The following is a 57671-nucleotide window of genomic DNA, read 5'->3' as shown; positions in this document are numbered from 1 at the left end:
CCAGAGTACCGTGCGCGTTGGGATGCGGGTGTCGCCCACGGTGACGCCTTCCTCGTCCACCCCCGTCACCATGGTGCCGGTGCGCACCTCCACGCCGAGCTTCTCCAGGTCCTCGCGAGCCCTGGCCGAGAGCTCCTCGGGAAAGGAATTGAGCACCCGGGGGAGCCCCTCGAGCAGGAGGACGCGGGCCTTCGAGGTGTCGACGCGGCGGTAGTCGCGGGGCAGCGAGTGCCGGGTCATGTACGCGAGCGCACCCGCCAGCTCCACCCCGGTGGGCCCGGCACCGATGATGACGAAGGTGAGCCAGTCGCGCTGGCGCTCGGGGTCGGTCTCGCGCTCGGCGGCCTCGAGGGCCAGCAGCACGCGCTCGCGGATCTCCCGGGCGTCGTCGATCGTCTTGAGCCCTGGAGCGAACCGGGCCCACTCCGGGTGGCCGAAGTACGAGTGCGTGGCGCCCATGGCGAGCACCAGCGTGTCATAGGGAATCTCCCCGCCATCGGAGACGACCACCTTGCGCGCGAGGTCGACGGATTGGACCTCGGCGAGCAGCACGGTGGTGTTCCTGCCGCGCAGAATCTGACGGATGGGCGCGGAGATGTCGCCCGGGCTGAGCACAGCGGTGGCCACCTGGTACAGCAGCGGCTGGAACAGGTGGTGGTTGTAACGGTCGAGCACCGTCACCTCCACGGGGGCGCGCTTGAGTTTCAGCGCGGCCTGGAGCCCGCCGAAGCCACCGCCCACGATGACCACCTGATGCCTTCCCGGCTTGTTTTCCATGGCGGAAAAGGTGCGGAGCCCGGGGGAATCCGGCCACCGTCCCCGGAGACACACCCGCCTGCCGGGAAATCGCCGCCTGCTCGCTCGCCAACAGGGCCAGGAGCCAGGCCCGTGCATACGAGCCTGCTCTCACGGCATCCTGCGGCCAGGGGGGCTCTCATGCCGAAACCACGAGAAGGTTCCGCGTCCTTCTGGCGGGATGCCCGTGCGGCCTTCGCTCTCGTCTTCCGCACGCCCATCGCCGGTTTCGTCCTCTATGGGCTGGCCTTCACGGTTTCCTTCGCCGCCATGCACGGTGCCAATCTCCAGGCAGTGGCCTCCCTGAACTCGCGCAAGGTCTATCTCTGGCGTGTGCTCTCCGCGCTCCCACCCACTGCATGGATGCTCATCTGCATCTTCCTGCTCAGCGATTGGGAGAGGACCCGTTCAGCCTGGCCCTCCACGCGCAAGGGGTGGATGGTGATCACATTCTCCGTCCTCCTTGGCATGCCCTTCATCGTCCTGCCGCTCATGGCCCAGTACTTCGTCTGGATGGAGGATCCTCGCGTACACGCGGCCATGCTGACAGCCATCCCCATCGCTCACTCCTCCACGAAGAGCGTCCTCATCAACCTCATCGGGCTGGCGAGCGGGGTCCTCCTCGCTTCGGTCATCCTCGGCCTCCACTTCCAACTCATCGACCGTCTGCCGGAGCTCCAGTGCCGTGCGGAGCAACCCGGGTCAGAGGGGCTCGAGGAAGACGTGCGGTGGTATTACCGGTGCCGGGAGCAGTTGGGCATCTTCCTCACCCTCTGCTGCGTCATCATGGGGAGCTCGATCCTGGGCTTGAGCTCCCTGCGCCACCTGATCAACGAGATCCTCCCCCCCACCGCGGTGGTCCCGACGTCGCCCATCCTGGGCTACGGCATCTATTACACGGGACTCCTCGCCAGCGCATACCTGCCGGCCCACCGGGCCCTGATGAACGTGGGCAAGACCCTCGCGGAGCGGCTCGCCCGGCAATCCCTCTCGGACTCCGTCACCTGGAAGCAACGCAACGAGGAGCGGGAGGCCGCTCGCACCTGGCTCGGCTTGCAACGCTCCCCCCTCCAGGACTTCCAGCAGGGGCTCTCCATCTTGACGCCCCTGCTCGCGAGCCTCTCCTCCCTGCTTCTCGGCCCGGGCGGATAACGGCTCGCGGCGGAGCTACCGCACCAGGTGGAAGGCGGTCTGCCGCTGGAAGGCCCAGCGCACCTTGCCGCTCGCGTCGATGACGACGTCCTCCTCCTGTGCCGAGCGCACCTTCTGCCCGCCCCACTCCGCCACCGGGCTCGTCGCCTGCAACTCGATGGAGAACCACTGGTTCGCAATCACCTTGTGGTCGCCGTTGCCCGGCACGCCCTCCTGCCGGTCCCACAGGCCGATCATCGGCCCCGCCCCGTGCCCGTTCAGGCCAATGGGGTGCGAGTACACCGTCCCATCAATCCCCTCGGCCTTCATCCGCTCCCGCGAGGCCTTGAGGATCTCATTGCCCGAGCGCCCCGGACGCAGCTCCTCGAAGACGATGTCCTGCAGCCGGTTGGAGCGCGTCAGCGCCTCCTTCAGCCCCGCGGGCGCCTCCGTCTCGCCCTCGCGCAGCACGTAGCCCATGTGCTGCGTGTCCGTGTTCAGCCGCAGCGCCGTCACCCCGAAGTCGCAGTGCAGCACGTCTCCCCGCTCGATGATGGGGTCATCCCCCACCTCCGACTCCGTCTTCCCCTGCCGCTGCACGCTCACCGACGGCTGGAACCACGTCCCCAGCCCCAGGTCGTTCACCCGCTGGCGCATCCACCACACCACGTCACTGGTGCGCGTCTTCCCGGGGGTAATCACCTGGCTGGAGAAGCCCGTCTCGATGATGTTCCACGCCAGCTTCGTCAGGTCCTCGTAGAAGCGCTCCTCGTCCGCGCTCCGCCAGGCGATGAGGTCCACCGGCAGGCCCCCGGACGGCTTCAGCTTCGCGGTCCACTCGGGCCCGAGCGCCTCCGTCATGCCCTCGTACTCGCCGTGCGTCAGCCCGTCCGCGAAGGCGAACGTGCGCGACACGTTGATGGCGATGGCCTTCGGCTGGCGCTCCTCCAGCACCGCCTTCAGCACCTTCCACTGGTCCGGGCCCCACATCTCGGCCTGCCGGGTGACGCCGCCTCCGTCCACCTGCATCTGCGCACGCCTCGCCTCGTACACGCCGCCCTGCGTGCCCCCGCCCAGCGCGAGCCGCTCCACGCCCTTCTCCGGGCCCCGGTCGTGGAAGACGTAGATGGTGCGCCGCCGCGCCGCGAACGTGGTGGGAGCCACCAACGCCGGGAAGACGGGGTCCTCGTTGTACTCACGCATCGGCACCACCCACATCTCGATGCCGTACTGGCGCATCAACGCGGGCAGCGCCTTGTCCATGCGCTCGCGCAGCCACTGCTGCTGCCGGGTGGCCTGCTCGCGCAGCGTGCCGAAGGGGCGCTCGGGCGCGGCGGCCTCCGGCGCACGAGAGGCCGGAGCGGTGGTGGCACAAGCGGACGTGAGGAGGAACAGGGGGACGAGGAGACGGCTCCGGGTGTTCTTCATGGCCGCGCAGCATCGCACGGACGGACCCGGCCGGGACTCAGGACGCCGCCTTGACGGTGCTCCCCACCGGGAACTCCAGGCGCAGGCGCGCGCCTCCCTCCTCCCGGTTCTCCGCCACCAGGGTGCCTCCACACTGCTCCACCAGCTCTCGCGACAGGGCCAGCCCCAGCCCCGTCCCCTTCTCCGGGCCCTTCGTCGTGAAGAAGGTCTCGAAGAGCCGGGGCAACACGTGCGGGGGGAAGCCCGGACCGTTGTCCTCCACCCGCAGGACGACGCGTGCGCCCTCCCACCGGCCAATGATGCGCACCTCGGAGCCCTCGTGGCCCCGCGCCTCCAGCGCATCCCCCGCGTTCACCAGCAGGTTGAGCAGCACCTGCGCCAGCCTCCTGCGGACGGCGAGCACCGGCGGCAACTCCTCCGGGATGTCCACCTCCAGCCGAGCCACGTGCCGGAGCCGCAGCCGGGCAATCCGGACCGCGTCGCTCACCACGTCCGCCACCGCGCACTCGGTGGGCTCCTCCGCGTCCATGCGCGAGAAGCCCCTCAGGTCCCCGATGATCTGCCTCACCCGCTCCACGCCGGCGCGCGTCTCGCGGAACACCTCCGCCAGCTCCTCCCGGGAGACCTCCCGCTGCTCCGCCAACACCTCCCGCTCCAGGTAGTCGAGGTTGGCGCCGATGAAGGCCACCGGGTTGTTGATTTCATGCATCACGCTCGCCGCGAGCTGGCCGATGGTGGCCAGCTTCTCCGAGTGGGCCCGGCGACGCTCACTGATGGCGAGCGTCTCGAGGGCCTCGCGGCGCGCACGCTCCAACCGGCCCTCGTTCTCCGCCCGCTGGACCTTGCGGAACTCACTGGCCCCGTACGCTCCCACGATGGTCACCGTCACGATGATGCCCCCCCACAGCAGGAGCTGGGACACCGGGCGTCCCGCCATCCACAGCATGCCCGCGGCGCTCGCACTGCACAGGGCACCGGAGATCGTCGCCGAGAGCGAGTCCTGCGGATAGACGAGGCACAGCAGGAGCGGGAGGCAGGGAAAGAATTGGAAGTACACCCCGTCACAGCTCCCCGACACGAGCACCAGGGCAATGAAGCAGAGGCTCCCCATCGTGCACTGGAAGGCCGTGTGCAGGCGCTGGGACGACGCCGAGTGCTCGTCCATGCGCAGCGCGGAGAGGGCCACGGACACGGCCCAGACGACGCGGATGACGAGCGCCTCGAGCCCAGGTCCCATGGCGAGGACGTCCAACGCGTATTGGGACAGGATCGCCGGGCTCAGCCAGAGCAGCATCTTCCGGCGGGGGCCCCACTTGCCGCCAGACGCCGACACCCCAGGCGTCGCGGGCAACGGCCCGGCCTGCTCCGGAAGCTTCAGGGGTGGCGCATCGTGGGGGGGCACCATCCCCCATCGTAGCCGGTTCCCGCCTCGCGGTCCGAACCCGGCCATTCCACGAAGGCGGAAGCGGAGCACCGGCCCCGCTTCCGCGCCTCAACGCCAGATGGAGGCGAGGTCCTCCTCCTCGTCGAACACGCCGCAGCCATCGGCGACGCACGGCGGCATCACCGTGCACGGGCCGCACTCCAGCGTCCCACCACACCCGTCCGGCACCGTGCCGCACGCCGCCTCACACGTCAGCGGCGTGCACACGCCCGGATCATACCGCTCGCTCGTGGACAGCGTGCCCTCCAGGTCGTTGGAGCCACCCACCACCAGCACCGCTCCATCCACCAGCGGCACCAGCCCCGCCCCCCGCCTCGCCTCCCACAGCGACGGCTCCACGCTCCACGTGTCCGCCACCGGGTCATAGCTCTCCACCGACGCCAGCGAGCCCGACATCACGTGGAAGCCCCCCATCACCAGCACCCGCCCCTCGGGCGTCACCAGCGCTCCGTGCGCCTCGCGCGGCAGGGCCGGTGAGGCCGCCAGCTTCCACTCGCCCCGCGCCGGGTCATACAGCTCCGCCGTGGCCGCCGCGCGCGACGTCGTGCCGCCCACCACCAGCACCCGTCCGTCCGGCAGCGGCGTCACCGTGTGCCCCGAGCGGTGCGTGCCCGCCGCGCCGCCCACCGGACCCGTCTTCGTCCACTGGCCGCTCACGGGGTCATACAGCTCCGCCTGCAGCCCGCTCACGAAGAGCACCTGCCCGTTGCCCAGCACCACGCCCGTCTGCGCCCCGGCGCGCGCCGACGTCGGCGCTCCCGTGCGCGTCCACTCGCCCGTCGCCGGATCGAACAGCTCCGCCGAACGCACCGGGTGCCTGTCCACGTCGAAGCCACCCGCCACCAGCACACGCCCGTCCGCCAGCAGCACCGCCGCGGGATCGTTGCGCGCCTCGCCCATGTCCCGCACCGCCGTCCACCGGCCCGTGCCCGGCTCGTACACCTCCGCGCTCGCCAGCGATCCAAAGGACGCCGAGAACGTGCCACCCACCACCAGCACGCGCCCGTCCGCCAGCCGCACCGCCGCGTGGTTGCGCCGCGCCGTGCGCATCGCTCCCGTGGCGTACCACTCGCCCGTCTCCGGCTCGTACACCTCGCAGCTCGTCAGCGTGCGGCTGCCATCATGTCCACCCGAGGCCAGCACCCGCCCGTCCCCCAGCGCCACCCACGGCAGCAGCTTGCGCGGCGTGCTCAGCTCCCGGGACACCAGCCCCTGATCCAGCCCGTCCGGCGGCGGCGCCGAGCTGCAGGAGAACACCATCGTGAAGAGCGCCAGCATGGCGCAGGACGTCGAAACCCTTTTCATGACCCTTCCCACTCCGTTCCGAGAAGGACGGGTCTACACGCCGGGTCTGACATTCCCGGCGTCGGATTCCTCCATGATTCCCAGGGGTTATCGTCCTGTGTATGACAGACCTGTCAGGTGGGACGCGGCACATGCCGCACCCCGTCATGAGTCCGTCATGGCCGCGTCATGCGCCGGAGTGGGAGGCCTCCGCGTCCTCCACCACGTTCACCGGCTCGGCATCCATGCCGTTGTGGTGCCGGGGCGGCAGCGCCCCGCCGTCGTCGTCCTCCAGCTTCAACAGGTGCGGGGTGCGCTCCAGGTACAGTTCGCCGTCGCGCGCGTAGCGCACGTCCGAGAACTCCACGAGGAACTCCTCGCGCGACAACAGGCGGGGCTCGAGCTCGAAGTGCGTCTCGCCCACCGCGGCCACGCGGCCCACCCGGCGCCCCTCCATGTCCCGCACCACCATGCCCTCGCGAACCTCGTCCTGAATCACCATGGCATCCTCCTCGGCGAGCCCCCGAGCCCTCCCGCCCCGGAGCACATGCCTTCTGAGTGGGGAACACCCGGCCCACCGGCAACCCCTGGCGGCTGGCAGGAAGAGCGGCCCTGGAGCCAGGGGGTGGCTAAGCCGCCGGGGCTCGCGTCCCGCGCGGTGCCTAACGTTCCTCGGAAGGAAATGAGAGGAGGAGGCCGCCATGCTCCTGGAACTGAGCGCCGTCGAGGCCCGAGAGCTTAAGGAAGTCCTCGACTCGTCCCTGCGCAAGCTGCTCGATGAGATCGCCCACGCCGACCACCGCGCCTACCGCGAGATGTTGCAAGCGCGCTACGCCCGGCTCGAACAACTCAACCACCGGCTGGGCACGTCCGTCGAAAGCGACCAGGTCTACGCCTGAGCCGCGGCCCGTGCGCCGCTCCGCTCGAAACGTGCGCACCCTCTGGACGTCCGGCATGCTTGGACGCACGTGACGATTCCGGCCGCCCCCATCCGCTTCCTGCTGTCGCCGTCACTGGGCGAGGTGAAGGAGCACGTGCGTGCCGAGCTCTTCAGCCGGGCCCTCACCCAGCGGCTGGGCCGGCCGGTGGTGGTGGAGCTCGCTCCCTCGTACGAGGCACTGGAGCGGGAGCTGGCGGAGGGCCGGGTGGACCTGGCGTGGGCCACGGGCGAGCAGTGCACCGCCTTCGAGCCGCAAGCGCGCGCGGTGCTGCGCGCCGTACGGGCGGGGCTCTGGTACTACCACGCGGCCCTGGTGTGCCGGGCGGATGCGCCGCTCACGTTGAAGACGTTGAAGGGCACGCGCGCCGCGTGGGTGGCCCCGCGCTCCACCGGCGGCTACCTCATGCCCGTGCGCCACCTGACGGCCCGGGGGCTGTCCGTGGCGGACACCTTCTCCGAGCAGCGTTTCCACGGCACCTACCGCAAGGCCCTGCTGGCGGTGCTGGCGGGCGAGGCGGACATGGCCTCCATCTACTCGAGCCACCCGGAGGAGAACACGGTCCGCGCCTACCTGGCCGAGCACCTGGGCTCCGGCGAGCGAGGGCTCATCCCCTTCGAGTTCACCGGACCCACGCCCGCGGATGGGCTCATCTTCACCCAGCGGATGCCCGAGGCGGACGTGACGGCGCTGGTTTCCGTGCTCACCTCGCTGGCGGGCCACGGGGCGGGGTTGGAGCCGCTGCTGGGCCTCTTCGACAGCGAGGGTTTCGTCCTCTCGTCCACGCCCCGGCCGCCCCCTCCCCGGACGGCCCGGCGGGCGGAATACCTCGCGGTGGACCTGGACGCGCAAGAGCGGTGCATGCGGCTGTGGGCGCCCACGGGAGTGGCCTTCGGGCGGGACGTGCGCCAGGCGGAGGGACAGCCGCTCGAGGAGGTACTGGGGCCCGAGGCGGGAGCGGCGCTGGTGGCGCTCGCGCGGGCCGCGCGGCACAACGGCGTGGGGGGCCGGGTGGAGTACCGCCTGGAGGTGGAGGGCGAGACGCGCTGGTACTCGGCCGAGGCCACGGTGCGCGTGCCGGTCCCGGAGACGGCGAGCCCCACCACGTCGCTGCTGGTGCGGGACGTGACGGAGCTGCGCGCGCTGGAGGAGGAGCTGTACCGGCTGGCCTCCTTCCCGCTGCTGCACCCGGAGCCGATGATGGAGCTGGGCCCGGGCGGCGAGCTGCATTACGCCAACCCGGCGGCGCACACGGCGTTTCCGGACCTGCTGGTGCGTGGGGCGAGGCATCCGCTGGTGGAGGCGGCCCAGGCGTGGGCGAAGCGCGGCGCGGAGGTGGGCGAGTCCCCGCCCGTCGTGCAACTGGGCGGCCGGCACTGGGAGCTGACGGTGTCGCCGCTGGTGGATCCATCGGGGCTGCGCGTCTTCGCCAAGAACGTGACGGCGCGCAAGCAGATGGAGGCGCAGCTCTTCAAGGCGGACCGGATGGCGGCGCTGGGCTCGCTCGCGGCGGCGGTGGGCCACGAGATGAACAACCCGCTGGCCTTCATGATGGCCAACCTCGGCTTCGCGCGCGAGGAGCTGGCGCGGCTGAGGGCGGCGCTGGGCGAGGAGGGCCACACGCTGGCCGGCGACGTGGACGACATGCTGGAGGCGCTGAACGAGGCGACGGAGGGCGCGGACCGGCTGAAGGGAATCGTGCATGACCTGAGGCTGCTGTCGCGCGCGCCGCCGGAGCACCGCGAGACGGTGGAGGTGGTCCCGGTGCTGGAGCACGCGCTGAGCCTGGTGCGCGGCGAGCTGCGCCACCGGGCGAGGCTCGAGAAGGACTTCCGGCCGGTGCCGCGGGTGGAGGGCGACGAGACGCGGCTGGTGCAGGTGTTCGTGAGCGTGCTGCACAACGCGGTGCAGGCGATGAACGAGCTGGACGCGTCCCGCAACGTGCTGCGGGTGTCCACGTACACGGGCCCGGCGGGAGAGGCGGTGGTGGAGGTGCAGGACACGGGCGTGGGCATGCCGCCGGAGGTGCTGGCGCGCCTCTTCGAGCCCTTCTTCACCACGCGGCTGGCGAACGCGGGCCTGGGACTGTCGGTGAGCCACGCCATCGTGACGAGCCTGGGTGGCACGCTGCGCGCCGAGAGCCGCGAGGGCGTGGGCACCACGCTCACCATCGTCCTCCCGGCCGCCATTCCCTCTCCCCTCGGGAGAGGGTTGGGGTGAGGGTATCCGAGCCTGTTCTTACAACCCGTGCCCCACAGTGTGGACAGAGGGTTCAACCCGGGGCCCTGGCACCCTCACCCCGTCCCTCTCCCGAGGGGAGAGGGGAAATGTTCGCGGACCTGCCTGAAAGGGATTAGCGGGAGGGCGGCGCGTTCCGGGCGAAGGGCGCCATGTGGTCGGCCATCGCCTTCTTGAACGCAGGCCGCGCTTCACACCGCAGCCGGTAGGCATCGAGCACCGGAAACTCCGCGAGCAACTCCGTGTGCCGCAGGATGCGCAGCACCGTCGTCATGAGCAGATCCCCCGCGGTGAAGCGCTCCTCGAGGTACTCCCGGCCCTCCATGCACCTCCCCAGTTCCCCGAGGCGGGTCCGCACCTCCTCGACCACCTGCGGCCGACGCTGCTTCACCCACTCCTCTCCCGCGTGGAACAAGTCCACCTCGGCGAGGTTCTGGATCGGTGGCTCCATCGTGTTCAGCGCCGCGAACACCCACGTCTTCGTCCGCGCCCGGGCATCCGGCTCGGCCGGCATCAACACCTCGGAGCGCTCGGCGATGTGCAGCACGATGGCTCCGGACTCGAACATCACCAGTCCGTCCTCCTCGTAGGCGGGCACCTGCCCGAAAGGCTGGAGGCGGCGATAGGACTCGGACGGCTGATCCTCCGGGCCGATCAACAGCTCCTCATAGGGAAGGCCCGCCTCCTCGAGCGCCCAGCGCACACGGAACTCGCGCACCAACCCCTGGGCGAAGGGAGGTACCCAGCTGAACGCGCTCACCCGGATCCTGCTCATCCTGTCGTCCTCTCTCATGAACCTCCCCGGCCAGGAGGCTCCAGGTGGATATCATCCCGTGGCGAAGGGGAGGTGTCCGATGACGGACCTGGCGTCTCTCGCCCGCCTCGATGGCGTGGCCCAAGCGGAGCTATGTGCCCGGGGTGAAGTCTCGCCGGAGGAGTTGCTCGACGCGTGCATGGCACGCATCGACGCGTTGAATCCGCTGTTGCGCGCCATCGTCACGGTGGCGCAGGAGCAGCCCGGTCCCGCGAAGCCCGGTCCGTTCTCCGGAGTCCCCTTCCTGGTGAAGGACTCCACGCCGTGGCCGGGGCTGCGTTGGTCCATGGGCTCCCGGCTGTTCTCCGCCAACACCGCCCAGCAACAAACGCCGTACGGAAGGCGGCTCACCGAGTCGGGCCTCGTGTGCGCCGGAAAGAGCGCGACGGCGGAGTTCGGCCTGCTCTTCAGCACCGAGACGTTGCTCGAGGGCGTGACCCACAACCCGTGGGACCTCTCCCGCTCGGCCACGGGCTCGTCCGGCGGCAGCGCGGTGGCCGTGGCCGCGGGACTCGTGCCCCTCGCGCATGCCAATGATGGTGGCGGTTCGCTCCGCGTCCCCGCGTCGGCCTGTGGCCTCTTCGGCTTCAAGCCGAGCCGGGGCCGCACCGTGCCCGCGGGCCTCGGCGGCTCGGACTTCGGTGACATGTCGAGCGACCACTGCATCAGCCGCTCGGTGCGTGACAGCGCGCTGTTCCTGTCCATCACCGAGGACCGCTCGAGCGGTACACCCGTGGGCTTCGTGCGCGAGCCGCTCTCCCGTCCACTGCGCATCGCGACATGGACACGCACGGTGATGGGAATGGAGCCGGAGCCCCCGGTGCGCCGCGCCTACGATGAAGCAGTGGCACTGCTCACCGGGCTCGGCCACCACGTGGAGCCCATCGTGCCACCCGCGTTCGACAGTCCCGAGCTCGGTGAGGCATTCCTGCTCGTCGCGGGAGCGGCCGTCGCGGGCATCGTCGAGAGCGTGGACCAGCGGAGGGATCTGCCCGTGCAGCGCGACGAGTTGGAGCCATACTCGTGGGCCCTGGCCGATGCCTTCCTCGCACGCGGTGCCGATGCACTGCCCCGAGCGCGCGCCACCTTCGCGCGGGCCGTCCACGCCTATAATGAGGCGACCCGAGGGTACGACGTGGTGCTCACTCCGACGATGGCCACCGCGCCGTGGCCTCTCGGGCACCTCTCGCCAGTGCTCGGGCGCGAGGAGCTGGCCCGCCGCACGGCACGGGCCATCGGGTACACGCCCCTCCACAACATCGCGGGCTGCCCGGCCATGTCCGTCCCCCTTCACTTCCCGGAGGACGGCGTCCCCATCGGCACCCACTTCGCCGCGGCCCCGGGTGCCGACGCGCTGCTCCTCGGCCTCGCGTACCAGCTCGAGCAGGCCCGCCCGTGGAAGGACCGCTGGCCGCCCTACTCGATTCCCGCGCTCTTCCCATCCTCTTCGGGAACGTGACCGAAGGTACTCCCCCTCTCCCCTCGGGAGAGGGCAGGGGTGAGGGTTCCCGGTCCCGTTCTTCAATCCGTGGCCCGCTCTGTGTGAACAAGGGCTCAACCCAGGTACATCCAATACCCTCACCCCGTCCCTCTCCCGGAGGGCGAGGGGATGGGGGCACGGGTTCAGTGCATGGGTCCAGGGGCTCTCATTCGCGGACCTCCCCGAATGAGCTCAACCGCCGATGCGCACCCGCACCCTCACGTCCTGGCTCGGGTGCCCCTGGGTGAGGACCGGTACCGGCTCGAGCGTGGAGAACGTCCGCCCACCGTCCGTGATGCTCGCCCGCACGATGTAGGAGCCCTCGGGGCGGATTCGCTCCGAGGGGACGCCCACCGAGAAGCGGATGGGCACCTGGCCCGGACCGCTCTGGCTCCACGACCCGAGGACCGCGCCCTGTCCACCTTCCGGTGCCACCTCCACCACCTCCACCTGGACCACCGCCTCCGGGGAGAGGGCGATGCGCTCCACATAGAAGACGCTCCCCGTGACCTGGGTCTCTCCTGACTCAGGCGGACGCGCTGCGGGCTCCTGCTTGTCCACGGGGGGTGTCGTCTCCACGGTGGGCCCCTGCGTCGTGGCGCACGCGGCGAGGGTGAAGGCGGCGAAGCATCCTGCGAGCACGATGATGCGACGAGTCATGGCGAGGTCTCCCATGCGGACGATTCTGGGCGTCCGCGTTCCGCGAGGCACGCACTCTCACTTTCCCGAGAATTGAAAAAAGTTGATGCATCAAGTTGACGGGGAATACCACCTGACCGCACAGTGCAGGGGCTTCATCACCCCCCTGTTTGTCGAGGTCAGCATGTCTTCACGTTTGTTCGCGCGCCGCTGGGCTGTCGCCGGTACGATGTCCCTGCTGGTGGGCTGCGGTTCCGAGATGGCCGAGGAGAAGCTCCCGGCCGAGCCGGTCCAGAGCAACACCCAGGAGATCGTCGGCGGCACCAACACGACGATCGGCGCCAATCCCTGGCAGGTGTCGCTGCAGAGCAGCTCGGGCTTCCACTTCTGCGGCGGCTCCATCCTCAACGCGAACTGGATCCTCACCGCGCAGCACTGCGTGAACGACGGCGGGTACATCAGCAAGCCGGCCCGGGTGGAGGCGGGTAGCACCACCATCAGCGGCTCCGGCCAGGTCCGCTCGGTGGCCGAGGTCGTCGTGTACCCCGGCTACGTGGATGCCTCGAAGGGCAAGGACATCGCGCTGCTGCGCCTGTCCACGCCGCTGGACCTGAGCGGTGCGAACGCGAAGGCCATCCCCCTCGTCACGGCGGCCGACGTCTCCGCGGGCTACACCAACACGGGCGTCGTCTCCCGCGTCACCGGCTGGGGCACGCTCTCCAGCAACGGCTCGAGCCCCGACACGCTCCAGACGGTGGACGTGAACATCATCAGCAACAGCTCGGCGCAGTCCTCCTACCCGAGCGAGACCATCACCTCGGACCAGCTCGCCGCGGCGGCGCCTGGCAAGGACTCGTGCCAGGGTGACAGCGGCGGTCCCCTCACCGTGCTCAAGGGCAGCACCCGCGTGCTGGCCGGCGTCGTCAGCTGGGGCTACGGCTGCGCCGACTCGCGCTACCCGGGCATGTACGCCCGCGTGTCCTCCTTCGAGAGCTGGATCTCCTCGAAGATCAGCGGCGTCACCCCGCCCACCACGACGCTGCTCTCGAAGACGAGCCTCTCGGGCGCGAGCGGCACCTGGCAGCACTTCGCCATCACCGTCCCGGCCGGCTCCACCCGCCTCACGGTGAACCAGAGCGGCGGCACGGGTGACGCGGACCTCTACGTGCGCTCCGGCTCGCAGCCGACGACGACGGCGTACAACTGCCGCCCGTACCTGAGCGGCAACACCGAGTCCTGCTCGCTCAGCAACCCGGTCGCCGGCACCTGGTACGTCTCCGTGCGCGCCTACTCGTCGTACTCGGGCGTGTCGCTGACCGCGACCACCCCGTAATCACGCGTCCGTTCGTTTCACGGGGCCGGCCTTCGCGAGGGGGCCGGCCTCGTCGCGTGAGGCCCCTCCCGCTCACGCTCCGGAAGCACCCTGGTACTGCTTGAGCTTCCGGAAGAGGGTGGAGGTGCCGATCTTCAACGTCTCGGCGGCCTTCAGCTTGTTGCCTCCCACCGCCTCGAGCACCGCGAGGATGTACTCCCGCTCGACCTCCTCGAGCGAGCGCAGGGTGCCCGGCGTGTACACCGGCGAGACCGCCGCGCCCCGGAGCTCATCGGGCAGGTCCTGCGGCTCGATGCTGCTCCCCCGTGTCAGCACGACGGCGCGCTCGAGGGTGTTCTCCAACTCCCGCACGTTGCCCGGCCAGTGGTAGCGCAACAGCAGGTTCGCGGCCTCGGGAGTGAGCCCGGACACCTTCCTCCGCAGCCGCGAGGCGGAGCGCGCGAGGAACTGGCGCGCGAGCACGAGGATGTCGTCCCGGCGCTCCCGCAGCGGAGGAATGCGGATCTCCACCACGCGCAGCCGGTAGTAGAGGTCCTGCCGGAAGCGGCCCGTCTGGATGTCCGCGGCCAGGTCCCGGTTCGTGGCCGCCAGCACCCGCACGTCCACGGGCCGGTTCCTGCTCTCCCCCACGCGGCGGATCTCCCGCTCCTGGAGCGCGCGGAGGATCTTCACCTGCATCGACAGGGGCACCTCCCCCAGCTCGTCCAGGAAGAGCGTGCCCCCCTGGGCCGCCTCGAAGAGCCCGATCCTGTCCTGGATCGCCCCCGTGAAGGAGCCTCGCGCATGGCCGAAGAGCTCGCTCTCCAGCAGGCTCTCGGGCACGGCGCCGCAGTTGATGGCCACGAACGGGCCCGCCGCGCGCGCCGAGTGCTCGTGGATGAAACGGGCCAGCACCTCCTTGCCCACGCCACTCTCACCGGTGATGAGGATGGTCGAGTCCACCTGGGCCACGCGCTCGGCGAGGTCGCGGACCCGCTGCATGGCCGGGCTCCTGCCGAGGATGGCCTTCGCGTCGTCCTCCCCCTCCGCCTGGGCCAGCTCCCGCCGCTTCGCCCGGAGCGTCCGCTCGGTGGACTTCAGCGCCTGGGTGACGCGGCTGAGCGCCTCGTCGAGGCAGTCCTTCTCGTAGTAGCTCAGCTGACTGGCGGCCTCCGCGCCCCACTCCTCCTGGGGCCGGCCCACCATGACGCAGGTGGCGTCTCCCTTCCCGCGGCACCGCTCCTCGAGGCAGTAGATGGCGCGGCCATGGCCGTAGCTCAGGTAGCCGCTCGCGAAGCCACACAGCGTCCAGCACACCGGCTCCTCGGAGCGCCCCACGTGCAGCAGGTGCTGCTCGGCCTCGAATGACTCGTGCCAGAGGGCCTCGGCGAAAGGCGCGTCCGCCACGGGCCGCTCGTGCCTCACCGGCTCGAAGAGGACCAGGCCCTGCAGCCGGTGGAAGCGTCCTCCCGCGCGCCGCCAGTCGTCCTCGGAGTCCCACGGGAAGGCATCCCTCAACGTCTCGGCGGTGCGCCGGCCGAGTGCATAGCCGAAGCGGGTGAGCACCGCGCGCGCTCCCGCCAGTCCGAGCGTCTCGATGAGCTGCTGGCGCAGCAGCCCCAGCGCCACCGCGTCCAGCAACACGGCCCGCTGGCCCGCGAAGCGAAGGATGCCGCCCGTGGGCTCGAATTGAAGGAGCTCCCTCAGGTCCAGGTCTTCCAGCCGCATGGATGCACCCTCCCGCGAATCCCAGAATGGCAGTCCTGGAATGCCATTCTGGGAGTGTCCCGGCAAGTCACAACCCCATCCACCCAATCATTCCAAGGGCTTGTGAGCACCCGGGGAGTGGCATCGCTCTTGGAAAGAGCCCTCACCATGTCCAGACACCCCACACCCCTCGCGCTCGTCGTGACCCTCGTGGCCTGCCTCCTCGCCGCCTGCGGCGGGGGCACGCCCGCCCCCCGCATCCGCAAGAACGCCAAGGAGCTGACGGCCACCGAGAAGAAGGACCTCGTGGAAGCCATCCTGAAGCTCAAGGCCACGCCGTCCCCCTACACGCCCGGCGTCTCCTACTACGACCAGTTCGTCCTCTTTCACAAAGAGGCCTTCAACTACAGCATGAGCCCGGAGCACCACGTGGCCCATGCTCACCCGACCATCCTCCCCTGGCACCGGAAGATGCTGCTGCTCTTCGAGGACGCCCTGCGCGAGGTGAGCGGCAAGGACATCACCGTTCCCTACTGGGATTGGACGGACCCCGAAAGCACCCGGGCCATCTTCTCCGAGTCCTTCATGGGCACCCAGGGTGATGCCAGCCAGGAGTACGCGGTGACGAACGGCCCGTTCCGCAAGGGCCAGTGGACCATCCACGTCTTCTCGGACAGGCCCGAGGGCCTGGCCCAGACGCCGCATCCCCACCTGGTGCGCGCCACGGGCCGCTACGAGGCGGACGTCAACGACAACATCCACCTGCCCACGGCCGAGGAAGTGGCGTTCGGCCTGAGCATTCCCACCTTCGACGTGGCTCCCTGGAACGACAAGTCCCCGAGGGAGCGGAGCTTCCGCAACTACCTGGAGGGCTTCGACCCGGAGCGCCCGGGTTACTTCCACATGCACAACATGGTGCACACGTGGGTGGCGGGCCACTTCCGCCTCGAGGATGGCTCGGAGCGCTGGGGGACGATGGGAGCTCCGGATGTCTCGCCCAATGATCCGGTGTTCTACCTCCACCACGCCAACGTGGACCGCGTCTGGGCACAGTGGGAGGAATTGCACCCGGGCGTCTACGAGGATGGGGACGGACACAACTCCCATCACCAGGACATGCATCCCTTTGGCGAGTATGACAATGAACGGATGACCGCTCACGGCCTGAGCGCTCTCGACATGCTCGGCACCCGGGAGCTCGGGTATCTCTATGAGTAACTGAACCCCAAACACATCCGCTGTCCGCCAAGCGACGGCCATCTACGACCGCAGTGTGGATGGTCCGTCCGGGTCACGTGCCTACCCTGACCGGACGCGAAGAGCCAGATGCACCCCAGCCTCGGGCCTCTCCGCGAATCGGACAATCCACCCCGTCCGCCTCGGAAAGGACAGCGCCGTGAAATTCGACACCACCAAGCCCATGGGTATGGGTTCGAGTAGGGGTATCGGGCCGAGCCCGTTCGCCAGCCAGAGATGTCTGAACAGGGCGGAGGCGCAGTTGGTGCGCACCATGGCCGCCGCATTGAAGGCGCTGGGCTCGAGCCCCCGGTCCGGGCGTGGCGACTGCTTCCGCCCGCAGCGTGCCCCGCCGAACGTGTACCAGCAGCCCCCCAGGCCCTGCCACACGTCGCCTCCGCGGCCCCATGACTCGTGCCACCCGCAGGGCACCCTGAAGACGGACGACAAAGGCGTCGTCACCACGCCGGGCGGCTACAAGATCGAGGCCACCGGCCAGTTCGACTGGCAGATCACCGGTCCGGACGGCAAGACCACCAAGGTCTGGGGCGACCCGCACGTGGCCGAGGGCGACGGCGGCAAGTGGGACTTCAAGCGCGACAGCACCTTCGTGCTCGGCGACGGCACCCGCATCAACTGCTCCACCGCTCCCTACGGCAACGGCGCGACGGTCAGCGCCAAGCTGGACATCATCTCCGGCAACGACCGCGTGCAGATCACCGACATCGACAAGGGCAAGGGCAAGACGGGCACCGTCACCCAGGATGGCTACGCCCATGCCAACAGCTTCGGTGGCAAGGACGTCTTCGTCATGGGCCGGGAGACGGATGACTGGTCCTTCAAGGGCCAGGAGGTCATCGGCAGCAATAACGGTGGCGAGTCCTTCCAGCTGGGCGGAACCCTCGCGGCCGGAAACACGCCGCCCACGAACGGGCCTCACGGCTCCCAGCCGGCGTCCGGGGGCTCGATCCTCCCGGGTGAACACAACCCGGCTGCCGGAGGTTCCCAGCAGCCGTACGCCAATCAGTTCCAGCAGCTCTTCCAGAACCTGTCGCAGCTGTTCTCCCAGCTGGCGCAGATGTCCGGGAACATGGGGGGCTGCCACTTCGGCAGCAACCACCTGAGCGCTCCGGGCCAGGAGGGCCCCTGGCTCGACCGGCGCGAGAAGCACCTGCGCAAGAGCTTCCATGACATGGGCCAGATGATGGATGCGTTCACGCGCATGAACGACCTCCGCCAGAGCATCCATTCCCACCGCGGCAACTTCCACGTCTGAGCCATCCAGGAAGAGAGCTCCCATGAACCCGAATTCCCAGACGCCGAACGCCGCTCCCACTCCGAACGCCGCCGAGTGGGGAGAACGCCTCATCCGCGGGCAGATCACTCCCGCCCAGTACCTGGGCCTCTCGCAGAAGCGGCTCTATGAGATCGCCACGCTCGGCCACAATCTGTTGACCGAGGGCCGGCTGCAGGCCGCGCTGGATATCTTCAAGGGGCTGGTGGTCGCGTCGCCGTATGACAGCGTCTTCCATTGCAACCTGGCGTCCACGTACGCCCAGCTCCAGCGCTTCCCCGAGGCGATGGAGGAGTTCACGCAGGCGCTCCAGCTCAACGTCGCCAACGTGGATGCGCTCGTCGGGCGCAGCGAGCTGTTGCTGCGCGAGGGGAAGGTGGCCGAGGCGCTCCAGGATCTCGAGGCGGCGCTGAGGCTGGATCCGGAGGCCCAGCTCGAGAGCACCCAGCGCGGACGTGCCACGCTCCTGGTGCTCCAGGCGATGGCCGACGAGGCCGAGAAGACCTGAGCTCACGTCCCGTCGAGGACGATCACCCCCAGGTCCGTGTCCACCTCTTCCCGGACGGACACGGAGCGCCGTATCCGGCGAGGCCCGGGCACCTGGACCTCGTCCGGGATGATGAACTCCAACTGGAGCGTGCCGTTGCACCGGATGGGCACGGTGAAGTGCCCGTCCTCCTCCCTCCACAGGTTGTCCTTCAGGACGAAGGCCGTGACGGGGGACCCATCCTTCTGGACGAACCGCCCGGTGGCGGTGGCCGCGCGCAGGAGGACGACCCGCAGCTCCCGCTCCCCTGCCTTCACCGGCAGCGCGATGCGTCCGTCCTCCTGCTCCGCACAGGCGAGCACGTAGTCTTCCTTCGCCACCACCAGCTCCAGCTGCTCTCCCGAGACGCTCTGGAAGGTGAAGCGGCCATCGGGCCCGGTCTGCTGGTTCCCCCTCCATGAGCGCACCGGCCTGCCATGGTGGTAGAACTGCGTGCGCAGGGCGCTGCGAAGCTGGACCTGGGCTCCCTCGACGGGCTGGCCGCGAGTATCCACCACGACGCCGGAGACCACCTGCCCCGGCTCGAAGCGCAGCCGCACGTGCGTGTCCCCCTTGCCCACCACCTCCACCACCCGCACGGCGGCATGCGTCACGTCGTCCTGCGCGAACTCCGCGACGATCCGGTAGCGGCCCTCGGACGGTGCGCTGAACGAGAAGTGCCCCTTCGCATCCGTGAGCGTGCGATCGAGCTGCCCCCCCCGCCACGTGCCGGCCTCGGGCCAGACGCTCACCTCGGCCTGGGACACGGGCGCGCCCAGCTCATCCACCACCTCCCCCACCAACATGGGCCGGGGTTCGCGCGGAGCCTTGGGCTCGTCCTCCTCCTCCTCCTCCCCCTCCGCCCCGTCCCCTTCGGCGCGCTCGAGGACGAAGTCCACGGTGCGCGTCCCGGGCTGGAAGACGGCCTCGTGGCTGGCTTCCTCGTAGCGCGGGTGCATGACCTCGAGCCGCAGCCGTCCAGGCCTCGCCGGCCCCACCTGATAGCGCCCCTCCTCGTCCGTCCCCACCGCGGACACGGGGATGGAGTACGAGTCCTCGTCCTGCTCTTCCTCCTCTTCCTTCTCGTCCACCTCCGTCAGCTCGACCTGCGCGCCCTCGATGGGCCGCCCCGCCTCGTCCCGCACGATGCCCGTCACGTTGACGACGGGCTCCAGTTCCAGGGTGACGTCCTTGCGCTCCACCAGGAACCGGGCCGGCTCCGCCGTGTTGAAGTCCACACGGCTGCTGGCCCACAGCTCCTCTCGCATGGCGACGACCTCGTGAGTGCTGAGAGCCAGCCCCTCCAGGGAGAACCGCCCCGCCGCATCCGTGAGGACCGCGCGCGCGGTCTGCTCTTCGTGCACCCAGGTACTGACGTTCACTCCCGCCGCCGGCGCTCCCGCGGCCAACACCTGCCCGGAAATCCGGCGTGGATGGTACATGACGAACTTCCGCGCCAGCTCCCGGCCATAGGCCGTGAACGTCGTGTGCATGGGCAGCAGACCGGCCTTGGAGACGAGCAGCACGTACTCGCCCCGGGGCAGGGGGCCCAGGCGGTAGTGGCCCGTGGCATCGGTGACGGTCTCGAAGAAGCGGCTGTGGGCCGTGAAGATGGCGGTGACGAGCACCCCCGCCACGGGCACGCGCTCCTCGGTGCTGACGAGGCCCGACATCCGCACGCCCTCCCCGAGCATCAGCTCCACCCCTTCCGCTCCGGCCGGCACGTCCTGCCGCATGCCCACGCCCTCGGGGCTCTCCACCCAGAGCGCGTAGTGGCCCGCCTTCAGTCCCTCCAGCGAGAAGGAGCCATCGTCCTCGGAGGTGGCCCGGGCGAGCACGGAGGCATCGCCGGTGCGCTCGTTGACCAGTCCGGACAAGCGGAACGACGAGGCGCAGTCGAGAATGGAGCGCTCGGGGTCCTCCAACTCCCCCAGCCGGCAGGGCATCGCCGAGAGCGACTCCCCCGCCACCACTCCCGAGGCGAACACCCGCGCGCCCGCCACGGGTCCCCGAGCGTTCCTCACGGTGCCGCGGATGCGCAGGGCCGCGTCTCCGGTGGCGGGAGGCTCGGAGGAGAAGAAGGCCCGGAGCGTCGAGCCCGCGCCCACGTGGGAGTCACGGGAGCCTTCCTGGCCGCCGGAAGAGGACTCCCCGGGTGAACCGCTCGAGGCGAACCACAGCACCAGGGCCAACACCCCCAGTATGGCGCCCCACATCCACCCGTGTCGTTTCATGAAGATCCTCCCACGCGCCTCCGGGGAAGCGGTGCGCCTCGGGAAAGCATAGCGCCCTCCGCCACCGGGACTCACGCCCGCTTGACCCTCACGTGGCGAGAGGGTGCATCCTGCGCGGCATGAATTCCCTCCCTCCCACCGAACGGCGGCAGCTCGAGCTCCAGGGCTGGCTGTTGCTCCCGGGCGTGCTGCCGGCGAAGGAGCTCGCGGCGATGCACGCGGCCTGGGAGCGGCTCGCCGCCTCGTTGCCCAATGAGGGCGCGAACACCAACTGGGGACCGGACCTCACGCCGGACCCGGCCTTCGCCCTCTGCCGGACGCATCCCCGCGTCCTCGCCGCGTTGGGCGTGCTGCTCGACGACGACCTCCACGTGCGCTGGTTGCACGGACGCTCGCCGCCCCGAGGCCACGGACGCCAGGGGCTCCATGTCGACTGGAGCAAGCCCACCCCCGCCGAGCGGCAGATCCTCGCCAATGCCTTCTGGGTGCTCGATGACATGGACCGGGACAACGGCGCCACGCGCATCGTGCCCGGCAGTCACCGCTGGGCCCGCATGCCGCGCGGCCCGTACGCCCAGCCCCAGGGGCACCACCCCGAGGAGCGCGTGCTCGAGGCCCGTGCGGGAGACGTCATCGTCTTCAGCTCGCACCTCTGGCATGCCGGCGCGTGCAACGAGTCCGGGCGCCGCCGCCGGGTCGTCCTCGCGCAGTTCTGCCGCCGCGAGCTCGCGTCCATGAACGAGGAGTACCGCTGAGCGGGAGCCCGGCGCGCGTCCGGCTCACGGGCTCCAGCGCAGCGCCGCCGCCGTGGCGGGCCCCACGCGGACCTCGTCCAGCGACTCGGGCAGACGCCCCTGGGCCTCACCCAACGGAACCTCGCCCACCATGACCTCGGCGGCGGGCTGGGGATAGAGGGGTTGGAGCCCGGGCTCGGCCAGCCCCTCCGGCACGCGTGCATGGCCCCGCTCGTCATAGGCATCCGCGGCGCCCAGACAGTGGAAGAGCTCGTGCGCCACCGCCGTCAGCTCCAGCGTGAGCCCCGTCTCCTCCAACAGCCCCCGCACCAGGCCCACCGAGCCTCCCGCCTCGGCCATGCCCTCCACGAAGCGCGCGCCGTCCTCGCCCGGCGGCTCCAGCATCACGTAGATGCGGGCATCCAACGGGCGAGCGGACAGGCCGGCGGCCTCGTCCACGGCGGACAGGGTCCGGGACAGCGTCCACGCATGGCGGGCACGTGCCACCAGCGAGTCCTCGGGAGGTGACAGCTCCAACCCGGCCGCGGACTGGGGACCGGCCAGGACGAACCGCACGGGACGCCCCAGGTCCGAGCGATAGCGGCCGGCCTCGCGCTCGAGCCAGTCCTCCAATCGCCCGAGGCCCTCGCGCCAGGCCTCGCGCACCTCGGGCTTCACCTCACCGTGGGCGAGCAGCACCACCGCCACGTCCAACGACCGGGCCCACGTCAGGCGCCGCTCCCGGGTGCGCTGGCGCGAGGTGCCCCACTGCACGATGAGCACCAGCACGGCGAGCAGCACGGAGACGCGCAACCACTTCGCCCGGGTGCGGCGGGCACGTTGAGCACGGCACCGGGCGCAGAGCGGCTGACCCTCCGGGCCCCTGCACAGCACGCACACCAGCGCGCGGCAGTCCTCGCAGGGCGATTCCGAGGACAGGGCTGGGTGGCTGCCGCATTGGGTGCCACCGCGCCCGGCCACCGGCACCGGCTCGCAAGCCACGCCGTGCTGCTGGAGGGACGCCACCAGCCGCAGCGCCTCGGACTCCTCCAGATCCCTGGGCAGGACACGAGGCTCGGCCATCAACTGGCGAGCCTCCTCCAGGGGAAGCTGGAGCGCCCGCGCCAACACCAGCGCGGCCGCTCGCGAGTTGGAGGACTCCACCTGGACTCGGAAGACATTCGCCACGAGCGTCAGTCTACTCCGCACGCCCGCTGGTGGCATGAGCGCCCCGGGAGCGGACCGCCGCGACTGCCAGGACGAGGAGCGCGGCGAACGCCATTCCCGAGCCACCCCGGCTTCCCGAGGCCGCACAGCCGCCCCCGCTCTCCTCGTCCTCGGGAGCGGCCGCATCACAGGGCAGCCATGACCGGCACGCTCCACCCGCCTTCACGCACAGTGGGTCCCCATCGGCTCCGGTGCAGTCCGCGCCGAAGCGGCCAGCCTCGAGCCCCGCCACCGCGCAGCTCTTCTCCCCATCGGGCCGGGTGACACAGGCCATCCCGAGCGGACAGCCGGCATGGCCCTGACACCGCGCCGAGCACGCATCCACGGTGGGCTCGGCGGACGGCCGCGTGGGCGGTGTCCGGGCCGCCTCGTCGAGAATGGCCTGGAGGAAGGCCGTATGCACGTCGACACGCATGTTGGTGCCCCGTGTGCAGGCGGGGTCTCCATACGAGGTGACGCCGACGAGGCGCTCGGTCCCCTCGGCCTCCAGGAACAACGGGCCACCGCTGTCGCCGCCGCATGACATTCCAGGCGAGGCCAGGATGGAGAAGGTTCCCGCCTCGACCGCCGCCACCTGGACCGTGCCGCTGAGCCTGCGGCCCGTCTGGCCCTCGTCATCGCGGCCGAATCCCACCACCCGCAGGGTCCGCCCCACCACGTCCGCCGGCAACGACACCTCCGCCAACGGCACCGGCGCGACGGGCGCGTCCTCCGCGAGGATCAACACACCGATGTCGTTCTCCACGGCGTTGAAGGCGGGGTGCAGCCGGCCCTCGAGGACACGCACGCGCTCGGAGGGAAGCGCCCGCGCTGGCTCGGGCGAGAACACCACCGAGAGCACCTGGGAGACATCGGGGCTCTCCACGCAGTGCGCCGCGGTCAGGACGACCCGAGGGGCCACCAGTGTGCCCGTGCACAGGACCGGAGAGGCCTCGTCCGGCTCACCACAGAGCGGCGACACGGGGACGATCGCCACCACGGCGGGAGAGCCTGGCTCGGGCACTCCCCCGGTGATGGCCTGCCGATGCACTTCGGGCGAGGGCGCGGGAGACACGCCGCACGCCCCCGCCATCAGGAGGAGCAGCACGGTGACGGGCCTCGGCAAGGGGAAGACCCTCACCCTGACCCTCTCCCAGAGGGAGAGGGGACATCCACGGGGCTCCGGACCATGGCCAGGAACCTCGGCTCAGTCGCGCGAGAAGTCACCCTGCGCCTCGACCGAGGATTTGCCGTCGAGGTCCCAATACTTCCAATCACCGGCCTTCTCGCCATTGGCGTAGTGGCCCTGCGCGGCCAGCACTCCATTCGAGTGCCATTCCGAGTAGAGGCCCTGCGCGCGTTGCGCGAGCAGTGTCCCCTCGGCCCACTTCTGACCGTCGGAGCGCCACGCGGTCCACTTCACCTCCTGCGAGCCGGCGGAGTGGACCTCCTCGCGGTTCTTCTGTCCCTCTTCGTAGTAGAGGGTCCACACGCCCTGCTTGAGGCCGCCGCGGTACTCGCCCTCGAACTGCTTCACACCGGTGTCGAAGTAGCTCACCCAGTGGCCCTCCATCTTCCCGTCGACGTAGGGCCCTTCGGTCTTGATCTTCCCGTTGGGGTGCCACTCCACCCAGCGGCCATGCTTCTTGCCGTCGGACTTCGCGCACCACTGGAGGGTCCCCTCGGGTGGGGCGCGGCCATGAAGCCGCGCACCATCGGGACAGGGATTGGACGCCTTGCTGCATCCGAGGGCCGTGCCCACGACGACGGCCAGCGCGGCGAGCGCCTTACGAGAGGAGACTAGTAGCAGGTGCCGACTCCGCTGCAGCTGCAGTTGTTGCTGGCGAACGTGTAGTCGTCGGAAGCGGCCGAGAAGCTGCCGAGGCCGTAGTCGTGCTTGGCGCAGTCCTGGGTGTACACCGTGGTGCCCACGCAGGCGGGGGTGCTGGTGATGCCGCAACCCTGACCACAGCGGCCCTTGCAGCCCTGGCCCGAGCCACCGGTGCAGCCACATCCCCGGCCAGCCTGACGGGTGTAGCCGCCGATGTTCTGACTGCCGCAGGTGCAGGAGAGGTGGGTCCAGCCGCGCGCCGAGACGTACTGGTACGACGAGAGCAGCTCACCCGTGGGGACGATCTGCATGAAGCTGGTCTGGCGCATCGCCGCGTCCTCGGAGCGGGTGCGCTGACCTTCCTCGGGGATGGCCTTGGAGATGCCCTCGAGCAGCGGGGAGATCAACTGGGCCTGCGCGGCGTCGAGCGCGTTGCCCTCGGGCATGAACTTGCCGACGCCCTGGGAGTAGTCGATGTGGAAACCGATGACGGGATTGCCGAAGTCGTAGGTCACCTCGACGACGTTGGCGGAGGTCTCGACCACCAGCATGCGAACGGAAGCGCCGCCCGAGCGGTAGGTGGCCTCGAGGGTGGTCGCATCACGCTGGAGCAGCGCGAAGCCCTCCGCCTCGTCCACCACCTGCGACGGACCGTCCGAACAGCCGATCGCCATCACCATCGTCATTACGGCCAGGAAGAGCTTCTTCATCTCAGTCTCGATTCCGCGCGGGGGCGCACAGGAAGGGGACGAAATGGTAGGGGGAAGGCCTCATCCCTGTCTATGAGAAAACAGGAATCCCAATAAAACCGGTGCGCCGCTCCGGAGTCAGGGGCACCTCTGGAACGCCGCGTCAGAGAGGGAATGCGCACTCGGGGGACCGTGGTACATGGCCGGGCCCCACATGAAACCGTCTTCGACCTCGCAACGGCTGATGGCCGCGAGCCTTGGCCTCCTGATCCTCTCCTGCAGTGTGGCCCGCAGTCCGGCCATCCCCGGTCCCACGGGCGCGAAGGACCTCTCCCGCTACGTGCTCGTCATCGAGGAGACGACCGACGGGCAGGTGAACCACGCGTGGAAGCCCATCAGCGACTTCGACCTGTCGGGATACTCCCCCTACCGAGCGGATAACGGCCTCTCTGGAGGGCACATCGTCCATGCGGCCTGGACACGCGACTGTGACGAAGAGCGCGACCAGTGCGTGAAAATGTGTGCGGGCTCGCTCAGGGGCAAAAACTGGACGCACGCAACCAAGGATTCGAAGGATGAAATATGTCGCACCCGGTGCTATCCGGCCTATCGTGACTGCTGTGATCTTCGTGACCGGGCCACAGGCGGGGCCGTCGAATTCACGGCGCTCAACAGCGCTGTGGACTGGTTGAAGCAGAATCGTGAGAAGATCCTGGTGGGGGCTGTCGTTGTCATCGCCGGGGTGGCGTTCGTCGCTGTTGCCACGGGAGGCGGGGGACTGATCCTCGCACCGGCCCTGCTCTTCGCGTCACACGATGCCCCCTCCAATCCCCACTTCGCTGTCTCGCAACCATGAAGGTTCTCACCATTCTCCGGCATCCTCAGGAGGTCATCGGCAAGCGGTGGAGAGCAGATCAGCCGCCCGAGCAGGCTCGCATTCTTGGTCTCGCACGAGACGCTCTCCGCTTCGTTCTCGCCACCGGTCAGCACTACCCCTTCGAGGATTTCTGCAAGGACCCTCACTCCGCCCCTCTCGTTCAATCTCGAGACGATGACTTCCCGGAGCTCGCGGAGCGCCTGCGCAAAACGGAGACGTTCTTCACACAGCTCCTGGATGAACCCGACGCTGTTGGAGAGGAAAGGCTGATCCAGGTCATCCTGGATACGCTCCGGTTCATCTCAGCGACCGGCCAGTACGAGTCCTTCAGCCAGTACCTGGAGCATCTCGAAGCGGGTGGCCCCCCGCATGTCGTGGCCGCCTTCGACACGATGCAGGAGGCGCAATCCTGGCTCGACAAACACCCTGCCCCACCGCGTTTCGCCAGCGTTCTGATCGGCAATGACTACCACGCCGTGATGTATGACCGCGAAACGAACTTCCGCCGGCTGCCACCCGCCCGCAGCATCAACTACTACCTCGTTGACCTGGAGGAGCAGGCCCCCCCTGTCGCCACGGCATCCTTCACCACGCACGAGGAAGCAGAAGCCTGGCTGAAGGCACAACCCGCCCCCGCCAGACGGGAGTGGGTGCTGATTGGCTCTGAACTCTACCTGGCCGCGTACCACCCCAACGTCAACCACCGCGCCCTGTACCCCCTCTCACTCGCCGACGGGTACAGGGACGAGGAGTAGGACCGCCCGCGCACCGGGCGGACAGCGCCAGGGGTTACGAACCGCCCCGCCTCCGGCGAGCGCCCCGCAGCGCGAGCACTGCGAGCCCGAGCCCCCACGCGCCGCTCCCCGAGGCCACGCCACAACCACAACCCACATCCAGCGCGAGGCTGCCCACGTAGAAACCGAGCGGCGCCGATGGGGCGCTCCGGAAGCCGTACTGCTCGGCCCAGGCGGACGCCTCATGCGGCCCCACCGCGAGCTCCGTGGAGGCCACCACGACGAAGGTGCCGGAGTCATCCGCCACCACGGGCGCCCCCAGTGGCTCGCCCTCGAGAAACACCTGCACGGTGGCACCAGGCGCCGTCCTCCCCTCGAAACGCGGCATCGCGGCGACCCCTGTCTCTCCCGCCCCGGGAGACACCCAGCCCGGCACGGCGGGCGCGGCGAAGGCCCGGGGGATGACCTCTTGACGGCCTCCATATGAAGGATCGCCCGCGGTGCTGGGCTCGGCGCCCCGGGTGCCCTCGGGCGAGTACCCCGCGGCCCCCGCGCTCGAGGTGGCGGCACAGTCCGCCGGCACACCACCCTCGGCCTGGATGAACAGCAGCCCGCCTCCACCGCCTCCGCCGGGAGAGGTGTCACTGAACGCGCCCGCCCCACCGTTGGCCGAGAGCACCGTGCAGCCAAACCTCTGCGCGACCCGCACATGCACCGTGCCGCCCGCGCCGCCACCTCCGCCACCTCCGTGCAGACCACTGGCCGAGGGCGCGTCCAGGCCGTTGGCGGTGATGACGCCACGAGAACCGGGGCCCGAGATGTCCTGGGCGCGCACGAAGATGATGCCGGCGCCCGCGCCTCCCGCCGTGCCCTCGATGCCCGCGCCACCACCACCCCCGAACAGCAGGCGCTCCTGGGCCCGCGTGTAGCGCAGCGCCGAGCCACCCCGGCCGCCCACGTCGCGCTCCGTCCTCTCCTGCGAGGAGCGGCCGCCCTGCCCTCCCGGGCCCACATGGCCTCCGCCTCCACCGCCCGCGTCGTGGCAATTGCCGCCTCCACCTCCATTGGCGAGCCGGCCATACCCGCTCCGGGGAATTCCCTCGCCCCGGCCGGCGAGCCCCTCGCCCTTGCGCGCGCCACCTCCAACCGGCGCCGTCCCATCCTCCGCCGCGCAGTCGAAGAGAGCCGTGGCCACATCCGTCTCGGCCGAGCCGCCCCGGAAGCCCAGCCCACCCACGTCCAGCGAGCCCTGGTTGATGACGGTGCCGGTGGCCAGGAACGCCAGCACTCCGCCGCTACGCCCATTCCACGACAGGGCCCGCAGCGAGGCCTCGTTCAAGACGTGCACGTCCGTGTACTCGGGCACGCGCACCACCTGGGAGACGGAGGCGAAGCGATTCACCAGCGGCGCGCTCAGGCGCAGCACCCTCGTCCCCGCCTCCGCCACGCGTGCCAGCTCCCACCGGCCCGCCCCCGAGTCCCGCGCCTCGAGCTCGTCCACCGCCCCGCGGAGCGACTCGAAGGGCTGCTCATCCCCCACTTGCAGCACCAGCACCAGCTCTCCCGCGGCGAACACCGAGGCCTCCACCACGCTCAGCTCGGTGGCCCCCGCGGCGGCCTCGGCGAGGAGCGGCGTGGAGGCATTGATGACGGTCCCCGCCGCCGTCACCTGCAAGCGGCCATGCTGCCCATTGCCCAGGCCAAAGGTGTCCGGCTCGGCGCGGACGGCCAGCGGCAGCAGCCCCAACACCATGGCCAGCAACCCGAGCGGGAAGCCCATCACCAGGCCCGGGACGAAACGGCGCGAGACAAAGGGCGACACGGTCCACCTCCGGTGTCCACCTCTCGTCATATGAGAATTCCAGGGAGAACGGCAACTCCCCGAAGGCCGGGGTCACACGGGGGGTGCGGTCTCCGAGCTCAGAAGCGGCCCTGGGCGAGCGAGAACACGGGCACCACGCGGCCGGGCCGCGACACATCCGGGGCGAGCACGGGAAGCGGCGCGCCCACGGAGACGCGAGCGCCATCCACGTTGAGCAGCGCGCCCGAGGGAGCCCTGAAGATGGAGGAGGAACGCTCCTTGGTGAGGTTGATGACCACGGTCTGCACCAGGGCCACGAGGAGCCAGCTGGTGACGTGCGAGGGCCAGAGGATGAGCTCGAGGCCGCCGTAGCGCGAGGGCAGGCTGTACTGGAGGGACCAGTAGGCCGCGTAGGTGGCGATGCCGGAGAGCCACGTCCAGATGAAGCTGTGGGAGTAGCCCAGGTCCGTGCTGGCGATGAGCCAGATGGGCAAGGTGCTCAGCAGCGGGAGGACGGCGCCGTTGAAGACGATCATCGCGTGCGTCCCGGCGCCGAGGACGAAGTCAGCGCCATCGCCGCCGGTGAAGGCGGAGGTGAGGACGGTGGCACCGAAGAGGGTGACGACCTCCACGGCCCACAGGCCCGAGCCCACGAGGAGCTGCGAGCCAAAGCCGGTGACGAACTCCCCGAAAGCGCGCAGGAACGAAAAGGACGAGGAGCGCGCGGGCCTGCCGGGCTGGTGCTCGTGCGAGAGGAGCCCGTAGCCATGGGGCGCGGCGATGGAGGGCGAGAGCAGGCTCACCGCACGAGGCGGCTCCACGTCGAGCCGGGGCGCATCCGCCGGAGAGAGCTGGAGAACGGAGAGGACGAGCAGGGTCGCGAGCATGGGAGGAGTATGCCCCGCTGCTCGCCTGGCTGCTGACGGCGGGAAGCGGCGAGGCTCGCCTCGAGTGCATGACTCCGGACGCTCGGGAGGGCCATCACGGGCGGGGCGGGGGCGGCACGGGCTGGCCCGGCTGGTGGCTGTTCCAGGAGAGCAACGAGCAGAACATCTGCCCCGCGGATGGGGTGGCATGGGGGATGCCCACTCTCTATCGTGGTTGTGAGCTACTCCGCCTCACCACTCAGGGTCCGGTGGACAGTCGTCAGACTGGCGCGGTCGGTAACCGTTGGGGATCAGCCGGTGGACTCCGGTTCAACGTGCCCGGGTGCACAAGCACCACGCCTTCTCCAGGCGGCCAATGGGGGTTGGGACACGTCGGGACTGGCCCTCGCACGAGGGAACGAAGATGAGCAAGAGCAAGCAGCAGCCGTCCAGCGGGCAACAGCCGCAGGCCGAGCAGGACAACCACGCGAACAACCTGAATCGCAACAACGACCAATTCTGGAAGTCGCGAGGCTACCCGGAGCGGCCCACGGACTGGGAGACTGCGGTGCCTGAATCGAAGCATCCGCAGGACCAGGACGAGTAGGCCGGCCCACTGAATGGCGAGGGGTCCCTGCCGGACGCTCGGGCAGGGCCCCCACTTCACACTGTCTCTGCTCCCGCCGCGGCCCCCCACCGCGACGCCCAGGAGATGCGTATGCGCATCCTGCAAGTCATCCACGGTTATCCCATGCGGTTCAACGCCGGCTCGGAGGTCTACACCCAGGCCCTGGCCCAGGGCCTCGCCGAGCGGCACGCGGTCCATGTCTTCACGCGCTACGAAGATCCCTTCGCTCCGGACTACTCGCTGCGGCAGGAGCGAGACCCGGACGACTCGCGCGTCGAACTGCACCTCGTCAACATGCCCAACAGCCGCGACCGCTACCGGCACGAGGGCGTCGACCAGCGCTTCGCCGGGCTGCTCGACACGCTCCGGCCCCACGTCGTTCACGTGGGCCACCTCAATCACCTGTCGACCTCCCTCCTCGAACAGGCCGCCTCACGAAACATCCCCATCGTCTTCACCCTGCACGACTACTGGTTGATGTGCCCACGCGGCCAGTTCATGCAGATGCACCCGGAGGACCCGGACAACCTCTGGGCCGCATGCGAGGGTCAGGAGGACCGCAAGTGCGCCGAGCGCTGCTACGCCCGCTACTTCTCGGGCGCTCCCGAGGAGCGCGAACGGGACGTGACCCAATGGTCGGACTGGGTGCACCGGAGGATGGACCACGTGCGGCGCATGGCCGGGCTCGTGGACGTGTTCCTCGCGCCTTCGCGCTACCTGCTCGAGAGGTTCCGGGACGGCTTTGGCCTGCCCGCCTCCAAGCTGCGCTACCTGGACTACGGCTTCGACCTCGGGCGGCTCGCCGGCCGGGTGCGGCAGCCGGAACAGGACTTCGTCTTCGGGTACATCGGCACGCACATCCCGGCCAAGGGCATCCACCACCTGCTGGAAGCCTTCGGCCGGGTGCGAGGCCCGGCACGGCTGCGCATCTACGGCCGGCCCCGGGGCGCGAACACGGACGCACTCCAGGCCCTGGCTCGCGCACTGCCAGGCGATGCGGCCCAGCGGGTCGAGTGGAAGCACGAGTACCGCAACCCGGAGATCGTCCGGGACGTGTTCAACCACGTGGACGCCATCGTGGTGCCCTCCATCTGGGCGGAGAACTCGCCGCTCGTCATCCACGAGGCCTTGCAGGCGCGCGTCCCCGTCATCACCGCGAACGCGGGCGGGATGCGAGAGTACGTCCAGGACGGGGTGAACGGATTGCTCTTCGAGCATCGCGATCCCGAGGCGCTCGCGCACGCCTTGCAGAAGCTGGTGGACGAGCCCGCGCTGGCCTCACGGCTCGGCGCACGCGGCTATCTCCAGTCGGAGAGCGGCGACGTGGTGGACATGAAGGACCATGTCCACGAGGTGGAGGCGCTCTACGCCCGGGTCATCCGGGACAAACGCGCCTCGCGGCAGCCCTCGAAGCCAGGACCCTGGCGCATCACGTTCGACACCAACCCGGATGACTGCAACCTGCGCTGCATCATGTGCGAGGAGCACTCGCCCTACAGCGGCAAGCAGAGCGCACGCAAGGCCGCGGGGAAGCCGAAACGGCGCATGCCCATCGAGCTGCTGCGCCGGATCATGGAGGACTCGAGGGACACGCCCCTGCGGGAACTCATCCCCTCCACGATGGGTGAGCCGCTCATCTACGACCACTTCGACGACATCATCGACCTGTGCATGTCGCACGGGCTGCTGATGAACCTGACCACGAACGGCACCTTTCCCCGCAGGGGAGCACGCGAGTGGGCCCGGCGGCTGGTGCCCATCCTGTCGGACGTGAAGATCTCCTGGAACGGGGCGACGAAGAAGACACAGGAAGCCATCATGCTCGGCACGCGGTGGGAGCGGGTGCTGGAGAACCTGCGCACCTTCATCGCCGAGCGGGACGCGCATGCCCGGGCCGGCGGTCACCGGTGCCGGGTGACGTTGCAGCTCACCTTCCTGGACACCAACGTGGCCGAGCTGGCGGACATCGTCCGGCTGGCCGCGAGCCTGGGGGTGGACCGGGTGAAGGGACACCATCTGTGGGCCCACTTCGAGCAGATCAAATCCCTGTCGATGCGACGCGACCCGGAGGCCATCTCGCGCTGGAACGCGGCGGTGCTCGAGGCACGCCGGGCCGTGGAGGAGAATCCCCTGCCGGAGGGCCGCCGGGTGCTGCTGGAGAACATCCACGAGTTGGACGCGGGCGCGGTGGAGGACCTGGCACCGGGAGCGCGGTGCCCGTTCCTGGGCAAGGAGGCCTGGGTGAGCGCCGAGGGACGCTTCGATCCGTGCTGCGCGCCGGACGAGCAGCGGCGCACCCTCGGTGAGTTCGGCGACTTGCACCAGACAGGCATCCAGGACGTGTGGAATGGCGAGGCCTACCAGCGGCTGCGGGAGACGTATCAGGAGCACCCGCTGTGCCGGAGCTGCAACATGCGCCAGCCGGTGGAGGCCGCGCGATGAGCCCGTGGGCGGGAACGCGTGTGTCGGCGGATCGGACCCATCACACCCGCGAAGGGGCCCCGCTCTACCCGGTCCGGTTCATCGAGGTGCTGTCCTTTCACGCCCCGGGACTGGCCGCGGCGAAGGACGGCACAGGCGCCTTCCACATCGACGTCCTGGGCCGGGCCGTCTACGCGCGGCGCTTCACCCGCACCTTCGGCTTCTACGAGGAGCTGGCCACGGTGGTGGACGGAAGCGGAGCCTTCCACATCCGCCCCGACGGCTCGGAGCTCTCACCCGAGCGGTATGCGTGGTGCGGGAACTTCCAGGACGATCGCTGCACGGTGCGCACGAAAGACGGCCGCTACTTCCATGTCGATCGGAAGGGGAACCCGGCGTACGCGGAACGGTATGCGTATGCGGGAGACTTCCGGGATGGACTCGCGGTGGTGCAAGACGCCTCCGGTCTGCACCTGCACATCCACAAGGATGGCCTGCCGCTGAACGGACGGCGCTTCCTGGATCTGGACGTGTTCCACAAGGGCTACGCCCGGGCCCGGGACGAGCGTGGCTGGCACCACGTGAACACCCAGGGCGAGCCTCTGTATGCGCGGCGTTTCGCGATGGTGGAGCCCTTCTACAACGGGCAGGCCCGGGTGGAGAGTGAGGACGGTTCCCTGCTCGTCATCGACGAGGAGGGCGCGTCCGTGCACGAGCCGAGGCAGCCCAGGCGCAGCGAGCTCCAATCGCTGTCGGGAGACATGGTGGGCTTCTGGAGGACACAAGCCCTCCGTGCCGCCGCGGAGCTGCGAATCATCGAGGCGCTGCCCGCCTCCACATCCCAGGTCGCGGAGCTGCGGGCCCTTGCACCGGACCGATGCGAGCGGCTGCTGCGAGCCATGGACGAGCTGGGGCTCGTGACACGCCAGGGAGACACATGGCGGGCAACCTCCCGAGGCGCCCTGCTCCACCGGGAGCACCCCCTTCAGATGGTGGATGCGGCACTGCACTGGGGACGAGACTGCTACCGCCTGTGGGAAACGCTCCCAGAAGCCCTCCGCGCTGAAGGAACGTGGGAGCCTCCGCGCTTCTTCGACGAGCTCTCGGAAGATCCGCGGCGCGTGGCGAGCTACCACCGGGCCATGGCGAGCTATGCACGTCAGGACTATGCGAGCCTCGCGGAGCATCTACGAGCGTTGACACAGGGAATCGTCGTCGACGCGGGAGGAGGCACGGGAACGCTCCTGTTCGAGTTGCTGACACGGCGTCCTGGGCTTCGAGGAGTCCTGCTGGAACGTCCGGAAGTCACGCGGCAGGCCGAGATCCCCCCGGAGCTCGCCGGGCGCGTCACCCTCCTGCCCGCGGACATCTTCACGCCCTGGGAGGTTCGGGCCCATGCGGTCATCCTGTCTCGCATCCTCCACGATTGGGACGAGGCCCGGGCCGCGCTCATCCTGGAGCAGGCGAGACAAGCCCTGCTTCCCGGTGGCCGGATCCATGTCATCGAATTCCTGCTCGATGAGGAGGAACCGGGGGGTGGGCTGCTTGATCTGCACATGCTCGTCTCCACCGGTGGACGCGAACGCACCGGGACACAATTCCGCGTGCTGTTCGAACGCGTGGGCTTGCGTTACCTCGAAAGCCAGAGGCTCGCGGGAGGAAACTGGCTCTTCACGCTGGAGCCGCATTGAGAGCCAGATGCGCCATGCTCCCCACGTCCGTCCTCCATTGGCTCGCACGATTACCTCCCGAGCGGCCCGTGGCCCTGCTCTTGCGCCACGCGGCCCGGCCTCCCATCCCTCCCGGGCAGACAGGTGATGAGCTCGCGCTCACGGAGGAGGGAATGACCCTGGCGAAGCACCTGGGCGGACTGATGCGCGGCCGGCTCGCGGCCCTGCACACCAGTCCCGTCCTCCGCTGCGTGCAGACAGCGGAGGCACTGCGCGAGGGAGCCGGGGCGAACCTCGGCATCTTCCCTGATCGGCTGCTCGGTGCTCCGGGTGCGTTCATCGTGGACGCGCTCCTCGGAGGGCAGACGTTGCAACGGCTGGGTCTGGAGTCATTCATGGAGCACCTCATCAACGGAGAGGGCGTACTCCCAGGCCTCGCGGACCCTGCCTCCGCGGCCACCAGGCTCGTCGGACACATGCTCGACCGCACGGGCTCCATCCAGGGACTCCATGTCTTCGTGACGCATGACTCGCTGCTGGCACCGACCGCCGCCCGCGCGCTCCGCTGCACGCTCTCCCGGCGGGACTGGCCGGAGTATCTCGAAGCCGCCTTCTTCTGGCGCGAGGGCGCGGACATCCGGGGCGCCTACCGGTCCCACGAGTCGCTCTGCCGTTGAACGTGTCTTCTGGTGATAAGGACCTCTTCCCATGATGCTTCACATCCCCAACGTCCTCACCGCCGAGCAGGTGGCCCGCTGCCGCGAGGTCTTCGCCCAGGCTTCCTGGGAGGATGGCCGCAGCACCGCCGGCCACCAGTCCGCCCAGGCGAAGAAGAACCTCCAGCTCCCGGAGAACAGCCCCGAGGCCCGCGAGCTCGGAGACCTCGTCCTGCGGGGACTCGAGCGCAGCCCGCTCTTCATCTCGGCCGTGCTGCCCCAGCGCGTCTTCCCGCCCCTCTTCAACCGCTACGAGGCGGGCATGACCTTCGGCTCGCACGTGGACAACGCCATCCGCCCCATCACCGGCACGCCCATGCGCCTGCGCACCGACGTCTCCGCCACCCTCTTCCTCTCCGACCCGGACTCCTATGACGGCGGCGAGCTCGTCGTGGAGGACACCTATGGCAGCCACTCGGTGAAGCTGCCCGCGGGGGACCTCATCATCTACCCCGCCTCCAGCCTGCATCACGTCACCCCGGTCACCCGCGGCGTCCGGCTCGCGTCCTTCTTCTGGGTCCAGAGCATGCTCCGCGATGTCTCTCAGCGCTCGCTGCTCTTCGACCTCGACATGGCCATCATGCAGCTCAACAAGGAAGTGCCCAAAAGCCCCTCCCTCGTCATGTTGACGGGCGTCTACAACAACCTCCTCCGCCAATGGGCCGAGCCCTGAAATACACTCTCCGTGCCACCCATCCCACACTGCCGGGTCCCCACATTGACGTTCCAACCCACGTGGGATATCCCTGCCCGGGGTGTAACTGAGAATGATTCTCAATTTCCATATTGGGATGCAGGACGTGGCCCCCACGACGCCACAGGACACGAAGCCCTCCATGGGGCTGTTCCGCATGGGCGAGGCCGCGTCGGGTGAGCGGGAGCGCTGGGCCTGGGCCGTGCTCGCCGCGGCGCTCGTGCACGCCGGGGTGATCATCCTGGGGCTCACCCTGCCCCACGGCGAGCCGAAGGCCGCCACGCTCCCCGAGGAGCCGGAGGTGGTGTTCTTCTCCTTCCCGCCTCCGCCGCCCGCGGCCTCCAGCGCGGCCCACTCCGCGGCTCCCGAGCAGGTGAAGCGCCAGGCGCGGACGCGCGCCCCGCGAGTCGTCCCGGCGCTCGCGATGAAGAAGCCGGTCCCCGAGCCCGTGGAGACGCCGGTCGAGACGGCGAACCCCGAGACGGTGCAGGACACCCCGCCGGAGCCCGAGGAGACGCCCGCGATCGAGGCGGTGGGCAGCCCGGGCGTGGAAGGCGTCGTGGCGGGAATCGTGGGCGGCGCGCTCGGTGGACGCGAGGGCGGGCTGCTGGGCGCCACGGGCGGCTCGGCGCTCGAGCTGAAGCAGGTGGCGCGCGCTCCGGAAGTGCTCGCGCAGGTCAAGCCGCGCTACCCCCGGCGGGCCAAGGCCGATGGCATCCAGGGGCTCGTGCTGGTGCGCATCATCATCGGCACGGATGGGCACGTGGAGGCCGGGAGCGCGCGCATCGTCCGCTCGGTGCCCGAGCTCGACGAGGCGGCCATCTCCGCCGTCACCCAGTGGCGCTTCTCACCGGCGTTCGGCCACCACGGCCGGCCCGTGCGCGTCATCGTCGAGATTCCCGTCCAGTTCTCCCTGAAGTGAAGCGCGGACAGGGGCTCCGCACCCGAGGCACCCGATGAGCATCACCTTTCGCAAGATCATCTTCTGGCCCCATCTGGTGTCCGGAGTCATCACTGGAATCGTCATTGGCATCATGTCGCTCACCGGAGCGGCGATCGCCTTCGAGACCGAGATCGTCGACTGGGCCGACCGTGACAACCGGCGGGTGCAGGTGCCCTCGCCGGACGCGCCGCGCCTGTCCGTGGACGAGCTGCTGGCCCGCGTGAAGGCCGCCAACCCGAAGGCGCAGCCCTCGGGCGTGACGGTGTACCCCGAGCCGGACTCGGCCGTGCTGGTGCTCACCGGCCGCTCGGAAGGCGTGTATGTGAATCCATACACGGGCGAGGTGCGCGAGCAGGGCGCGAAGGGCTGGCGCTCGTTCTTCCACGTCATGGAGGAGTGGCACCGGTGGCTGGGCGCGCACGGGGACAACCGCCCCGTGGGCAAGGCCATCACCGGCGTCAGCAACGCGGCCTTCCTGTTCCTCGCCATCTCCGGCCTGTACCTGTGGTGGCCTCGCAAGTGGACGATGAAGACGGTGCGGCCCGTCCTCTGGTTCAGGGGCGGGCTGAAGGGCAAGGCGCGGGACTTCAACTGGCACAACACCATCGGCTTCTGGGCCCTGCCCGTGCTCATCGTCCTGACGGCGTCGGGCATGGTCATCTCCTACCGGTGGGCCTCGAACCTCGTCTTCACGCTCACGGGCAACGAGCCGCCCCCCGCCCAGGGTCCCATCGCCTCGGCCCCGGTGAAGGTCCCCACCCCGCCGGAGGGCGCGAAGCCGATCGGCCTCGAGCCGCTCTTCGCCGAGGCGCGCAAGCAGGTGCCCGCCTGGGAAACCATCACGGTGCGCCTGGGCGGTGGCCAGCGCCCGAACGCGCCCCAGGGTGGCCCGCAGGCTCAGGGCGCGCAGGGCCAGGGTCCGCAGGCGCAGGGTGCTCAGGGTCCCCAGGCTCAGGGTGCTCAGGGTCAGGGTCCTGGCCCGCGGGCGCAGGGTCCGCAGGGACAGGGTCCGGGTCCGCAGGGTCCGCAGGCCATCACGCTCGCCATCCGCGAGCAGGGCGGCTGGCCACTCTTCGCCGCCGCGCAGGTGTCGTTCGATCCCTTCACCGGACAGGTGCTGCGCCGCGAGACCTTCGCGGACTACAACTCCGGCCGGAAGGCCCGCACGTGGCTGCGCTTCCTGCACACGGGCGAGGCCCTCGGGTGGCTCGGCCAGCTCGTGGCCGCCATCGCCTCGCTGGGTGGAGTGCTGCTCGTGTGGACCGGCTTCGCCCTGTCCTGGCGGCGCTTCTTCCCGAGCCGCCGCCCCAGCGCCACCCCGGAGCCCGAGACGGCTTCGGCGGAGCCCGAGACGGCGGCCTGACGGTCCGCGTCAATGGCTTGCAGTGCGCGCAATTCCTCTCCGCGTGCGCGTTAAAGCCATACGAAAATCATTGACCATCAACCGAATTCCTGAATATGAGAATGATTCTCAAATTCAGGCTTTGGCCGAGCTGCACTCCCGCCGGCCGGACCCCACACGACGCGCCAGAAGGATTGAGACAACGCATGTCATCCACGAAGAACAACAAGACGGGCATCCGCTCGACGAAGGGTACTGCCGGAGGCGTGCGCGGCGCGCTGTGGCCGCTGGGACATGCGGCGGTGGGACTCGCGTCGGCGCTGGCCGCAGGCGGAGCGCTCGCGCAGGAGACGACGCCTCCCGCGGACGCGCCGCGCACGGAGCAGCCGGCCCCGGCCCCCGAGAAGAAGCAGGAGGGCGCCCAGGACACGTTCGTGCTGCCCACCGTGCAGGTGCAGGAGGCGGCGGAGCAGGAGAGCTACCACGCCCCGGAGAGCAGCCTGGCGCGGGTGCCGGCGCCGCTGGTGAACACGCCGCAGTCCGTCACCGTGGTCTCCCGTGAGGTCCTCCAGGAGCAGCAGGCCACGTCGGTGCGCGATGCGCTGCGCAACGTGTCCGGCATCACGGTGGCCGCGGGCGAGGGCGGCCGTCAGGGTGACTCCTTCAACCTGCGGGGCTTCTCGGCGCAGACGGACACGTTCCGCGACGGCGTGCGCGACCTGGGCTGGTTCACGCGCGACACCTTCAACCTCCAGGGTGTCGAGGTCTACTTCGGTCCGTCCTCCGTGCTGTTCGGCCGCGGCTCGACGGGCGGCGCGCTCAACCTCGTCACGAAGAAGCCGGGCCGGCGCTCCTTCCGCAACGTGAGCCTGTCGGGCGGCACCGCGCCCATGGGCCGTGTCGAGGCCGACATCAACGAGGCCATCAACGATAAAATCCAGGTGCGCCTCAACGCGCTGGGCCAGCTCTCCGGCATCGCGGGCCGTGACAACGTCACGGAGAACCGCGCGGGCATCGCTCCCTCGGCGCGCATCTCGCTGGGCGAGAGCACCGCGCTCGAGCTCGACTACCTCTACCAGCGCGAGGACAGCACCCCCGACTACGGCCAGCCCTACTACAACGGGTATCCCGTCTCGACGAGCATCGGCGTCCCGCGCGGGGCCTTCTACGGCGTGAAGGGCGTGGACACCGAGCGGGTGAATGCCCATATCGGTACCGCGCAACTCCAGCACCGGTTCAGCGACAGCCTCCAGCTCACCAACTCGCTGCGCCTCGGCGGGGTGGACCGCTACTCCCTGCCCACGGCGCCCCGCGGCCTCACGCTCACCGCCGGCAGCCCGACGACGATCGGCCGGCAGCGCTTCGAGACCAACACGGACAACGTCTACGTCGCCAACCAGCTCAACGTGCGCGGCGATCTCCAGACGGGCTTCCTCAAGCACCAGGCGAACGCCGGGCTCGAGCTGACGTGGGAGACGCGTGAGCTGAGCCGCAACAACTTCAACGCGGTGCCCGGGCCCAACATCACCGCCGACCTGTTCGAGCCGAATCCCTCGCCCGACCTGTCGACCGTCAATCGCGTCTTCGCCAGCGCCAACCAGAGCCGGCAGTGGACGGTGGGCGTCTACGCGGCGGATCAGATCGCCATCAGCCGTTACGTCGAGGTGCTCGGCTCCGCGCGCTTCGACGTCTTCGACACGAACTACGTGGCGGAGGACGCCACGCGCACGCGCACCGAGCTGAACCGCCAGGACAACATCTTCAACTGGCGCGTGGGCCTGCTCGTGCACCCGCTGGAGAAGATGAGCATCTACGCGACGTACGGCACGTCCGCCAACCCGTCGGCCGAGGTGGGTACGCTCACCACCGGCACGGTGGACCTGGCGCCGGAGCGCAACAACACCATCGAGCTCGGCGCCAAGGCGGACCTGTTCGAGGACCGGCTGGGCCTGACCGCGGCGGTCTTCCGCGTGGACAAGACGAACGCGCGCGTGCCGAACACCGACCCCTCGGGTCCCCCCACCATCCTCGATGGCGCCCAGCGCGTGCAGGGCTTCAGCGTCGGCGTGACGGGCACCATCACGAGCAACTGGCGGGTGATCGCCAACTACACGCAGCTGGACTCGGAGATCCTCAAGCACAGCAGCGCGTACCTCGTGGGCCAGCCGCTGCCGAGCACGCCCCCGCGCAGCATGTCGCTGTGGACGACCGTCACCCCGCTGCAGCACCTGACGATTGGCGCGGGCGCCGTGTACCAGGACGTGACGACGGCGAACAACCCGGCGTCGGAGAGCGTGGCCTTCCTCAAGGTGCCCAACTTCTGGCGCTTCGATGCCTTCGCCAGCTACCAGCTGTTCAACCGGGTCGATCTCCAGCTCAACCTGAACAACATCAGCGACGAGCTGTACTACGAGCAGTACTACGCCGGGCAGGCGGTCCCCGGTGAGGCCCGCTCGGCCAACCTGACCGCCCGGGTGCGCTTCTAGGCCAGCCCTCCCTCCCTCCGAGCGGCGCGGAACGCGGGTATACTGCCCGCTCGGAGGTGCGAGGACATGCAGTCCCAGAACTTCACCATGATGTGCCCGGCCCCGGTCGAGGATGGTTTCCTCTCCCTGGTGCCCGTCGTGGGGCCGCTCGTCGGGATTGCCCTGCTCCTGTGGCTGAAACGAGGCCCTCGCGACGCCCAGGATGTGCTGGGCTCCGCGCTCGTTGCCCCGGCCAGCCGCTTCCAACGCCTGCTCGGCTTCCCGGTCTGGTTGCTCCTGGCGGGGTTCGCGCTGCTCTGGCCCGCCGGAGTGACGGCGATGATCAACGCCGCGATGCTCTTCCAGGCCGAGGAGTTCCCCCAGCTCGTGAGACACCGGGTCCTCGAGCCCACCTGGGGTTGGACCGCCGCGGCGATGCTGGTGTGCAGCGCGTGTTTCATCCACTGGCTGCGGACGTCCAGCTCCTCGGAGCGTGACGTGCTCCGCGTCAGGGCCGAGGCGTAGCCGTCACCGCCTGAGCCCGCTCGCCGTGTCGAAGCGGTGCAGCCGCTGCGCGTCGTAGCGCAGCCACACCGGTGAGCCCGTGGGGGCCGAGAAGTCCTCGCGGGCCCTGGCGATGAGACGCTCGCCAGCCACGTCCACCGTCACCCAGCTCTCCGAGCCCATCGGCTCCACCAGGTACACCGTGCCGCTCAGCGCGCCCTGGAGCGCCGAGCCCGTGCCCACCTCGAGGTGCTCGGGCCGCAGCCCCAGCGTCACACCGTCCTCGCGCAGCCCCAGCGTCTCCGGCTTCACCAGGTTGATGCGCGGCGAGCCGAAGAACGCCGCCACGAACAGGTTCGCCGGGGCATCGTAGAGCTCGCGAGGGGGCGCCACCTGCTGCACCGCGCCCTGGTTCATCACCACCACCCGGTCCGAGAGCGTCATCGCCTCGGCCTGGTCATGCGTGACGTAGATGAAGGTGGCCTTGAGGCGCTCGTGCAGCTTCTTGATTTCCCCGCGCATCTGCGTGCGCAGCGCGGCGTCCAGGTTGGACAGGGGCTCGTCGAACAGGAACACCTTGGGCCGCCGCACCAGCGCGCGTCCGAGCGCCACGCGCTGCCGCTGGCCACCACTGAGTTCCTTCGGCCGCCGCGTCAGCAACTTCTCGAGCCCGAGCAGCGCCGCGGTCTCCTCCACGCGCTGATCGATGGTCGCCTTGTCCGCGCCCGAGACCTTCAGCGGGAAGGCCATGTTTCCGCGCACGTCCATGTGCGGGTACAGCGCGTAGCTCTGGAAGACCATGGCGATGTCCCGCTCGCGCGGAGACAGGTCGTTGACCGCCACGCCGTCGATGCGCAGCACGCCCGCGGAGATCTCCTCCAGCCCGGCGATGAGGTTGAGCGTCGTCGACTTGCCGCAACCAGACGGGCCCACGAGTGAGACGAACTCACCATCGGCGATGTCCAGCGTCACGTCCTTGGCCGCCACCACCCCGCCCCGGTACTCCTTGCGAACGCCTTCCAGTGAGACCGTTGCCACGCCGAGTGCCTCCTCGTTGTTGAGGTCCACCCGGCAGACTATCGGCATGGAGGCGCATCGGGGGCTTCTATTCTCACGGGGGTGTCCGGTACGAGACCGGCGTCTCCGTGGCCCTGGTAGTCTGCCGGGACGGCCCCCTGCCTCCATGCCCCATGCGAGGACCTCTCGTGCGATTCGTGCTCTCCCTCTCGGTGGCCGCTGTCCTCGGCCTCTCTTGCGTCACCGTGCGGCCCTGCTTCGCGCAGTCTTGTGGTCCAGCCTGCGCTGCCCCCGTCGCCCCGAGCACGGGCGAGATTCTCGTGCCGGCGGCGACCCGGGCTGGACAGGTGCTCCAGAAGGCAGGACAGGTCGCCGAGGTCATCCAGGGCTTCCTCTATGTCTCCAAGTTCCTCGACGAAGCACAGAAGAAACACGCGGAGGACATCATTGTCGAGTGCGTCAAGGAGGCACACTTCAAGGTCGAAGAGGATCTCTTCGGGAAGGGGAAAACCCTCCCCGCCACAGACTGCAAGAAGCCACCCTCGGTCGAGAAGAAGCTCGCACCTACCTGGGCCCAGCACCTGGGCAAGCTCAAGCACGCAATGGCTTTTGAATGCATCCAACAGCGCCTTGCTGAGAAGTTTCCCAACAACTTTTCCATCGAGCCGAGATATCGAAGAGAAGAGTTCACGAACGATCTCATGCTGACCGACAGGTGGGTGGGCTCGAAGCAGCCAGACGTCGTTCTCCATTTCACCCGGAACGCCACTCGGATTCAGTGCATCTACGAGCTCAAGTTCCCCTGCGGCAATGAACAGAGCAATCCCTGGAGCGGAGAGGTGCAACAACAACTGGCTCTCTACAAAGCCCTCGGGGGTGAATGCGAACCCGTCATTGTCACCCCGCAGCTCGAGATCAGCCGGCAGCCGTGAGCCCATGCCACCCAACTACCCACGAGTCCGAATCCAAGGAACCCTTCGCAACGAGTCGTACGGCTTCGAGGAAATCGAGGGGAAGCTCGTCAAGAAGGTACGAGAGCACGTCTACGACCGGGTTCTCGCGAGGGATGTGTTCCGCATCATCTTCTTCCTTCCCCACGATCACCACCACCTCATCACCGGGGTGACTCACGCTCTCGACAGCTACCTGCGCGCCATCGAGGGCTGCTCCGGCGCGCTCTCGAAATTCACCTGTTGCTGGTGGGAGCCCTTCGATCTGACGGAGCCATCTGACTGGGATCTCATCCGCGGAACCCTGAAACCGAAAGAGCCCAGGTTCTTCGAAGACTATGAGCCCCACGATGCTCGCTTCGCCGAGAAGGACGGCGCTGATCCGTACTTCACCCTCTTCGGCGAGCAGGGAAATGGTTACTCCTTCAGGTACCACGCTCGGCTTCCCTGGCGAGAGCCACCTCCCCCCAGCGTGAGCGTCCTCTCCGCCACCTTGCCGACCGAGTACCTCGAGGAGCACGGCGTCCAGCACGTGCGGGAGTTGGCGATGACCATGGCTTCCCGCCTGCCCTTCGCCACCGGGCATGCCGGACTCGCCCTCGCCCTCTGGCATCCCATCTACGACCAGCTCGACCACCTGCGTACCGAGATCTTCCGCCACCCGGGCTTCGATGTCCGTGGGGCCTCCCACTTCGACGGCATGGGCACTCGAGTGGATGGCATCCACTGGATGAACTTCCTCGGACCGCCCGTCCTCTCCGAGCTGGGAGGCGCCGCGGGCCTTCGCGCCCGTCTCCACTCCCCCACCACCTCCGTGCAGGAATTGGAGGGCGAGCGCGCCGTCATCACGTTGGGTGACGCGCCCGAGGCGGGCGACACGACACAGGGCCAGACACTCCCCGCCTACCGCGAGCTCGCCCGGTTGCTCGAACCCCACCTGGAGCCCTTCCCCTGGGGATACCTGGCTCGTAAGAGTCCCGAAGTGGAGGAGGAACTGCGCCGCTGGTGGCGCCGCTTCCTCGATTGACGCGGCCACAGCGTCGCGGCTCCGCGTCTGCCAACAACTTCAGGCCCTCATCGGCGCCGGGGGCTTCTCCCGCGTCTTCTCCGCCCGGCGCGAGGAGGACGGACGTGAAGTCGCGGCGCGTGTGGCCAGCCTGGACGCGGGCGCGGGGCTCGCCCGGCTGTGAAGGTCAGGCCCGCATCACTGTTCGCCGCGCATCTCCGATGTGCTACCCCCCCTTCATGGGTTCACCTCCTTGGTTGCGCAGCCTCGTTCTCCTGGCTCAAGCCTGCCTCCTGTCTTCCTGCGCAAGCAGCGTCCATGCAGTGCTTCACCCGCAACCCGAGGAACTCCCCAAGCTGGCCCTGGTCATCGAGGAAGGAGCTCACGGCCAGGTGCGGCACTCGTGGCGGCCAGCGGTCGAGTTCCAGCGGGCACTGAGCGATCTACCCTCGTACCCAGCCAGGTGGAGTGCATCCCCAGAGGGAATCGCGTTGGTCGATGGTTGCCGCCGGGACTGTTCCCAGGAACAGATCGACTGCCACCGGGACTGCATGCGGCGCAAGCTGTTGCCTCCCCTCAATCACATTCCGCGTGGCCACCCCACACACAACGAAATCTGCCGTGATCGCTGCCTCCGTGCCTACATGGATTGTCTGGCCGCGGAAAAGGCGAGAGCCCTCGAGTTCACAGCCGTGGACCGCGCGGTCGAGTGGTTGAAGGAACATCGGACAGAGCTCCTCGTCGGCACGGTGGTCGTCATCACCGGAATGACCTTTGTTGCCGTCGCCTCGGGCGCGGGGTTGCTCGTCCTCGCGCCGCTCACCCTGATGGCCAGTGCGGAAGGCGTGGATGCGCCGCACTGTCTGGGAGACTGACCATGAATGCCGATATGGTGGCCAGGATTGTAGGACCCCTACGCAAGGCCCAGGAGCGTCTCAGCGCCTCACCCGAGGTCTCCGGCGCTCTGCATCCCGCCGTGAACGTCTCCCATTTCATCCTCGGGTCGGGCCATGCCCACAACTTCGAGGACTACCTCGCTGGCTTCAGGGGTTCTGACATTCCCCCGCTGGGGGTCTTTTCCAGTCAGGAGGAGTTCAATACCTGGTTGAAGACCCACTCCCTGCCGCCCCCACGAGGCACCGTACAGATGGCCGGTGAGCACTACACACTCTGCTACTCCCGTGTGAGTGGACAGCCCCGGCTACTGAGGCTCCCCTCCGCCGAAACCTTGATGCGGCCGGGCGGAGCAGAGGGGGAGGACCGGCTCTGGCGCGCGCTCGACAATGCACATGAGGTACTCGACTCCTCACCGGAGGACCTCGATGCCCTTCGATGCGCCGCGCTGGCACTTCACTTCGTTCATGAGACAGGCTGCACGCGGGAGTTCGCCAGATTCCTGGCACACTTCGACGAGCCCCGTCCTCCTCTCCACTCCTTCGCTACACGAGAAGACGCGGAAGCCTGGCTGAGGAACCACCCGAGTCCTCCCCATGGCGCCTCCGTGCTGGTGGGGGAACGGGAACTGACCGTCGGTTTCTGGCGCGAGAGCGACCAGCGCTCGCTGGTGCATTTCCCCAAGGTCGAAACACCTGGCGACATGGAGGACTGAGAAAAGCTCCCCCCTTGATGGACGACCAGGACCGAGGCAGCCCCCAGCAACGGGATTGCGCCTCTGCTAACCTCCTGGGACGGCGCTCTCCCGCCTCCCTCCATGCGCTGCCCGGTCTGCCACCGCCGTCTCATCCCCGGTGCCGCCTGTCCCCTGCACGCGGAGCGGCCCCGGCCCTCGCCCGAGGCCGAGCCCCTCCCCCTGCCCCAGGTGCCCGGCTTCCAGCTCCAGGCCCTCATCGGCGCCGGGGGCTTCTCCCGCGTCTTCTCCGCCCGGCGCGAGGAGGACGGACGTGAAGTCGCCCTCAAGGCCGCCCTCGGCCCCTTCTCCGACCGCTTCGCCCGCGAGGCCGCCGCGCTGCGTCGCATCGGCCCTCCCACCGTCCCCGAGCTCTTCTCCGAGGGCTCCGCCGAGGGCCGCTCCTTCCTCGTCCTCGAACGTCTGCGCGGCCAGGCGCTCTCCTCCTGGATGGCCGCGCTCCCCGGCTCCGGCGCCGCTCCCCTCTCGCACGTGCGCGACCTGCTCGCCGGCTTGTGCGGCGCCCTCGAGCGCGTCCACGCCGCGGGGCTCGTCCACCGCGATCTCAAACCGGAGAACGTCTTCCTCCGCGAGGGCGGTGCCCTCAGCCTCCTCGACTTCGGCCTCGCGCGCTTCCTCGACGCCTCGGACCCCGACGAGCCCGAGGCGGCCGTCAGCATCACCCGCACCGGCCAACGGCTCGGCACCGCCGTCTACATGGCCCCCGAGCAGTGCCTCGAATCCCGCGACGTGGACGCGCGCACCGACCTCTACGCGCTCGGCGTCCTCCTCTTCGAGCTGCTCACCGGCTCGCCCCCCTTCACCGGCGGGCCCGACGAGGTGCTGCACGGCCACGTCACCCTCCGGCCCCCTCGCGCCTCCGAGCGCGGCCCCGTCCCGCCGGCCCTCGACGATGTCCTCCTGCGCTGCCTCGCCAAGGACCGGGCCGCGCGCTTCGACTCCGCCAACGCCCTCCTCGCCGCCTTCGACGCCGCCTGCCGCTCCAGCCCCTCCGCGCCCGCCCCCGCCGAGGAGGCCCTCGCCCCCGCCCGTCCCCAGGGCGTGCGCCAGGTGGCCCTCCTCGGCGTCCGTGGCGAGCTGGACGTGGAGCACCTCACCGCCACCCTCGCGCCCGAGGGCGGCCTGCTCGCGCGCGTCCACCCGGGCCTCTACCTCGCCGCCTTTCCCGAGCACCCCTCGGCCGAGGCGGGCCTGCGCGCCGCCGCCCGCGCCGCCCGGCTGCTCTCCGCCGAACCCCACGCCACCACCGTCCTCCACCTCGCCGAGCTGCGCGTGCGCCCCGGTGCCACCCTCACGCGCATGGCCGGCCCCGCCCTCGAACAGCCCGAGTCCTGGTGGCCCACGCAGGGCCCCGGTGCGGACACCTCCCTGCTCGCCACGCCCGAAGCGGCGGCCCGGCTCGGCGAGGGCGCGACCCAGCCCGGCCCCTCGGGCGCCCTGCTGCTCTCCGGCGACTCCTCCATCACCCGCGCCCCCGCCTCCGCCGAGCCTCCGCCCCTGCTCGGCCGCGACGCGCTGCTCGACACGCTCCTGGCCAGCGCCGTCCGCTCCTTCTCCGGCCACGGCCCCGGCCTCTCCGTCCTCACCGGCGAGCCCGGCCATGGCAAGACGCGCCTGCTCGACGCGCTCGCCACGCGGCTGGAGTCGGAGGCCGGAGCCCGGGTGATCCGCCTCGCCGCGCCCCACCCGGATGCCGCCAGCGCCGATGCCCTCCTGCATGCGCTGTGGGCGCACTGCGCGCCGAACACCCCCCTCCCCACGGCCCCCTCCGGCGCCCGGCGGCACGCACTCGCCCGCGCCGTGGCCGAGGCCCTGCGCCGGCTCGTCGCCCGGAAACCCCTGGCCCTCCTCCTGGACGACGCGCACCAGGCGGACCCCACCACCCTGGACGCCCTCGAGGTGGCCACACTCGCCGCGCCCGAGGTGCCCCTCTTCGTGTGCGCCGCCGGCCGGCCCGAGCTGCTCGGTCTGCGTCCCCTGCTCGGCGAGCGCGCCGGACTCCCCGCCCAGCACGTCCTCCCGCCGCTCGCCCCCGAGGCCAGCCGCGCCCTGCTGTTGCACCTGCTGCGCCCCGCCGAGTTCATCCCCGAGCCGGTGCTCGCCCGCCTGGAGCAGCTGACGCAGGGCGTGCCCCTCTCCCTGGTGGAAGTCGCCGGGGCGCTGCGCACCTCGGGCGCCCTGCGCGCCACGCCGGGCGGCGAGTGGTACGTGGCCGCGGACGAGCTGCTGCACGTCTCGGTGACGCCCCTCTTCGAGCGGCTCGCCACCCGGGCCCTCTCCGTGCTGCCCGCGGCGCACCAGGGGCTGGCGCAACTGTGCGCGGTGCTCGGCCAGGAGCTGACGGTGGCCCAGGTGGACGCGGCGCAGCGGCACCTCGACCCGAAGGAAGACACGGCGCGCGTGGCGGGACTGGACGCGGGCACGGGGCTCGCCCGGCTGGAGCGCGCGGGGCTGCTGCGGGCGATGGGCCCGGCGCGCTACGCCTTCCGTCAGCCCCAACTGCGCGAGGCCCTCGAGCGCGCCCTGCCGGCACCGTGGCGGCGAGCGCTGCACGCGGCGGCCCTGCGGGGCCTCTCGGGCCAGGGTGTCGCGGAGCAGCGCCGGAGGGCCCGCCATGCCGCGGCCTGTGGCGCGCACGAGGAGTCCTTCGCCGCCTGGTTCTCCCTGGGCGAGGCCGCGCGGCAGGCCCACCGCCACGTGGAGGCCGAGCAGGACTACACCCACGCCCTGTCCCAGCTCCCCGAGGGAGACGCGGCCCGGCGCGCGCGGGTGCTGGCGGGGCGGGGCCGGGTGCGCTACCGCACGCACCGCTTCCGCGAGGCGCTGGCGGACCTGAGCGCGGCGCGGGCGCTGGCCGGGCCCCTGGGCCACACCGCGCTGGAGGTGGACCTGCTGCTGGAGGAGGCCACCGTCATGGACTGGCTGGAGGACGCGGAGGGCACGGCGGCGCGCACGCAGGAGGCGCTGGAGAAGGCCGAGTCCCTCGATGATCCCCGCCTGTCCGTGCGCTGCTCGCTGGCCCGGGCGCGGCAGGCGTGGCGGCAGGGGGACTGGGCGCGGGCGACGCGGCTGCTCACCGCCACGGTGGAGTCGGCCATGCTCGCGCGGGACACGGAGACACGCGTCATCGCCCTGATGATGCAGGGCACGGGGCTGGCGCTGGCCGGCGAGGTGGACGCCTCGGCGCGGGCCTTCGACGAGGGGCTGGCGCTGTGCCGCAAGGAGGGGGACGCGCTGCACCTGGCCGCCACCCTCATCAACCGCACCTTCCTCTGGCGGCTGCGCGGAGACCTGGCGGGCAACGAGCGAGACCTGCGCGAGGCCATCGCCGTGGCGCGCGAGCTGGGCCACGCGCAGGTGGAGCGCTGGTCGGTGGGGCAGCTCGCCGAGTGCCTGCACTGGATGGGCCGCTCGCAAGAGGCGCTGGGGCTGGCGCGGCGGGCGCACGAGCTGGGGGTGCGCTTCTTCGGCGAGCACCCGGTGGCGGTGGACGCGGTGCTGCTGGCGCGCGTGTACGCGGCGCTCGAGGACATGAAGGAGGCGCGCGGGATGCTGGACTGGCTCTCCACCCACTGCCGGCCCGAGTCCACCCCGCCCAACACCCTGGCCCTGTGGCGGCTGGTGGAGCTCCGGGTGCGCGAGGCCGAGGCCGGCACCCGGGACGCCACGGCCTGGAAGGTGCTCACCGAGGAGTCCCAGCCGAACACCTCGGGCGACGAGCTCACGGAGGTGCTCTACCAGGCCACCCTCTCCGCGCTCCGGGCCGGAGGCCGCGACGAGGCCCGCGAGTGGCTCGCCCGGGCCGAGAGCACCGCGGCCGCCTCGCCCCTGTGGCACTCGCGCCTGGAGGGGCTCCGTGTTGCCTGGGAGTCCACGCCCGGGGCACGGGATCCGTAGCTCCCCGGGCAACAGCAGCTCCAACGACCTCCCCACCTCCGAGGTGGACCTGTCCCCCGCTCTCCCATGGCCCGCCCCATGCACTCACACCGCACCATGAATTTCCCGCGACCCGCGAACAAGACTGCTTCCCTGCACTTCCTGTTCCATCCCCTGGCACTGGGGGTGATGTTGCTCGGGGCGCCGGGCTGCCAGTCCGAGCCGCCGGAAGAGGCGTGGGAGCCGGCGTCTGGCACGGTGGAGCGGGAGCTGCGGGTGGCCAACTCGCTCACCACGAAGGCGCTGGTGCTCAACGCCATCTCCACCAACCCCCCGGCGAACGATCTGGTGGCCGGCGGGGGCCTGGCGTCGCTGTTCCACCCCATCACGGGTAACAGCTACCTCCAGCTCCAGCTCCGGGACGTGGACGCGCAGAGTTTCATGTCGTACCTGGTGAGCTGCGCGTTGCCCGCGGGCCACACCGTCGCCTGGAAGGATCCGCTCACGCTGACGACTCGCACCTGGGAGGGCAAGGCGGGCCTGTGCCCCCAGTGGGAGTTCGGAGTCCCGTCCGACGTGTGCAAGAACCGGGTATCGGCGTGTCTGCTGGCGCGCAACAACGCCCTGGGCCGCCGGGTGGAGCTGTCCATGCGCGGGGAGGATCCGCTGCAGCCGGCGCTCTTCTCGCTGGAGAGCCAGACGCGGCCGGTGGAGTACGACCCGGACTACGGCCGGGTGCCGAGCTACGACGCCTGCACGACGGCGCAGAGCGGGGTGGGCCGAGACTGCGGATGGAAGGGGGACTTCATCGGCCGGTGCATCCCGGGGCAGACGGTGCGGCTGGGGGCGGGAGGCCGGGCGCCGGACCAGTGCATGACGGGCCCGTCGCTGGGGACGTGGAGCGGCGCGCGCATGGTGCTGCGCGTGTGCGAGGGCAACATCGGCTGTGACTCGGCCGGCACGCGCTACCTCGGCCAGAGCCAGGGGACGTGCGCCACGACGAACGCGGCGGTGACGTTCACCTGCCCGGCCTCGGGATTCTTCAACGTGATGAGCGCGCCCTATGACAGCACGCTGACGGGGAACGTCGCGGTGGCGGTGGAGACGGGCACGTCGGCGGGCACCCTCTACCGGCTCTCGGAGAAGGCGGTGTACCGGCTGCGCGAGGGCGCCTACTACGGCAACATCTTCGACTCCAAGGCGCTGGCGACGAAGGTGTCCGTCGAGGAGAGCGGCCGCATCGTGGGCAAGGAGCAGACCATCCAGGGCTCGGTGTACAAGAAGATGTTCTCCTGCCAGGCGCCGGAGTGGAGCAACGACGCGGCGTATGCCTCGCACCGCGTCTGCGCGCTGCCGGAATCGGGAGCCAACTGCGCGGCCAAGGCGGTGGGGGACTGCGTCAACTACAACAACCCCCTGGCCTCGAAGTGCGGGAAGGAGGACGGCACGGTGGTGGTGGGAGATGGAGACTTCGAGGAGTGCTCCGATTCGGAGGGCAGGACGTGGATGGAGCCCATCACCGTGTTCCTCTACGAGGCGTGTGGGCTGACGCCGGGCACCTCGCCGGATCTCTGCAGCTGGCGCAGCACGAAGAAGTAGGAGCCGCCGCCCCATGACGGACAGGCAGGACGACTCGCGCGGTGCACCCCGAGCCCCCGAGGCCCGGGCCTGGTCGCTGTATGGCGAGGAGCTGTCGCCGGGGGCGCAGGTGGGCGGCTACATCGTCGAGGGGACGCGCTACCGGGGGAGCGTGTCGACGCTCTACCGGGCGAAGGAAGCGCGGAGCGGAACGCCGGTGGCGCTCAAGGTGATGCACCCGCAGTTCGCCGCCGCGCGCAGTGCGCTGCGCCGCTTCCAGCAGGAGGCGGAGACGCTGAAGCGGCTGAGGCACCGGCACATTGTCGACGTGCTGGAGCACGGGACGCTGGCGGACGGCCGGCCCTTCATCGCGATGGAGTGGCTGGAGGGGAGGGATCTGGCGGCGGAGCTGGCGGCGCGAGGGCCCTTCTCGGCGCGGGAGGCGCTGGAGCTTCTGGAGCAGGTGGGCTCGGCGTTGAAGGCGGCGCACGGGGCGGGGGTGGTGCACCGGGATTTGAAGGCGCAGAACGTGGTGGTGCTGGCGGGGGAAGGGGGCCCGAGGGTGAAGCTGGTGGACTTCGGGGTGGCGAAGCTGCTGGCGCCGGAGGAGCACGGGGGCTCGGTGATGACGAGCACGGGGATGGTGCTGGGCACGCCGCTGAGCATGGCGCCGGAGCAGATTCGGGGGGAGACGCTGGACGCGCGGACGGACCTGTATGGGCTGGGAGTGCTGCTGTACCAGCTCGTCACGGGGCAGCCGCCCTTCCAGGGGACGACGCAGGTGGAGTTGGAGGAGCAGCACCTGCACGCGCCGGTGCCGCGGGTGAGCGAGCGGGCGCCGGTGCCAGCGGCGCTGGACGCGGTGGTGGGGCGCTGCCTGGAGAAGCGGCGGGAGGACCGTTACGCGGACGTGGAGGCGGTGCTGGTGGAGCTGCGGCGCGCGGTGAGGGGGGAGGGACAGAGCCGGGCGACGCAGGTGAGGGCGCTGGGGTTGTACGTGGAGGCGAGGACGGGGGTGATGGTGGACGACGCCACGCTGGACGCGGTGGACGCGCTGATGGAGCACGCGCGCGAGCGGGCGGACGCGCTGGGGCTGAAGGTGATGGTGGAGGGGAGCAGCTTCCTGCTGGGGGTGGCGGCGCTGCCGGACGAGGCGGAGGCCGAGCAGGAGGCGCGGAAGCGGGTGTTGGAGCTGGCGCTGGCGTTGGCGGAGGAAGCGATTCCGGGGGTGGGGAGGGCACGGGTGAAACTGACGCCCACGCTGCACCTGGACACGGCGACGTTGCGCCCGGACGCGAGTGGGAGACCGGCCCTGGGGGGAGGCCGGCTGCTGCGGCTGTCGGCGTGGACGGGGGGGCACCCGGGGAAAGGCGTGGTGGTGACGGAGGCGGCACTCGAGGGGCTGCGGGACACCTTCCAGGTGAAGGAGCTCCCGGGCCGCGAGGGCCTGTGCCACGTCACCCGGCACGCGGCCTGACGCCACCGTCGAGCCCTTCGGAAGAGCAAGGGAGCAGGCCAGCACTGGCCCGCCCTCCGTATCAGGGACCCACCGCCTCCATTGTCCTGTGAGCCCCGCCCGCCGTGCGCAGCCTACAAGGGTTGAGCTGGCGGGAGAGGAGTACGGCCATGACGGACCCGGACAACGAGTGGGACGATCTGGAGGCTGGGTGGGACGCCACGGGGGCCCTGGTTGGACCGACCTCCGAAGAGGTGAAGGCCCGCAGGGCCCTCACGGGTCCCACACCCGACGAGGCGAGCTCGCTCGCCGTCCTGCGGGCAATGGAGCAGGCCGGAGAAGCGCGGGGGACGGAGGATGCCCCCACCGCGGGAGGCAAGGCCCACGCGAGCCCGGAGGAGTGCGAGGGACGCGCGCTGGATGCCATCAACGACGGCGACGGCAACTACCTGGAGCCGCCAGACTGAGCGGCGAGCCCCAGGAGAAGCTCACTTGATGCCGTGCCGCCGCAGCAGGCGGTAGAGGTACACGCGGTCCATGTCCGCGCCGCTGGCCGCCTGGGACACCTTGCCCTGGTGCAGCTCCAGCAGCGCGCGCAGGTAGCGCCGCTCGAAGTCGTCCAGGGCGAGCCGCCTCGCCTCGGCGTAGGGCACCTTCGGGTCCACCTCGAAGCGGCTGCCCGGCGGCACCATGTCCGACAACGCCAGGGTGTCCTCGAACACGAGGCACCGCTCCAGGTAGTTGCGCAGCTCGCGCACGTTGCCCGGCCACGCGGCCTGCTCCAGCTTCGCGATGAAGCCGGGCTCTCGCAGCGCCTTCGTCCGCTCCGGGTCCGCCCCCAGCGACTCCAGAATCTGCTCCACGAGGAACCGCAGGTCCTCGGGCCTCTGGCGCACCGGCGGCAGCGGAATGCGCAGCACCGCCAGCCGGAAGAAGAGGTCCGAGCGGAACCGGCCCGCGTTCACCTCGGCGCGCAAATCGCGATTCGTGGCGGCGATGATGCGCACGTCCACCGGCACGTAGGCGTTGGTACCCACGCGGCGGAACTCCCGCGCCTCCAGCACGCGCAGCAGCTTGGGCTGGAGCTCCGCGGGCAGCTCGCCAATCTCGTCGAGGAAGACGGTGCCCCCATGCGCTTCCTCGAAGGCGCCGATGCGCCGCTGGGCCGCGCCGGTGAAGGCGCCCTTCTCGTGGCCGAACAGCTCGCTCTCCAGCAGGTCCGCGGGGATGGCACCACAGTCCACGGTGAGGAAGGGCTTGTCGCGGCGGGCGCTCTCCTGGTGGATGGCCTGGGCCGCCTGGCTCTTGCCCGTGCCCGTCTCGCCCTCGAGCAGCACCGTCACGTCGCGGGCGGCCGCGCGCTCCAGCAGCGCGAAGCACATGCGCATCGGCACCGAGGTACCCACCAGCGAGCCGAAGCGCGTGCGCTCGGACACCGGCAGCCGGTTGCTGTCGGTGCTGTAGTCGAAGCGCACCACCACGCGGCCCAGCCGCAAGAGACTGCCGCCGCGCAGGTACCCCTCGGCCACCTGCACGCCATCGAGGATGACGCCGTTGGTGCTGTCCAGATCCTTCACCCGCGCGCCCTTGGGGCTCACGCGGATTTCACAGTGGAAGCGCGACACCGTGGGATCATCGAGGTTGAAGTCGTTGCTCGGGTGCGAGCCGATGGAGCACGCATCGGACACAGAGTCCCAGACGGTCCCCACTCCGGGTCCCTCCACCACGGTGAGCAGGAAGCGCCGGACGGCGGTCACTTCCGGAGCCCCGGGGGCGTGCGCGTAGGGCCGCGTCACGCTCACATCCTCGGCTCCGGGGGGGTTCTCAGGGCGATCAAAGGAGGCCATGGACGGAGGTTAGCAGCCCATCGCGCCCCCGCACGCAACTCCTGGCGCACATCGACGACAATATGGGCGTACCTGGGCCCATGTAGGTCCAATTTCGGGGAACCGACCCATGCACGTCCGCTCGACCGCCGCCACCGTCCGCCCCCCGGCCCTCGCCCCGGCCGCCCCCGCCGAGCCCCGCCGCGCGTCGGCTCCGGCGGCTCCGGCGCCGCGCCCCGCCCAGGGGGGAGGAGACGTCTTCGAGACGCCGGTGCCGGGCAAGCCGCCGCCTTTCGAGGGGCTGAGCGACAAGGCGCTCATCAAGGCGCTGCATGACGCGGCCGCGAAGCACAAGGACCTCGGCTACAACCAGGCCCGGAAGATCATCTTCACCGAGCTGGACAACCACGAGGGGAAGGTGAAGTGCGTGTACACGGGCCGGGAGCTGCGCACGGACAAGATTCCGAACGCCTCGGACATGAACACGGAGCACACCTGGCCGCAGTCGAAGGGGGCGACGGGGGCGGCGAAGAGCGATTTGCACCACCTGTTCCCCACGGACAGCAAGGCCAACAGCCAGCGCAGCAGCTACCCGTTCGGCGAGGTGCAGAAGGTGAAGTGGAGCAGCCCGAGCGGGGCGAAGCTGGGCACGGACGCCGAGGGCCGCACGGTGTTCGAGCCGCCGCCCGAGCACAAGGGCAACGTGGCGCGGGCGCTGTTCTACTTCTCCACGGTGTACGGGAAGGCGATTCCGGCGGCCGAGGAGGCGGTGCTGAAGAAGTGGAACGTGCAGGATCAGGTGGACGCCGCGGAACTGACGCGCAACGGGGCCATCGAGAAGTACCAGGGCAACCGCAACCCCTTCGTGGACGACGCCACGCTGGCCCAGCGCATCGCGGACTTCTGATCAGCCTCAGGCACAAGCCAATCAGCCTCAGGCACAAGCCAATCAGCCTCAGGCACAAGCCAATCAGCCTCAGGCACAAGCCAATCAGCCTCAGGCATAAGCCATTTCCCGCGGACATTTCCCCTCGCCCTCCGGGAGAGGGACGGGGTGAGGGTGCCACGCATCCCGGGTTGAACCCCCTGTCCACACTGGAGGGCCACGGGTTGAAGAACGGGCCCGGATACCCTCACCCCAACCCTCTCCCGAGGGGAGAGGGAGAATTGGTCTCATTCCTGAAGAGACCTAGGCTGCGCACGTGATGGCCACCTTCTCCTCATTGTGGGCGCTGGTACCTGGAGCCTCGGACGTACCGCTCGCGAAGGTGGGCGGAGCACCGGAGCCCGTGGGCCCCCTGCCCTGGCCCGCATGTACCGCGTGCGGCACGCCGATGCGCTTCCTCTTCCAGCTGCCGCACGTGCCCGGGCGTCTGGACCTGTCACCCTACGCCGCGGTGTACGTCTTCCAGTGCGAGAACCCGGACACCGCCTGTGAGCGGTGGGATCCGCACAGTGGGGCCAACGCGGTGGTGGCGGTGGAGGCGGGCACGGCCTCTGTGGAGGGAGCGAGGCCCAAGGGCCTGCCGTACGCGGAATGGAACCTGGGCCTGGCCCCGGCCGAGGAGGACACCGAGGCGCTCTCGGTGGACGTCAACGAGGCCACGGACGAGCAGCTCGCCGCGCTGGACCGGGCGTTGGAGGAAGCACCGGAGAGCAAGGTGGGCGGAGTGGCCGGCTGGGTGAACGGGGATGCCACACCGGAGTGTTGTGGCGAGCCCATGCGCTTCGTGGCCCAGCTCGCGGCGATGCCCTTCGGACTGGCGTTCGGTGACAACGGCCGGGGCTACCTGTTCCGGTGCCGGAGGAAAGCGTGCGGCACACCGTTCCGCCTCACCTGGCAGGGCGCGTAGCCAACGCGGCTCGCCTGTCTACCCGCTACCGGAGCGGGCGCCTTGTTCGTGGACGAAGACGCGGGAACGGGCGACGCTCGGGAGCGGAGACGACACCGGGATGACGACACCGACCGACGACCGCTTCTACATCGAGCTGCTCAAGCTGTTGCTGCACGTGGCCTGGAGTGACGACGAGCTCAAGCCGAGCGAGGCGCATGCGCTCATTGGCGCGGCGCAGCGGTGGAAGGTCCCCCTGGCGGAGCTGCAACGGCTGGAGCGGTGCCTGGAGCTGGGCGAGCCCCTGCCGGCGCCGAACCTGGGCCTGCTGCGTCAGCACCCGGAGGAGGTGATCGCAACGGCGCGCACGCTCATCGGCAGCGACGCCGAGGTGCACTTCTCCGAGGAGGAGATGCTCGGCCAGATTCGCGAGTTGCTGGGCCTGTGAGCGGGTTCCGCATGCTCCCCCCAGTGCGTAGACCCTCACCCTGACCCTCTCCCAGAGGGAGAGGGAACGTCGGCCTACGCATCGAGCAGCCGTGCCCAGAAGGCGGCGAGCCGCCCGACATCGTCCAGGTCCTTCAGCCCTTCGAGCTCGGCGTGGGAGATGAGGGGTGAGAGCAACAGCCGCACCCCGGTCCGGGGCTCCAGCCAGCGCGCGAGGAGCACGGACTCGATGGAGGGGATGACGGAGTCCTCCGTGCCGTGCAGCAGATACACGGGCGCGGACGGGGCCGGGGAGAGCTCGGGCGAGAGCGATGGATCTCCGGCATAGACCTTCGCATGCGGCAGCAGCAGCGGCCCGAGCGCGGCGACATCCCGCTCGTTCACGTACTTCATGAGCGTGGCTGCGGGCTCGGGCATCTCCGACTGCATGCGCCGGGCCGCGGCGAAGGTCTCCTCGGCCTGGCGCGTGTCCCGCAGGGCGAGGTGCGAGGCGCGCAGGAAGGTGAGGATGCCCGCGCGCAGCGTCTCCACCTGCTCGGGGGGAACCATCAGGCCGGCCACGTTGAGCAGGATGATGGCCACGCCGTAGTCATGGGGCCTGCGGTGCTGGCCACCGGGCTCGATGCCGGTGCACAGGAAGGCGAGCACGCGCGAGAGCTCGCCATGCCCGCCCAACGAGAAGACGAAGGCGACCTTGCCGGCGAGCGAGGGCCGTCCGGCGGCGACGAGCGAGAGCCCACCGGAAAAACTGATGCCCATGAGGCCCACGCGGCCATCGGGCGCGAGCTCCGGCCGCCCGGAGGCCCAGAGCGCGGCGTCCTCGAGCATGTCCGGCTCGCGCGGGGTGATGCGGTAGCTCAGGAGATCGGGCAGCTCGGGGGTGAGGACGGTGAGCCCTCCGGCGGAGAGATCCCTGGCGAGCTTCACCAGCCGGGGCTCGTCGATGCCATCCGCGTGCACACCGGTGGAGAGGAGCACCGTGCGGCCCCGGGGACGCTCGGGCCGGAAGAGGCGGGCGCGCAGGGAGCCATGGCGGGAGGGAATCCGCACCTCCTCCTCGGTGACGGGGGTGGTGCCCCAGCGGGAGACGCTCCCGGCCAGACCGTCCCGCATGCCTCCGGCGCGAGCCACCAGGGACAGGCCCCGGAGGTAGTACGGAACGGCGAGCACCCCCACGAGCAGCAGTCCGCCGAGGAGGGCCAGGAGCGTCGCTCTGCGGGTACGGGAGCGCATCGCGGGCCATTCAAACACAAAGGGCCGGACCCGAGGGGCACTGCCGCCCCGCGAGCCCGGCCCCTGGAAGGCCCCTGAGACCCGAGCCTCAGTTGGAGATGATGCGCTTCAGCTCGGCCTTGTCGTTGGAGAACTGGAAGGAGTTGTAGAGCTGGAAGGCGTTGTCCCGGTCGAGCACGCG

Annotated in this window: 50 protein-coding genes (2 of these 50 running past the window's edge); 31 read left to right on the top strand and 19 right to left on the bottom strand. The window is 69.9% G+C overall.

All coding sequences use genetic code 11. The features are described from left to right. Positions 1–777 carry the 5' portion of an NAD(P)/FAD-dependent oxidoreductase gene (locus BO221_RS37715; protein WP_083682011.1) on the bottom strand. Its footprint begins 588 nt before the window's first position, so 777 of the gene's 1365 nt are visible here — the first part of the coding sequence; it begins with the start codon at positions 775–777; its stop codon lies off the left edge, out of view. A gap of 159 nt (positions 778–936) precedes the next feature. Between BO221_RS37715 and BO221_RS37710 the strand changes: the two genes are divergently transcribed. Then, entirely contained in the window at positions 937–1947 is a 1011-nt protein-coding gene (locus BO221_RS37710; RefSeq protein ID WP_073565707.1) for a hypothetical protein, read from the top strand. A gap of 15 nt (positions 1948–1962) precedes the next feature. Here BO221_RS37710 and BO221_RS37705 read toward each other — a convergent pair whose 3' ends face one another. The 4 genes from BO221_RS37705 to BO221_RS37690 form a co-directional block, all read right to left on the bottom strand. Beyond that, positions 1963–3354: a M24 family metallopeptidase gene (locus BO221_RS37705; RefSeq protein ID WP_073565706.1), complete on the bottom strand. Its 1392-nt coding sequence runs from the start codon at positions 3352–3354 to the stop codon at positions 1963–1965. A 37-nt stretch (positions 3355–3391) separates the two neighbouring features. Then, positions 3392–4759, bottom strand: coding sequence for a sensor histidine kinase (locus BO221_RS37700; protein ID WP_233166436.1), 1368 nt, complete (start codon positions 4757–4759; stop codon positions 3392–3394). An 87-nt stretch (positions 4760–4846) separates the two neighbouring features. Then, positions 4847–6103 carry a kelch repeat-containing protein gene (locus tag BO221_RS37695; RefSeq protein ID WP_073565704.1) on the bottom strand — a complete coding sequence of 419 codons (1257 nt, stop codon included), beginning with the start codon at positions 6101–6103 and terminating at the stop codon, positions 4847–4849. Between the two features lie 166 nt (positions 6104–6269). Then, positions 6270–6584 carry a hypothetical protein gene (locus BO221_RS37690; protein ID WP_073565703.1) on the bottom strand — a complete coding sequence of 105 codons (315 nt, stop codon included), beginning with the start codon at positions 6582–6584 and terminating at the stop codon, positions 6270–6272. Positions 6585–6783: 199 nt separating this feature from the next. Here BO221_RS37690 and BO221_RS37685 point away from each other — a divergent pair, with 199 nt between their 5' ends. Further along, on the top strand, positions 6784–6981 hold the full coding sequence (locus tag BO221_RS37685) for a hypothetical protein (protein WP_043406614.1): 198 nt from the start codon (positions 6784–6786) through the stop codon (positions 6979–6981). Positions 6982–7050: 69 nt separating this feature from the next. Continuing rightward, positions 7051–9240, top strand: a complete 2190-nt coding sequence (locus tag BO221_RS37680) for a PhnD/SsuA/transferrin family substrate-binding protein (RefSeq protein WP_073565702.1) — start codon at positions 7051–7053, stop codon at positions 9238–9240. A gap of 133 nt (positions 9241–9373) precedes the next feature. On the opposite strand, the gene BO221_RS37675 is transcribed toward BO221_RS37680, so the two are convergent. Beyond that, the gene (locus BO221_RS37675) at positions 9374–10033 is read right to left on the bottom strand and encodes a glutathione S-transferase family protein (protein ID WP_073565701.1); all 660 of its coding nucleotides are present in this window, start codon (positions 10031–10033) and stop codon (positions 9374–9376) included. Between the two features lie 79 nt (positions 10034–10112). On the opposite strand from BO221_RS37675, the gene BO221_RS37670 reads away from it, so the two are divergent. Beyond that, positions 10113–11531 carry an amidase gene (locus BO221_RS37670; protein ID WP_073565700.1) on the top strand — a complete coding sequence of 473 codons (1419 nt, stop codon included), beginning with the start codon at positions 10113–10115 and terminating at the stop codon, positions 11529–11531. Positions 11532–11744: 213 nt separating this feature from the next. Here BO221_RS37670 and BO221_RS37665 read toward each other — a convergent pair whose 3' ends face one another. Next, complete coding sequence (locus tag BO221_RS37665; protein WP_073565930.1) at positions 11745–12212, bottom strand: YbaY family lipoprotein; 468 nt, start codon at positions 12210–12212, stop codon at positions 11745–11747. A gap of 163 nt (positions 12213–12375) precedes the next feature. Between BO221_RS37665 and BO221_RS37660 the strand changes: the two genes are divergently transcribed. Then, a complete protein-coding gene (locus BO221_RS37660) occupies positions 12376–13524 on the top strand; it encodes a trypsin-like serine protease (RefSeq protein ID WP_073565699.1) in 1149 nt (382 codons plus the stop codon). Positions 13525–13596: 72 nt separating this feature from the next. On the opposite strand, the gene BO221_RS37655 is transcribed toward BO221_RS37660, so the two are convergent. Then, positions 13597–15231, bottom strand: coding sequence for a sigma-54-dependent Fis family transcriptional regulator (locus BO221_RS37655; RefSeq protein ID WP_073565698.1), 1635 nt, complete (start codon positions 15229–15231; stop codon positions 13597–13599). Between the two features lie 147 nt (positions 15232–15378). On the opposite strand from BO221_RS37655, the gene BO221_RS37650 reads away from it, so the two are divergent. The 3 genes from BO221_RS37650 to BO221_RS37640 all read left to right on the top strand — a co-directional run bounded on the left by BO221_RS37650 (position 15379) and on the right by BO221_RS37640 (position 18248). Next, entirely contained in the window at positions 15379–16428 is a 1050-nt protein-coding gene (locus tag BO221_RS37650) for a tyrosinase family protein (RefSeq protein ID WP_073565697.1), read from the top strand. A gap of 292 nt (positions 16429–16720) precedes the next feature. Then, complete coding sequence (locus BO221_RS37645) at positions 16721–17722, top strand: DUF1521 domain-containing protein (protein WP_233166435.1); 1002 nt, start codon at positions 16721–16723, stop codon at positions 17720–17722. Positions 17723–17744: 22 nt separating this feature from the next. Further along, the gene (locus BO221_RS37640) at positions 17745–18248 is read left to right on the top strand and encodes a tetratricopeptide repeat protein (RefSeq protein ID WP_073565696.1); all 504 of its coding nucleotides are present in this window, start codon (positions 17745–17747) and stop codon (positions 18246–18248) included. 2 nt (positions 18249–18250) lie between these two features. On the opposite strand, the gene BO221_RS37635 is transcribed toward BO221_RS37640, so the two are convergent. Further along, a complete protein-coding gene (locus BO221_RS37635; RefSeq protein ID WP_083682009.1) occupies positions 18251–20500 on the bottom strand; it encodes a carboxypeptidase-like regulatory domain-containing protein in 2250 nt (749 codons plus the stop codon). 119 nt (positions 20501–20619) lie between these two features. On the opposite strand from BO221_RS37635, the gene BO221_RS37630 reads away from it, so the two are divergent. After that, positions 20620–21255 (top strand): phytanoyl-CoA dioxygenase family protein, encoded by a 636-nt coding sequence (locus tag BO221_RS37630; protein WP_073565694.1) that lies wholly within the window; start codon positions 20620–20622, stop codon positions 21253–21255. 24 nt (positions 21256–21279) lie between these two features. Here the strand turns inward: BO221_RS37630 and BO221_RS37625 are convergent, their stop codons facing one another. From BO221_RS37625 to BO221_RS37610, 4 genes are all read right to left on the bottom strand, one after another. Next, complete coding sequence (locus tag BO221_RS37625; protein ID WP_073565693.1) at positions 21280–22422, bottom strand: hypothetical protein; 1143 nt, start codon at positions 22420–22422, stop codon at positions 21280–21282. Between the two features lie 10 nt (positions 22423–22432). Beyond that, on the bottom strand, positions 22433–23581 hold the full coding sequence (locus tag BO221_RS37620) for a trypsin-like serine protease (protein WP_233166434.1): 1149 nt from the start codon (positions 23579–23581) through the stop codon (positions 22433–22435). A 66-nt stretch (positions 23582–23647) separates the two neighbouring features. Next, positions 23648–24202, bottom strand: a complete 555-nt coding sequence (locus BO221_RS37615) for a toxin-antitoxin system YwqK family antitoxin (RefSeq protein WP_233166433.1) — start codon at positions 24200–24202, stop codon at positions 23648–23650. Between the two features lie 38 nt (positions 24203–24240). Then, positions 24241–24981, bottom strand: a complete 741-nt coding sequence (locus tag BO221_RS37610) for a hypothetical protein (RefSeq protein ID WP_073565692.1) — start codon at positions 24979–24981, stop codon at positions 24241–24243. A gap of 193 nt (positions 24982–25174) precedes the next feature. Here BO221_RS37610 and BO221_RS37605 point away from each other — a divergent pair, with 193 nt between their 5' ends. Together BO221_RS37605 and BO221_RS37600 are read left to right on the top strand one after the other, a co-directional pair. Further along, positions 25175–25816, top strand: coding sequence for a hypothetical protein (locus BO221_RS37605; RefSeq protein WP_143195916.1), 642 nt, complete (start codon positions 25175–25177; stop codon positions 25814–25816). Next, positions 25813–26592, top strand: coding sequence for a hypothetical protein (locus BO221_RS37600; protein ID WP_073565690.1), 780 nt, complete (start codon positions 25813–25815; stop codon positions 26590–26592). Before BO221_RS37605 ends, BO221_RS37600 begins: the two co-directional genes overlap by 4 nt. Before the next feature lie 34 nt (positions 26593–26626). On the opposite strand, the gene BO221_RS37595 is transcribed toward BO221_RS37600, so the two are convergent. Together BO221_RS37595 and BO221_RS37590 are read right to left on the bottom strand one after the other, a co-directional pair. Continuing rightward, positions 26627–28393, bottom strand: coding sequence for a hypothetical protein (locus BO221_RS37595; protein WP_073565689.1), 1767 nt, complete (start codon positions 28391–28393; stop codon positions 26627–26629). Positions 28394–28491: 98 nt separating this feature from the next. Beyond that, entirely contained in the window at positions 28492–29259 is a 768-nt protein-coding gene (locus tag BO221_RS37590; RefSeq protein ID WP_073565688.1) for a hypothetical protein, read from the bottom strand. Between the two features lie 403 nt (positions 29260–29662). On the opposite strand from BO221_RS37590, the gene BO221_RS37585 reads away from it, so the two are divergent. The 9 genes from BO221_RS37585 (at position 29663) to BO221_RS37540 (ending at position 40642) form a co-directional block, all read left to right on the top strand. Then, positions 29663–29845, top strand: coding sequence for a hypothetical protein (locus BO221_RS37585; RefSeq protein WP_073565687.1), 183 nt, complete (start codon positions 29663–29665; stop codon positions 29843–29845). A gap of 111 nt (positions 29846–29956) precedes the next feature. Further along, positions 29957–32308, top strand: coding sequence for a glycosyltransferase (locus BO221_RS55610; protein WP_198956266.1), 2352 nt, complete (start codon positions 29957–29959; stop codon positions 32306–32308). Next, the gene (locus tag BO221_RS56665; protein WP_083682007.1) at positions 32305–33978 is read left to right on the top strand and encodes a methyltransferase; all 1674 of its coding nucleotides are present in this window, start codon (positions 32305–32307) and stop codon (positions 33976–33978) included. The genes BO221_RS55610 and BO221_RS56665 overlap by 4 nt, the downstream gene beginning before the upstream one ends. Positions 33979–33992: 14 nt before the next feature. Continuing rightward, positions 33993–34634 (top strand): histidine phosphatase family protein, encoded by a 642-nt coding sequence (locus tag BO221_RS37565; RefSeq protein ID WP_083682005.1) that lies wholly within the window; start codon positions 33993–33995, stop codon positions 34632–34634. Between the two features lie 31 nt (positions 34635–34665). After that, complete coding sequence (locus BO221_RS37560) at positions 34666–35346, top strand: Fe2+-dependent dioxygenase (RefSeq protein WP_073565684.1); 681 nt, start codon at positions 34666–34668, stop codon at positions 35344–35346. 94 nt (positions 35347–35440) lie between these two features. After that, positions 35441–36289, top strand: coding sequence for an energy transducer TonB (locus BO221_RS37555; RefSeq protein ID WP_233166432.1), 849 nt, complete (start codon positions 35441–35443; stop codon positions 36287–36289). Positions 36290–36323: 34 nt separating this feature from the next. Next, a complete protein-coding gene (locus tag BO221_RS37550; protein WP_073565683.1) occupies positions 36324–37673 on the top strand; it encodes a PepSY domain-containing protein in 1350 nt (449 codons plus the stop codon). Positions 37674–37858: 185 nt separating this feature from the next. Next, the gene (locus BO221_RS37545) at positions 37859–40138 is read left to right on the top strand and encodes a TonB-dependent siderophore receptor (protein WP_073565682.1); all 2280 of its coding nucleotides are present in this window, start codon (positions 37859–37861) and stop codon (positions 40136–40138) included. Positions 40139–40204: 66 nt separating this feature from the next. Beyond that, entirely contained in the window at positions 40205–40642 is a 438-nt protein-coding gene (locus BO221_RS37540; RefSeq protein WP_073565681.1) for a hypothetical protein, read from the top strand. A gap of 3 nt (positions 40643–40645) precedes the next feature. Here the strand turns inward: BO221_RS37540 and BO221_RS37535 are convergent, their stop codons facing one another. Then, positions 40646–41659: an ABC transporter ATP-binding protein gene (locus tag BO221_RS37535; RefSeq protein WP_073565924.1), complete on the bottom strand. Its 1014-nt coding sequence runs from the start codon at positions 41657–41659 to the stop codon at positions 40646–40648. A 299-nt stretch (positions 41660–41958) separates the two neighbouring features. Between BO221_RS37535 and BO221_RS55095 the strand changes: the two genes are divergently transcribed. From BO221_RS55095 to BO221_RS37495, 8 genes are all read left to right on the top strand, one after another. Continuing rightward, positions 41959–42570 carry a hypothetical protein gene (locus BO221_RS55095; protein WP_158079984.1) on the top strand — a complete coding sequence of 204 codons (612 nt, stop codon included), beginning with the start codon at positions 41959–41961 and terminating at the stop codon, positions 42568–42570. Between the two features lie 4 nt (positions 42571–42574). After that, positions 42575–43615, top strand: coding sequence for a type VI immunity family protein (locus tag BO221_RS37525; RefSeq protein ID WP_083682001.1), 1041 nt, complete (start codon positions 42575–42577; stop codon positions 43613–43615). A 530-nt stretch (positions 43616–44145) separates the two neighbouring features. Continuing rightward, complete coding sequence (locus BO221_RS37520) at positions 44146–44469, top strand: hypothetical protein (RefSeq protein WP_233166431.1); 324 nt, start codon at positions 44146–44148, stop codon at positions 44467–44469. A 2-nt stretch (positions 44470–44471) separates the two neighbouring features. Next, positions 44472–45203 carry a hypothetical protein gene (locus tag BO221_RS37515; protein WP_073565679.1) on the top strand — a complete coding sequence of 244 codons (732 nt, stop codon included), beginning with the start codon at positions 44472–44474 and terminating at the stop codon, positions 45201–45203. A 102-nt stretch (positions 45204–45305) separates the two neighbouring features. Next, entirely contained in the window at positions 45306–49139 is a 3834-nt protein-coding gene (locus BO221_RS37510) for a serine/threonine-protein kinase PknK (RefSeq protein ID WP_073565678.1), read from the top strand. A 96-nt stretch (positions 49140–49235) separates the two neighbouring features. Then, positions 49236–50717 (top strand): hypothetical protein, encoded by a 1482-nt coding sequence (locus tag BO221_RS37505; RefSeq protein ID WP_143195914.1) that lies wholly within the window; start codon positions 49236–49238, stop codon positions 50715–50717. Positions 50718–50730: 13 nt separating this feature from the next. After that, the gene (locus BO221_RS37500) at positions 50731–52173 is read left to right on the top strand and encodes a serine/threonine-protein kinase (RefSeq protein ID WP_083681999.1); all 1443 of its coding nucleotides are present in this window, start codon (positions 50731–50733) and stop codon (positions 52171–52173) included. Between the two features lie 149 nt (positions 52174–52322). Then, the gene (locus BO221_RS37495; RefSeq protein WP_073565676.1) at positions 52323–52619 is read left to right on the top strand and encodes a hypothetical protein; all 297 of its coding nucleotides are present in this window, start codon (positions 52323–52325) and stop codon (positions 52617–52619) included. Positions 52620–52640: 21 nt separating this feature from the next. On the opposite strand, the gene BO221_RS37490 is transcribed toward BO221_RS37495, so the two are convergent. Next, the gene (locus BO221_RS37490) at positions 52641–53999 is read right to left on the bottom strand and encodes a sigma 54-interacting transcriptional regulator (protein ID WP_073565675.1); all 1359 of its coding nucleotides are present in this window, start codon (positions 53997–53999) and stop codon (positions 52641–52643) included. A gap of 109 nt (positions 54000–54108) precedes the next feature. On the opposite strand from BO221_RS37490, the gene BO221_RS37485 reads away from it, so the two are divergent. The 3 genes from BO221_RS37485 to BO221_RS37475 all read left to right on the top strand — a co-directional run bounded on the left by BO221_RS37485 (position 54109) and on the right by BO221_RS37475 (position 56258). Beyond that, a complete protein-coding gene (locus tag BO221_RS37485; RefSeq protein ID WP_073565674.1) occupies positions 54109–54885 on the top strand; it encodes an endonuclease I family protein in 777 nt (258 codons plus the stop codon). A gap of 295 nt (positions 54886–55180) precedes the next feature. After that, positions 55181–55831: a hypothetical protein gene (locus BO221_RS37480; RefSeq protein WP_143195913.1), complete on the top strand. Its 651-nt coding sequence runs from the start codon at positions 55181–55183 to the stop codon at positions 55829–55831. 100 nt (positions 55832–55931) lie between these two features. Then, positions 55932–56258: a TerB family tellurite resistance protein gene (locus tag BO221_RS37475; protein WP_073565672.1), complete on the top strand. Its 327-nt coding sequence runs from the start codon at positions 55932–55934 to the stop codon at positions 56256–56258. A 74-nt stretch (positions 56259–56332) separates the two neighbouring features. On the opposite strand, the gene BO221_RS37470 is transcribed toward BO221_RS37475, so the two are convergent. Together BO221_RS37470 and BO221_RS37465 are read right to left on the bottom strand one after the other, a co-directional pair. Further along, positions 56333–57490 (bottom strand): dienelactone hydrolase family protein, encoded by a 1158-nt coding sequence (locus tag BO221_RS37470; RefSeq protein WP_198956265.1) that lies wholly within the window; start codon positions 57488–57490, stop codon positions 56333–56335. Positions 57491–57578: 88 nt separating this feature from the next. After that, positions 57579–57671 carry the end of a DUF4476 domain-containing protein gene (locus tag BO221_RS37465; RefSeq protein WP_158079983.1) on the bottom strand. It continues 627 nt past the right edge of the window, so 93 of the gene's 720 nt are visible here — the last part of the coding sequence; its start codon lies beyond the right edge, outside the window — the gene reads right to left on this strand; the stop codon is at positions 57579–57581.

Origin of the sequence: Archangium sp. Cb G35 (genome assembly GCF_001896145.1) — a bacterium.
Classification (GTDB): domain Bacteria; phylum Myxococcota; class Myxococcia; order Myxococcales; family Myxococcaceae; genus Archangium; species Archangium violaceum.
This window is presented reverse-complemented; position numbering and strand designations above follow the sequence as displayed.

Excerpts from the sequence above, each read along its gene's own strand:
- BO221_RS37555 (WP_233166432.1), top strand. The coding sequence starts at position 35,441 with ATGATTCTCAATTTCCATATTGGGATGCAGGACGTGGCCCCCACGACG.
- BO221_RS37500 (WP_083681999.1), top strand. The coding sequence starts at position 50,731 with ATGACGGACAGGCAGGACGACTCGCGCGGTGCACCCCGAGCCCCCGAG.
- BO221_RS37660 (WP_073565699.1), top strand. The coding sequence starts at position 12,376 with ATGTCTTCACGTTTGTTCGCGCGCCGCTGGGCTGTCGCCGGTACGATG.
- BO221_RS37485 (WP_073565674.1), top strand. The coding sequence starts at position 54,109 with ATGCACGTCCGCTCGACCGCCGCCACCGTCCGCCCCCCGGCCCTCGCC.
- BO221_RS37510 (WP_073565678.1), top strand. The coding sequence starts at position 45,306 with ATGCGCTGCCCGGTCTGCCACCGCCGTCTCATCCCCGGTGCCGCCTGT.
- BO221_RS37505 (WP_143195914.1), top strand. The coding sequence starts at position 49,236 with ATGAATTTCCCGCGACCCGCGAACAAGACTGCTTCCCTGCACTTCCTG.
- BO221_RS37565 (WP_083682005.1), top strand. The coding sequence starts at position 33,993 with ATGCTCCCCACGTCCGTCCTCCATTGGCTCGCACGATTACCTCCCGAG.
- BO221_RS37475 (WP_073565672.1), top strand. The coding sequence starts at position 55,932 with ATGACGACACCGACCGACGACCGCTTCTACATCGAGCTGCTCAAGCTG.
- BO221_RS37670 (WP_073565700.1), top strand. The coding sequence starts at position 10,113 with ATGACGGACCTGGCGTCTCTCGCCCGCCTCGATGGCGTGGCCCAAGCG.
- BO221_RS37550 (WP_073565683.1), top strand. The coding sequence starts at position 36,324 with ATGAGCATCACCTTTCGCAAGATCATCTTCTGGCCCCATCTGGTGTCC.
- BO221_RS37640 (WP_073565696.1), top strand. The coding sequence starts at position 17,745 with ATGAACCCGAATTCCCAGACGCCGAACGCCGCTCCCACTCCGAACGCC.
- BO221_RS37610 (WP_073565692.1), bottom strand. The coding sequence starts at position 24,981 with ATGAAGAAGCTCTTCCTGGCCGTAATGACGATGGTGATGGCGATCGGC.
- BO221_RS37650 (WP_073565697.1), top strand. The coding sequence starts at position 15,379 with ATGTCCAGACACCCCACACCCCTCGCGCTCGTCGTGACCCTCGTGGCC.
- BO221_RS37590 (WP_073565688.1), bottom strand. The coding sequence starts at position 29,259 with ATGCTCGCGACCCTGCTCGTCCTCTCCGTTCTCCAGCTCTCTCCGGCG.
- BO221_RS37540 (WP_073565681.1), top strand. The coding sequence starts at position 40,205 with ATGCAGTCCCAGAACTTCACCATGATGTGCCCGGCCCCGGTCGAGGAT.
- BO221_RS37695 (WP_073565704.1), bottom strand. The coding sequence starts at position 6,103 with ATGAAAAGGGTTTCGACGTCCTGCGCCATGCTGGCGCTCTTCACGATG.
- BO221_RS37605 (WP_143195916.1), top strand. The coding sequence starts at position 25,175 with ATGAAACCGTCTTCGACCTCGCAACGGCTGATGGCCGCGAGCCTTGGC.
- BO221_RS37560 (WP_073565684.1), top strand. The coding sequence starts at position 34,666 with ATGATGCTTCACATCCCCAACGTCCTCACCGCCGAGCAGGTGGCCCGC.
- BO221_RS37710 (WP_073565707.1), top strand. The coding sequence starts at position 937 with ATGCCGAAACCACGAGAAGGTTCCGCGTCCTTCTGGCGGGATGCCCGT.
- BO221_RS37495 (WP_073565676.1), top strand. The coding sequence starts at position 52,323 with ATGACGGACCCGGACAACGAGTGGGACGATCTGGAGGCTGGGTGGGAC.
- BO221_RS55610 (WP_198956266.1), top strand. The coding sequence starts at position 29,957 with ATGCGCATCCTGCAAGTCATCCACGGTTATCCCATGCGGTTCAACGCC.
- BO221_RS56665 (WP_083682007.1), top strand. The coding sequence starts at position 32,305 with ATGAGCCCGTGGGCGGGAACGCGTGTGTCGGCGGATCGGACCCATCAC.
- BO221_RS37655 (WP_073565698.1), bottom strand. The coding sequence starts at position 15,231 with ATGCGGCTGGAAGACCTGGACCTGAGGGAGCTCCTTCAATTCGAGCCC.
- BO221_RS37665 (WP_073565930.1), bottom strand. The coding sequence starts at position 12,212 with ATGACTCGTCGCATCATCGTGCTCGCAGGATGCTTCGCCGCCTTCACC.
- BO221_RS37515 (WP_073565679.1), top strand. The coding sequence starts at position 44,472 with ATGAATGCCGATATGGTGGCCAGGATTGTAGGACCCCTACGCAAGGCC.
- BO221_RS37545 (WP_073565682.1), top strand. The coding sequence starts at position 37,859 with ATGTCATCCACGAAGAACAACAAGACGGGCATCCGCTCGACGAAGGGT.
- BO221_RS37675 (WP_073565701.1), bottom strand. The coding sequence starts at position 10,033 with ATGAGCAGGATCCGGGTGAGCGCGTTCAGCTGGGTACCTCCCTTCGCC.
- BO221_RS37520 (WP_233166431.1), top strand. The coding sequence starts at position 44,146 with ATGCGGCGCAAGCTGTTGCCTCCCCTCAATCACATTCCGCGTGGCCAC.
- BO221_RS37705 (WP_073565706.1), bottom strand. The coding sequence starts at position 3,354 with ATGAAGAACACCCGGAGCCGTCTCCTCGTCCCCCTGTTCCTCCTCACG.
- BO221_RS37690 (WP_073565703.1), bottom strand. The coding sequence starts at position 6,584 with ATGGTGATTCAGGACGAGGTTCGCGAGGGCATGGTGGTGCGGGACATG.
- BO221_RS37600 (WP_073565690.1), top strand. The coding sequence starts at position 25,813 with ATGAAGGTTCTCACCATTCTCCGGCATCCTCAGGAGGTCATCGGCAAG.
- BO221_RS37635 (WP_083682009.1), bottom strand. The coding sequence starts at position 20,500 with ATGAAACGACACGGGTGGATGTGGGGCGCCATACTGGGGGTGTTGGCC.
- BO221_RS37685 (WP_043406614.1), top strand. The coding sequence starts at position 6,784 with ATGCTCCTGGAACTGAGCGCCGTCGAGGCCCGAGAGCTTAAGGAAGTC.
- BO221_RS37645 (WP_233166435.1), top strand. The coding sequence starts at position 16,721 with ATGGCCGCCGCATTGAAGGCGCTGGGCTCGAGCCCCCGGTCCGGGCGT.
- BO221_RS37470 (WP_198956265.1), bottom strand. The coding sequence starts at position 57,490 with ATGCGCTCCCGTACCCGCAGAGCGACGCTCCTGGCCCTCCTCGGCGGA.
- BO221_RS37490 (WP_073565675.1), bottom strand. The coding sequence starts at position 53,999 with ATGGCCTCCTTTGATCGCCCTGAGAACCCCCCCGGAGCCGAGGATGTG.
- BO221_RS37700 (WP_233166436.1), bottom strand. The coding sequence starts at position 4,759 with ATGGTGCCCCCCCACGATGCGCCACCCCTGAAGCTTCCGGAGCAGGCC.
- BO221_RS37525 (WP_083682001.1), top strand. The coding sequence starts at position 42,575 with ATGCCACCCAACTACCCACGAGTCCGAATCCAAGGAACCCTTCGCAAC.
- BO221_RS37585 (WP_073565687.1), top strand. The coding sequence starts at position 29,663 with ATGAGCAAGAGCAAGCAGCAGCCGTCCAGCGGGCAACAGCCGCAGGCC.
- BO221_RS37630 (WP_073565694.1), top strand. The coding sequence starts at position 20,620 with ATGAATTCCCTCCCTCCCACCGAACGGCGGCAGCTCGAGCTCCAGGGC.